The 57,671-nt window shown below is 51.8% G+C and carries 53 protein-coding genes (2 of these 53 cut by a window edge); 23 read left to right on the plus strand and 30 right to left on the minus strand.

Annotation, left to right across the window (positions count from 1 at the left end):
* A protein-coding gene (locus GZ59_RS01840; protein ID WP_039289686.1) for an NADPH-dependent oxidoreductase crosses the window boundary here: on the minus strand, positions 1 to 380 show its 5' portion. 361 nt of this gene lie to the left of the window's left edge; 380 of the gene's 741 nt are visible here — the first part of the coding sequence; the start codon lies at positions 378 to 380; the stop codon falls past the left edge of the window.
* Between the two features lie 251 nt (positions 381 to 631).
* Here GZ59_RS01840 and GZ59_RS01845 point away from each other — a divergent pair, with 251 nt between their 5' ends.
* A complete protein-coding gene (locus GZ59_RS01845) occupies positions 632 to 1,597 on the plus strand; it encodes an AraC family transcriptional regulator (protein WP_048018342.1) in 966 nt (321 codons plus the stop codon).
* Positions 1,598 to 1,626: 29 nt separating this feature from the next.
* Here the strand turns inward: GZ59_RS01845 and GZ59_RS01850 are convergent, their stop codons facing one another.
* From GZ59_RS01850 to GZ59_RS01875, 5 genes are all read right to left on the minus strand, one after another.
* On the minus strand, positions 1,627 to 2,286 hold the full coding sequence (locus GZ59_RS01850) for a DedA family protein (protein WP_011091983.1): 660 nt from the start codon (positions 2,284 to 2,286) through the stop codon (positions 1,627 to 1,629).
* Between the two features lie 434 nt (positions 2,287 to 2,720).
* Positions 2,721 to 3,911, minus strand: coding sequence for a cystathionine beta-lyase (metC, locus tag GZ59_RS01860; protein WP_011091984.1), 1,191 nt, complete (start codon positions 3,909 to 3,911; stop codon positions 2,721 to 2,723).
* Positions 3,912 to 4,246: 335 nt separating this feature from the next.
* A complete protein-coding gene (locus tag GZ59_RS01865; protein ID WP_011091985.1) occupies positions 4,247 to 5,539 on the minus strand; it encodes a TRAP transporter large permease in 1,293 nt (430 codons plus the stop codon).
* A 15-nt stretch (positions 5,540 to 5,554) separates the two neighbouring features.
* Positions 5,555 to 6,061 carry a TRAP transporter small permease gene (locus tag GZ59_RS01870; protein ID WP_011091986.1) on the minus strand — a complete coding sequence of 169 codons (507 nt, stop codon included), beginning with the start codon at positions 6,059 to 6,061 and terminating at the stop codon, positions 5,555 to 5,557.
* A gap of 205 nt (positions 6,062 to 6,266) precedes the next feature.
* Complete coding sequence (locus GZ59_RS01875) at positions 6,267 to 7,244, minus strand: TRAP transporter substrate-binding protein (RefSeq protein WP_011091987.1); 978 nt, start codon at positions 7,242 to 7,244, stop codon at positions 6,267 to 6,269.
* Positions 7,245 to 7,918: 674 nt separating this feature from the next.
* Between GZ59_RS01875 and exbB the strand changes: the two genes are divergently transcribed.
* Positions 7,919 to 8,920 (plus strand): tol-pal system-associated acyl-CoA thioesterase, encoded by a 1,002-nt coding sequence (exbB, locus tag GZ59_RS01880; protein ID WP_080641323.1) that lies wholly within the window; start codon positions 7,919 to 7,921, stop codon positions 8,918 to 8,920.
* Positions 8,921 to 8,923: 3 nt separating this feature from the next.
* Positions 8,924 to 9,349 (plus strand): TonB system transport protein ExbD, encoded by a 426-nt coding sequence (gene exbD, locus GZ59_RS01885; RefSeq protein WP_011091989.1) that lies wholly within the window; start codon positions 8,924 to 8,926, stop codon positions 9,347 to 9,349.
* 111 nt (positions 9,350 to 9,460) lie between these two features.
* Here the strand turns inward: exbD and GZ59_RS01890 are convergent, their stop codons facing one another.
* The 5 genes from GZ59_RS01890 to GZ59_RS01910 form a co-directional block, all read right to left on the minus strand.
* Positions 9,461 to 10,480, minus strand: a complete 1,020-nt coding sequence (locus GZ59_RS01890; protein ID WP_011091990.1) for a LacI family DNA-binding transcriptional regulator — start codon at positions 10,478 to 10,480, stop codon at positions 9,461 to 9,463.
* A 30-nt stretch (positions 10,481 to 10,510) separates the two neighbouring features.
* Positions 10,511 to 11,920 carry a glycoside hydrolase family 32 protein gene (locus GZ59_RS01895; protein WP_011091991.1) on the minus strand — a complete coding sequence of 470 codons (1,410 nt, stop codon included), beginning with the start codon at positions 11,918 to 11,920 and terminating at the stop codon, positions 10,511 to 10,513.
* Positions 11,920 to 13,290, minus strand: coding sequence for a sucrose-specific PTS transporter subunit IIBC (locus GZ59_RS01900; protein WP_011091992.1), 1,371 nt, complete (start codon positions 13,288 to 13,290; stop codon positions 11,920 to 11,922). Before GZ59_RS01900 ends, GZ59_RS01895 begins: the two co-directional genes overlap by 1 nt.
* 79 nt (positions 13,291 to 13,369) lie before the next feature.
* Positions 13,370 to 14,905, minus strand: a complete 1,536-nt coding sequence (locus tag GZ59_RS01905; RefSeq protein ID WP_011091993.1) for a carbohydrate porin — start codon at positions 14,903 to 14,905, stop codon at positions 13,370 to 13,372.
* Between the two features lie 190 nt (positions 14,906 to 15,095).
* A complete protein-coding gene (locus GZ59_RS01910; RefSeq protein WP_011091994.1) occupies positions 15,096 to 16,031 on the minus strand; it encodes an aminoimidazole riboside kinase in 936 nt (311 codons plus the stop codon).
* A gap of 471 nt (positions 16,032 to 16,502) precedes the next feature.
* On the opposite strand from GZ59_RS01910, the gene GZ59_RS01915 reads away from it, so the two are divergent.
* The 4 genes from GZ59_RS01915 to GZ59_RS01930 all read left to right on the plus strand — a co-directional run bounded on the left by GZ59_RS01915 (position 16,503) and on the right by GZ59_RS01930 (position 18,599).
* Entirely contained in the window at positions 16,503 to 17,054 is a 552-nt protein-coding gene (locus GZ59_RS01915) for a bactofilin family protein (RefSeq protein ID WP_039294652.1), read from the plus strand.
* Between the two features lie 159 nt (positions 17,055 to 17,213).
* The gene (locus tag GZ59_RS01920; RefSeq protein WP_011091996.1) at positions 17,214 to 17,525 is read left to right on the plus strand and encodes a type II toxin-antitoxin system HigB family toxin; all 312 of its coding nucleotides are present in this window, start codon (positions 17,214 to 17,216) and stop codon (positions 17,523 to 17,525) included.
* Entirely contained in the window at positions 17,522 to 17,938 is a 417-nt protein-coding gene (locus GZ59_RS01925; RefSeq protein ID WP_011091997.1) for a helix-turn-helix domain-containing protein, read from the plus strand. The genes GZ59_RS01920 and GZ59_RS01925 overlap by 4 nt, the downstream gene beginning before the upstream one ends.
* A 202-nt stretch (positions 17,939 to 18,140) precedes the next feature.
* A complete protein-coding gene (locus tag GZ59_RS01930; RefSeq protein WP_011091998.1) occupies positions 18,141 to 18,599 on the plus strand; it encodes a hypothetical protein in 459 nt (152 codons plus the stop codon).
* A 90-nt stretch (positions 18,600 to 18,689) separates the two neighbouring features.
* Here GZ59_RS01930 and GZ59_RS01935 read toward each other — a convergent pair whose 3' ends face one another.
* Both GZ59_RS01935 and GZ59_RS01940 read right to left on the minus strand, forming a co-directional pair.
* Positions 18,690 to 20,042, minus strand: a complete 1,353-nt coding sequence (locus tag GZ59_RS01935) for a pyridoxal phosphate-dependent decarboxylase family protein (protein WP_011091999.1) — start codon at positions 20,040 to 20,042, stop codon at positions 18,690 to 18,692.
* Between the two features lie 33 nt (positions 20,043 to 20,075).
* Positions 20,076 to 21,356: an MFS transporter gene (locus GZ59_RS01940; protein ID WP_011092000.1), complete on the minus strand. Its 1,281-nt coding sequence runs from the start codon at positions 21,354 to 21,356 to the stop codon at positions 20,076 to 20,078.
* Between the two features lie 153 nt (positions 21,357 to 21,509).
* Here GZ59_RS01940 and GZ59_RS01945 point away from each other — a divergent pair, with 153 nt between their 5' ends.
* The 3 genes from GZ59_RS01945 to GZ59_RS01955 are packed head-to-tail and all read left to right on the plus strand — an operon-like array spanning position 21,510 to position 23,143.
* Complete coding sequence (locus tag GZ59_RS01945) at positions 21,510 to 21,956, plus strand: winged helix-turn-helix transcriptional regulator (protein WP_011092001.1); 447 nt, start codon at positions 21,510 to 21,512, stop codon at positions 21,954 to 21,956.
* A 9-nt stretch (positions 21,957 to 21,965) separates the two neighbouring features.
* A complete protein-coding gene (locus tag GZ59_RS01950) occupies positions 21,966 to 22,460 on the plus strand; it encodes a YhbP family protein (protein ID WP_011092002.1) in 495 nt (164 codons plus the stop codon).
* A gap of 29 nt (positions 22,461 to 22,489) precedes the next feature.
* Complete coding sequence (locus GZ59_RS01955) at positions 22,490 to 23,143, plus strand: Rossmann-fold NAD(P)-binding domain-containing protein (RefSeq protein ID WP_011092003.1); 654 nt, start codon at positions 22,490 to 22,492, stop codon at positions 23,141 to 23,143.
* Between the two features lie 11 nt (positions 23,144 to 23,154).
* Here GZ59_RS01955 and nrdG read toward each other — a convergent pair whose 3' ends face one another.
* From nrdG to pyrB, 9 genes are all read right to left on the minus strand, one after another.
* Entirely contained in the window at positions 23,155 to 23,619 is a 465-nt protein-coding gene (nrdG, locus tag GZ59_RS01960; protein WP_011092004.1) for an anaerobic ribonucleoside-triphosphate reductase-activating protein, read from the minus strand.
* 81 nt (positions 23,620 to 23,700) lie between these two features.
* Positions 23,701 to 25,839 carry an anaerobic ribonucleoside-triphosphate reductase gene (gene nrdD / locus GZ59_RS01965; RefSeq protein WP_039289693.1) on the minus strand — a complete coding sequence of 713 codons (2,139 nt, stop codon included), beginning with the start codon at positions 25,837 to 25,839 and terminating at the stop codon, positions 23,701 to 23,703.
* 403 nt (positions 25,840 to 26,242) lie between these two features.
* Positions 26,243 to 26,980 (minus strand): proteasome-type protease, encoded by a 738-nt coding sequence (locus tag GZ59_RS01970; RefSeq protein ID WP_011092006.1) that lies wholly within the window; start codon positions 26,978 to 26,980, stop codon positions 26,243 to 26,245.
* Positions 26,981 to 27,003: 23 nt separating this feature from the next.
* A complete protein-coding gene (locus GZ59_RS01975; protein ID WP_011092007.1) occupies positions 27,004 to 27,825 on the minus strand; it encodes a transglutaminase family protein in 822 nt (273 codons plus the stop codon).
* Positions 27,822 to 28,751 carry an alpha-E domain-containing protein gene (locus GZ59_RS01980; protein WP_011092008.1) on the minus strand — a complete coding sequence of 310 codons (930 nt, stop codon included), beginning with the start codon at positions 28,749 to 28,751 and terminating at the stop codon, positions 27,822 to 27,824. The genes GZ59_RS01975 and GZ59_RS01980 overlap by 4 nt, the downstream gene beginning before the upstream one ends.
* A complete protein-coding gene (locus GZ59_RS01985) occupies positions 28,745 to 30,184 on the minus strand; it encodes a circularly permuted type 2 ATP-grasp protein (RefSeq protein ID WP_039289698.1) in 1,440 nt (479 codons plus the stop codon). Before GZ59_RS01985 ends, GZ59_RS01980 begins: the two co-directional genes overlap by 7 nt.
* A 221-nt stretch (positions 30,185 to 30,405) precedes the next feature.
* Positions 30,406 to 30,792: a 2-iminobutanoate/2-iminopropanoate deaminase gene (gene ridA / locus GZ59_RS01990; protein WP_011092010.1), complete on the minus strand. Its 387-nt coding sequence runs from the start codon at positions 30,790 to 30,792 to the stop codon at positions 30,406 to 30,408.
* A gap of 98 nt (positions 30,793 to 30,890) precedes the next feature.
* Complete coding sequence (gene pyrI / locus GZ59_RS01995) at positions 30,891 to 31,355, minus strand: aspartate carbamoyltransferase regulatory subunit (protein WP_011092011.1); 465 nt, start codon at positions 31,353 to 31,355, stop codon at positions 30,891 to 30,893.
* A gap of 15 nt (positions 31,356 to 31,370) precedes the next feature.
* On the minus strand, positions 31,371 to 32,306 hold the full coding sequence (gene pyrB, locus GZ59_RS02000; protein WP_011092012.1) for an aspartate carbamoyltransferase: 936 nt from the start codon (positions 32,304 to 32,306) through the stop codon (positions 31,371 to 31,373).
* Between the two features lie 448 nt (positions 32,307 to 32,754).
* On the opposite strand from pyrB, the gene GZ59_RS02005 reads away from it, so the two are divergent.
* Positions 32,755 to 33,222, plus strand: a complete 468-nt coding sequence (locus GZ59_RS02005) for a NanQ anomerase/TabA/YiaL family protein (protein WP_011092013.1) — start codon at positions 32,755 to 32,757, stop codon at positions 33,220 to 33,222.
* Positions 33,223 to 33,268: 46 nt separating this feature from the next.
* On the opposite strand, the gene argF is transcribed toward GZ59_RS02005, so the two are convergent.
* Complete coding sequence (gene argF, locus GZ59_RS02010; RefSeq protein WP_011092014.1) at positions 33,269 to 34,276, minus strand: ornithine carbamoyltransferase; 1,008 nt, start codon at positions 34,274 to 34,276, stop codon at positions 33,269 to 33,271.
* A gap of 161 nt (positions 34,277 to 34,437) precedes the next feature.
* On the opposite strand from argF, the gene rraB reads away from it, so the two are divergent.
* Positions 34,438 to 34,863, plus strand: a complete 426-nt coding sequence (gene rraB / locus GZ59_RS02015; protein ID WP_011092015.1) for a ribonuclease E inhibitor RraB — start codon at positions 34,438 to 34,440, stop codon at positions 34,861 to 34,863.
* A gap of 192 nt (positions 34,864 to 35,055) precedes the next feature.
* Here the strand turns inward: rraB and GZ59_RS02020 are convergent, their stop codons facing one another.
* Positions 35,056 to 35,559, minus strand: a complete 504-nt coding sequence (locus tag GZ59_RS02020; protein ID WP_011092016.1) for a GNAT family N-acetyltransferase — start codon at positions 35,557 to 35,559, stop codon at positions 35,056 to 35,058.
* A gap of 409 nt (positions 35,560 to 35,968) precedes the next feature.
* Between GZ59_RS02020 and GZ59_RS02025 the strand changes: the two genes are divergently transcribed.
* From GZ59_RS02025 to GZ59_RS02055, 7 genes are all read left to right on the plus strand, one after another.
* On the plus strand, positions 35,969 to 37,150 hold the full coding sequence (locus tag GZ59_RS02025) for a YjgN family protein (RefSeq protein ID WP_011092017.1): 1,182 nt from the start codon (positions 35,969 to 35,971) through the stop codon (positions 37,148 to 37,150).
* Between the two features lie 16 nt (positions 37,151 to 37,166).
* Complete coding sequence (locus tag GZ59_RS02030) at positions 37,167 to 38,204, plus strand: M48 family metallopeptidase (protein ID WP_011092018.1); 1,038 nt, start codon at positions 37,167 to 37,169, stop codon at positions 38,202 to 38,204.
* Positions 38,205 to 38,558: 354 nt separating this feature from the next.
* Positions 38,559 to 39,638 (plus strand): alpha/beta fold hydrolase, encoded by a 1,080-nt coding sequence (locus GZ59_RS02035; RefSeq protein WP_011092019.1) that lies wholly within the window; start codon positions 38,559 to 38,561, stop codon positions 39,636 to 39,638.
* A gap of 207 nt (positions 39,639 to 39,845) precedes the next feature.
* A complete protein-coding gene (locus GZ59_RS02040; RefSeq protein WP_011092020.1) occupies positions 39,846 to 41,465 on the plus strand; it encodes a methyl-accepting chemotaxis protein in 1,620 nt (539 codons plus the stop codon).
* Between the two features lie 373 nt (positions 41,466 to 41,838).
* Positions 41,839 to 43,617 carry a ShlB/FhaC/HecB family hemolysin secretion/activation protein gene (locus GZ59_RS02045; RefSeq protein ID WP_103791591.1) on the plus strand — a complete coding sequence of 593 codons (1,779 nt, stop codon included), beginning with the start codon at positions 41,839 to 41,841 and terminating at the stop codon, positions 43,615 to 43,617.
* Between the two features lie 71 nt (positions 43,618 to 43,688).
* Complete coding sequence (locus GZ59_RS02050) at positions 43,689 to 50,774, plus strand: hemagglutinin repeat-containing protein (RefSeq protein WP_039289703.1); 7,086 nt, start codon at positions 43,689 to 43,691, stop codon at positions 50,772 to 50,774.
* A gap of 1 nt (position 50,775) precedes the next feature.
* Positions 50,776 to 51,150 (plus strand): DUF6896 domain-containing protein, encoded by a 375-nt coding sequence (locus tag GZ59_RS02055; protein ID WP_011092025.1) that lies wholly within the window; start codon positions 50,776 to 50,778, stop codon positions 51,148 to 51,150.
* An 85-nt stretch (positions 51,151 to 51,235) separates the two neighbouring features.
* Here the strand turns inward: GZ59_RS02055 and GZ59_RS22510 are convergent, their stop codons facing one another.
* The gene (locus GZ59_RS22510) at positions 51,236 to 51,334 is read right to left on the minus strand and encodes a SymE family type I addiction module toxin (RefSeq protein WP_080641363.1); all 99 of its coding nucleotides are present in this window, start codon (positions 51,332 to 51,334) and stop codon (positions 51,236 to 51,238) included.
* On the opposite strand from GZ59_RS22510, the gene GZ59_RS24015 reads away from it, so the two are divergent.
* Together GZ59_RS24015 and GZ59_RS02060 are read left to right on the plus strand one after the other, a co-directional pair.
* The gene (locus GZ59_RS24015) at positions 51,326 to 51,430 is read left to right on the plus strand and encodes a cytidine deaminase-like fold-containing protein (protein ID WP_419720749.1); all 105 of its coding nucleotides are present in this window, start codon (positions 51,326 to 51,328) and stop codon (positions 51,428 to 51,430) included. The genes GZ59_RS22510 and GZ59_RS24015 overlap by 9 nt on opposite strands.
* Positions 51,431 to 51,541: 111 nt before the next feature.
* On the plus strand, positions 51,542 to 51,814 hold the full coding sequence (locus GZ59_RS02060) for a DUF6911 family protein (protein WP_226302323.1): 273 nt from the start codon (positions 51,542 to 51,544) through the stop codon (positions 51,812 to 51,814).
* Between the two features lie 45 nt (positions 51,815 to 51,859).
* Here GZ59_RS02060 and GZ59_RS23780 read toward each other — a convergent pair whose 3' ends face one another.
* Complete coding sequence (locus GZ59_RS23780) at positions 51,860 to 52,081, minus strand: SymE family type I addiction module toxin (RefSeq protein WP_011092027.1); 222 nt, start codon at positions 52,079 to 52,081, stop codon at positions 51,860 to 51,862.
* Positions 52,082 to 52,279: 198 nt separating this feature from the next.
* Here GZ59_RS23780 and GZ59_RS02070 point away from each other — a divergent pair, with 198 nt between their 5' ends.
* Entirely contained in the window at positions 52,280 to 52,531 is a 252-nt protein-coding gene (locus tag GZ59_RS02070) for a hypothetical protein (RefSeq protein WP_420806824.1), read from the plus strand.
* Complete coding sequence (locus GZ59_RS02075) at positions 52,528 to 52,764, plus strand: hypothetical protein (RefSeq protein WP_039289708.1); 237 nt, start codon at positions 52,528 to 52,530, stop codon at positions 52,762 to 52,764. Before GZ59_RS02070 ends, GZ59_RS02075 begins: the two co-directional genes overlap by 4 nt.
* Positions 52,765 to 53,022: 258 nt before the next feature.
* Here the strand turns inward: GZ59_RS02075 and GZ59_RS02080 are convergent, their stop codons facing one another.
* The 4 genes from GZ59_RS02080 to pepA all read right to left on the minus strand — a co-directional run.
* Entirely contained in the window at positions 53,023 to 53,673 is a 651-nt protein-coding gene (locus tag GZ59_RS02080) for a DUF421 domain-containing protein (protein ID WP_011092030.1), read from the minus strand.
* 193 nt (positions 53,674 to 53,866) lie between these two features.
* On the minus strand, positions 53,867 to 56,722 hold the full coding sequence (locus GZ59_RS02085; protein ID WP_039289711.1) for a valine--tRNA ligase: 2,856 nt from the start codon (positions 56,720 to 56,722) through the stop codon (positions 53,867 to 53,869).
* 12 nt (positions 56,723 to 56,734) lie between these two features.
* A complete protein-coding gene (locus GZ59_RS02090) occupies positions 56,735 to 57,184 on the minus strand; it encodes a DNA polymerase III subunit chi (protein WP_039289714.1) in 450 nt (149 codons plus the stop codon).
* A gap of 364 nt (positions 57,185 to 57,548) precedes the next feature.
* A protein-coding gene (pepA, locus tag GZ59_RS02095) for a leucyl aminopeptidase (protein WP_039289717.1) crosses the window boundary here: on the minus strand, positions 57,549 to 57,671 show its final stretch. It continues 1,389 nt past the right edge of the window; the window shows 123 of its 1,512 coding nt (coding positions 1,390-1,512); its start codon lies beyond the right edge, outside the window; its stop codon occupies positions 57,549 to 57,551.

Raw genomic sequence — 57,671 nt, forward strand, 5'->3', positions numbered from 1 at the left:
AATGAGCGTGCGGCAGCCATCAGCGTGCCGAGCGCGATGCCGACATCCGTTGTGCCAGCGATCAGGCTTTCGACACTTTCATGCGCGTGCTGCTGTTTGCCGCTCATGGTAATCCCGAGCTGCGTTTTATGCATGTCCAGCACCACAGTGATGAACACCGGTGCTTTGGCAATCCACGGTTGTCCACCAGCCAGTTCGGCAATGCGTGCCTTGCGTTCTGGGTCGCGGGTGACGATGAGCGAGACCTGTTGAGAGTTCACGGACGTCGGTGCTAAATGTGCGGATTGAATAATGGCGTCCAGTACGTCATCGGGAATGGGTTTATCAAGATAGCTACGTTCGCTGCGATGTGACGTAAACAGTTCAATCGTTTTATTCATGTCTTTGCCCAGGTGATGAGGGGACGAATGTATGCTCAGTATTGTCATCAACCAACGGAATACGTTCAATGCACATTTCTGTTTGGTTATTGCCTATTTCTACAAAACATAGGAGAAAAGGGTGATAAAAGTTCATGGGTATGTCATTTTGTTTCTCCTATCAGGAGAGAAGCTTCAGGCAGCAAAAGAGAACCCGTAGCGAGATAACACTATATTTATGGAGACCAAGGCATGTTGATGGAGACCAAGACATGTTGACGGAAGATCAAGGCATGTTGACGGAAAACCAATGCGAGCGGCTTGTTCAGCAACAGGCCGTGCGGCAGCGCATCGTGCAGCAGGCAATACGCTGCTCAACCAAAAGCTGGGTCACGCCTTCGCTCGTGCCTCAGGTCAGAATTCTGTATACGGAACAGCATCATCCGCGTGTGCCAGTGATGTATGAGCCAACGATCGTCATCATTCTTCAGGGCAAAAAAATTGGCTATCTGGGCGGAAAAACGTTCCAGTACGACCCGGAAAATTATCTGTTGATGACCGTTCCACTGCCGTTCGAATGTGAAACGATAGCCAGCGTTGAGAACCCTTTGGTAGGGATGTCGATCAGCATCGACGTCCAAATGCTTCAGGATTTACTGATCGACATCGGTGATGATGACAGCGCGATCCGTCCTTGTTCCGGGACTTGCGGGGTCAACAGTGCGCCGCTGACCGATGAGATTCTGTGCGCCGTTGAGCGGTTGCTGGATGCGATGAATAACCCGCGCGATGCCCGCGTACTGGGCCCGACGATTGTACGCGAGATTATCTATCACATACTCTGTGGCGAACGCGGTGTAGCATTACAGGCGCTGGTGAACCGGCACACGCACTTCAGCCAAATCGCCAAAGCGCTGCGTCGCATCGAAAATCACTACGCCGATAGCCTGAATGTGGAACAGCTGGCAGCCGAGGTGAACATGAGCGTCTCCGCGTTTCATCATAACTTCAAGGCGGTCACCAACACCTCGCCGTTGCAGTATCTGAAATCCTACCGCCTGCATAAAGCGCGAGTGATGATGATCAACGATGGCCTGAGAGCCGGCGTTGCAGCGGCTCGAGTCGGATATGAGAGTGCGTCGCAGTTTAGTCGGGAATTTAAACGTTATTTCGGTGCGACGCCGGGTGACGAAGTGACAAGATTAAAGGCCACTAATATGGCGGTTGAAGAAGGCTGAATACGGCAATAAATCGCACGGTTGCCGGATTAGGCGACCGTCCGTTTTTTACGCCATACAATGACGGCCATACCAATAAGGCCGCTGACCAGTAAAATAACTGGTAATAGGATCAGCGCGGTCATCACCTGATCTTCATAGCGTTTGACCAGCGGGATGTGGCTGAGCGCATAGCCGAGCGTGACAATCCCCCCGACCCACAGCAGCCCGCTGAGCCAGTTGAAAATCTGAAAGCGTGTATTGTTTAGCCCTGAAATCCCCGCCATCGTTGGTAGTAGTGTGCGGATGAAAGCTAAAAAGCGGCCAACCAAAAGCGCCGTCATGCCGTGACGGTGGAACAGGTGATAGGCGCGCTGGTGGTAATGTGCAGGAAGCTGCAACAGCCAGCCTTTTACCAGACGGGTATCACTTAGCCAGCGTCCTTGAAGGTAGCTGAGCCAACAGCCGAGGCTGGCGGCAATGGTGAGCAGAATCATCGTGGGGAAAAAGCTCATCACGCCTTTGGCAATCATGGCACCGGTGAGCAGCAGCAGGCTATCGCCGGGCAGAAAAGAGGCTGGTAGCAGGCCGTTCTCCAGAAACAGCGTCGTGAACAGAATGCCGTAAATCACCCAAATGACGTGGGGATCGGCCAGTGCACTAAAATCCTGCTGCCAGAGCGCCTGAATAATGTCGTGAACCATACTCATATTACTTCCCGCCAGTGACGATATTCACTATCTCTCAGGCAGCGGCGGTGGAATGCTGGGTTACCTGAAATCTACTGCCTATCAAGCCCTAAAATCAGTCTACCCGTCATACTTCAAGCTGCATGTGCGTTGGCTTCCTTTGTTCACCCCAGTCACTTACTTGAGTAAGCTCCTGGGAATTCACTACGTCGCCGCCTTCCTGCAACTCGAATTATTTAGGGTATATGGGGCAAAACGCCTTACCGCATTGTGAGAATACGATAGAGCTTAATGCTTAATTTTTGGTTAAGGTAACGCGGTTTTTTAGTAAGCGTTGACTCATTATTATCATAACGCATTACCCACCGCGTCGCAGGGGAAATCAAGACGCGGCGATTTTATGGCCGTCACACTTTCTGTATTTTGTTGCCTGGTTGTTTGGCAGAGCTTGCTTACTACGCGCCGAGTCTGCCGAAACCCGCGACCAGATCGTCGATCAGATCGTCACTGTCTTCAAGTCCAATATGTAACCGAATAAGTGTACCGGTAAAATCCACGCCGCTCACAGGACGAAGGGCCGCCAGTTCTTCTGGCTGATTCGCCAGAATCAGAGACTCAAAACCACCCCATGAATACGCCATGCTGAAATGCTCAAAATGGTCCAGATAGTGCGCCAACGTTTCTTTGCTTAATTTCTCTTTCAGGACGAATGAGAACAACCCGTTGCAGCCGTTAAAATCACGCTCGTAGAATTCATGCCCTTTACATCCCGGCAATGCGGGGTGATTAACGACCGCGACTTCTGGCCGCTCTGCCAGCCATTTTGCAATGCGGATACTACTTTCCTGGTGCTGTTTGAGTCTGACGCCCAGTGTGCGCAGACCGCGGCTGGCGACATAGGCGGTATCGGCATCCACCATTTGCCCCATCAGGTAAGAGTGTTCACGTAGCTGTACCCAGCAGCGTTCGTTAGCGACCGCTGTGCCGATCATGGCATCGGAATGGCCGACGATATATTTCGTACCGGCCTGAATCGAGATATCAATATCGAAGTCGAACGCCTTGAATAAAATGCCCGCCGCCCAGGTATTATCAATCATGATAACGATCTCAGGATTGATAAGGCGCACAGCTTGGACGATAGCTGGCACATCGTGTACTTCCATGGTGATAGAGCCCGGCGATTCAAGAAAGACGACTTTGGTATTGGGCTGGATCAGTTCGGCAATGTCAGCACCGATGAGCGGATCGAAATAGGTGGTGCTGACGTTCAGTTTGTTGAGTACTTTCGTGCAGAAATCCTGCGTGGGCTCGTAGGCTGATTCCGTTACCAGAATATGATCGCCTGCCGCGACGAAAGAGAGGATCGCGTTAGAAATGGCAGCCGCACCACAAGGGTACAGCGCGCAACCCACGCCGCCTTCCAGTTCCACCATCGCTTCCTGAAACGAGAAATGGGTCAATGTGCCACGGCGCCCGTAGAACAGCGCACCCTTGGCCCGGTTAATAGTGGCGTGCTTCTTGTCCTGAACCGTATCAAATACCAGAGAGGACGCACGCTGAATTACGGGGTTGACGGAGCCGTGGGTGAATTTCTTGCTGCGTCCTGCGGCGACTAACGCTGTTGCCGTTTTTTTGCTTGTCATAACCACTATCACCTTTTCTGTTCAGTCCTGCCGAATGACTCAATACGCCGACTATTCCCGACAGTGAACGGAGAGGAGTCGCGGGGGCATAATTGGATTTATTAGGATTCGATTTATGAGGTCTACGTTATCACGGCTGGAGCGGCGTGTGGGCGGGTTTTGTCATGACGTAAAAAATGCTCGACATCACTGGTATTCCCGCAGCGAAAGGGGCTTTTCGCCGATTTTGATGGGATAAGATTGGAAGTAGGTGAAAATATTTCAGGTAGGAAAACGTAAGAAAAGCGCCATGTTTTTCTGCATTGCTGCGAATAACATGGCGCAATTGGAGTGTGTTAACCCGTATGGACGCCAAAGAATTTAGGCAGCCAGAGCGAGATGGCCGGAATATAGGTGACTAGCATCAGCACGAAGAACAGCCCGCAGTAGAAGGGCAGCATTGCTTTAACCACTTGTTCTATCTTCTGCTTACTCACCGCACTGGCGACGAAAAGTACCGACCCTACTGGTGGCGTAATCAAACCTATCCCGAGGTTCACCAGCATTATCATGCCGAAATGGACCGGATCGATGCCAAGTGAGAGGGCGACAGGCAGCAGAACGGGGGTCAGAATCAGGATCAGCGGTGCCATGTCCATCAGCGTACCGACCAGCAGCAGCATGATGTTAATCCACATCAGGATGACGTACTTGTTATCCGAAATGGAGGTGAAGAATTCGGTAATGCGGCTCGGCAACTGCATGTAGGTCATGATGGCACCGAACGCGGCGGCGAAGCCGATCAGGATCATTACGATCGTGACGGTTTTTACCGTGCGGTACATCAGCTTGGGCAGTTCTGACCATTTATAATCTTTATAGATAAACATGGTCACGAAGAAGGACCACAGGCAGGCGATGGCCGCAGACTCGGTCGCGGTAAAAATACCGGACAGAATCCCCCCCATGATGATGACGACGGTCATCAGCCCCCACAGTGTATCGACAAAGATTTTTAGCGCCTGACGGAACGGTACACGTTCGCCTTTCGGGTAACCGCGCCGATGTGCAAAACCGACACACATCACCATCAGGGTCAGGCTGAGCAGTAAACCGGGCAGGATCCCTGCGATAAACAGTGAGGCAATGGAAACCGTGCCGCCGGTTGCCAGCGAGTAGATCACGGAGTTGTGGCTCGGCGGTGTCAGAATGGCCTGCACGGAACCGCTGGCGGTGACGGCGGCGGAGAAGTCGCGTGGGTAACCTTTCTTCTCCATTTCCGGGATCATCACCGAACCGATTGAGGCCGTGTCTGCGACGGAAGAGCCGGATATCGCGCCGAAAAATGTCGATGCAACGATGTTAACCAGCGATAAGCCGCCGCGAATAAAGCCGACAAAGATGTACGCGAAGCTGACCAGACGACGAGCGATGCCGCCTTCGGCCATAATGGCCCCAGCCAGAATAAAGAAGGGAATCGCCAGCAGCGAAAATTTGTTCACGCCATTAGTAATCTGAATCATAACCGCTTCAAGCGGTAAATCGATCCAGAAGGCGCCAACAATCGCGCTCAACCCTACCGCATAGGCGACGGGAACGCCGACCGCCAACAGCACTGCCAGCGTGGCAACAAGAATAAATGCATCCATGGTATTGGCTCCGAATTAAGAACTGCCAAGCATGACCACAGGGCGTTGATCCTGCGGGCCGAAAAACATTTTTTCGATGATAAAGAGCACGGTGATTAACGAGCCGATAGGCAGCGGTAAATAACTTTCACCCGCGGTTAATAATGGGAATTCTGCGACAGGTTGTTCCCATAATTCCATGCAGAGCACTGTGCTGTAATAGAGAATAAACAGGCTGATTAAGAGCATCAGGAGATTCGACAAATGAACGCAAATCTTCTTACCGGATTCTGGCAATCTGTCGGTCAACATGCTGACGGCAATATGTGAGTTGGCACGGTAACTGACCGCTGCGCCTACAAAAGTGAACGTCACCATACAAATAATCGAAATGGGTTCCGGCCAGGATAATGCGGAATTTAAAGCATAGCGTGCGAATATGCCGATAGGGATTATTAGCGTCATAATTAATAACGCCAGACCAGAAACCCACATGGCAATACGATAGAGTACATCCATACTTAAGTGATAAGACTGTGCCATTGTGTCACCTATATTCACTCAGTTGAGTGATAAGCGAAGGATAATTGTTTATATCAGGCCATTAGGGTGGCGGATAATAGATAACTGAGATCGCTGACAAAGTCGTAGTGCGGTGATAATGGATTAGTTTTCCATTATCACCGTTTTCATTACGTAACTATGCTCGTCAACGTTCTGCTATTTATCCGCTGGAATGCGGTCTGAATTATTGGACGTCGGCGACGGCTTTAATCAGCTCCTGATATTTGGCACCAAACTGGTCGCGCACGGGCTGCGTAGCTTTGAAATAATACTCGGTATCAATTTCATGGAATTGAACGCCACCAGCCTTCATTTTATCCAGTGATTGCTGATTATATTCATTCCACAGTACGCGCTGTTCTTGCTGCGCTTCTTTCGCCAGCTTCAGGATAAGATCCTGATCTTCTTTGGAAAGCTTATCCCACTTGGCTTTGGAGTATAGGAACAGCTCAGGAATAATGAAGTGGCGGCTCCAGGTGAAATTCTTGGCAACAGGCATGTAGTTATGCGCAACATAGGTTGGCGGATTATTCTCGGTGCCGTCAATGACGCCGGTTTGCATGCCGCTGAAGACTTCGCTTGTGCCCATGGCGATGGCGTTAGCACCCATGGCTTTCAACGTTGCGAGAGCAACTTGGCTGGTTTGAACGCGAATTTTCATGCCTTTGAGGTCTTCAGGTTTCGCCACGGGCTGCTTGGTGATTAAATTACGCGTTCCCGCGTCCATCCAGCCTAGGAAAACCAATTTTGATTTACTGCTATGGGTAATTTTGTCACCAATTTCCTGACCGATTTTCCCATCCAGTACTTTGTGAAGATGATCTTCATCACGGAAAATATAGGGCAGGGTGAAGACTTCTATTTCCGGTAAAATAGCGGCAACGGGCGTCATTGATACACGGATAATATCAATAGCACCGAGCTGTGCCTGTTCAATCATTTGTTTTTCATCACCTAATACGCCACCGGGGAAGGTATTAATTTCCAGCCTGCCATTGGTAGCAGCTTGTAATTTCTCTCCCATTTTTTGTACGGCAACGACATTAGGGTAACCTTCAGGGTGAACATCAGAGGCTTTAATTTGTTGTGCCTGAATCGCTTGACTCATTAGTAATGCAGTAGAGCCCAGACAAACGCCGATCAATGTTTTCGACAGCTTCATTGAGTTATCTCCAGAGGTAGGGTGACATTATCGATAATCAAATGGTGATTTAAAAATGTAAACCCATGAAAAATAGAGTAATGAATAGAGGGTTTACTGATGAGAGCACGGCGCCTTTGTGTGAGCTATTATCGTGGCGCGCGTCGGTATTCTCTGTGGGTTAAGCTAACCTATTATACAACTTCGTAGAATGACTCGTGTCACAAAAGAAAAAGCTAATATGAAATGCTGTTTTATATGGATTTTATTCCTACGCTCTTAATCTAAATATGCGTAACTTGGTGTTTTTGTTTATCTTGTTGTGTACTTGTGTTTCTATTTATTTCACTAAACTTATCGCCAGCTATCATGAAATGGTGTGATAACTTAATGTCGATCACAAAAACCTCACGATATAAGGCTGCGTTTTAGATGAGCACCTGCGGCTGTCACCTGCCAGATATATTCCTGAATGCTATTTTTTATAGTTTTCTTATGCCTTTCCTGTCGATGTGCAGGTAATACCCCCAAAAACCCTGTCAGAACGCAATAAAAAGTGTGTTATCTGGTGTAAATAATAATGAGAACGACTATCAATTCGTTCAGGGTTTGGTATCATTTCAGGCTGCGTTATTGCTGCATCATACCTGCGGGTATGTGCGGGTATTGTACAGAACGAATGGTGGAGGCACAGCGTGAAGACGGCTGTCAGTAATACAACTCAACAGGTGTTATCAACCTGGCAAAAAAAGCGTGGCGCGTTCAGCGCATTTTCCCGTAGCGTGCTGGTTATCCTGCTGTGTACGGCGGGACTAAGTGGAAATGCGTTTGCGGCTCCGGCGACGACGCCGTTATCGACACAGAATGCCGCGCAGCCTGCTGCTGCGTCCCCTTCCGCACCTGTCACGACCGATGCACAAGCACCGACGTCAGCGCTCACGCTTCCTGCCAGTGCGGCACCGGGCACCAATAACCTGATGAAAACCGACTTGTCCGTCTGGGGCATGTACCAGCACGCTGATGCCGTAGTGAAAACGGTAATGATCGGTTTGCTGCTGGCTTCCGTGATTACCTGGGCGATCTTCTTCAGTAAAAGCGTCGAAATGTCTGGCGCGAAACGTCGCCTGCGCCGTGAGTATCTGGCGTTGGAACAGGCGAAAACACTCGACGATGCGCTGGAAACGGCGGATGCGTTCAAAACGGGCAGCGTAGCGCAGCAATTGTTGGCGGATGCACAGAACGAACTGGATCTTTCCGCCCGTTCGGATGACAACAACGGGATTAAAGAACGCACCGCGTTTCGTCTGGAGCGTCGTGTGGCGGCTACCGGGCGTCATATGGGGCGTGGTAACGGCTATCTGGCAACGGTCGGCGCGGTTGCACCGTTCGTGGGGCTGTTCGGTACGGTATGGGGCATCATGAACAGCTTCATCGGTATCGCACAGACGCAAACGACTAACCTGGCGGTGGTCGCACCGGGGATTGCAGAAGCTCTGCTGGCGACGGCGATTGGTCTGGTTGCCGCGATTCCTGCGGTTGTCATCTATAACGTCTTCGCACGCTCGATTGCTGGTTACAAAGCTACGGTCGGTGATGTGGCTGCACAAGTGCTGCTGCTGCAAAGTCGCGATCTCGATGTGGCTGCCAGCAACGATAACCGGGCGTCTTCAGCAGCGCATAAACTGCGGGTGGGTTAAGTCATGGCGATGCATTTGAAGGAGGACGTGGGTGATGACGGTGAAATGCATGACATTAACGTCACGCCGTTCATTGACGTCATGCTGGTTCTGCTGATTATCTTTATGGTGGCGGCGCCGCTGGCAACGGTGGACATTCGTGTCGATCTGCCTGCTTCATCGGCAGTACCGCAGCCGCGGCCGGAAAAGCCGCTCTATCTGACGGTAAAAGCGGACAAGCAAATGTTCCTGGGGGAAGAGGCGATTAACGATCAGTCTCTGGCTCAGGTACTGGATGCGAAAACCAGTGCCAATAAAGAAACGACTATCTTCTTTCAGGCAGATAAAAGCGTCGATTATGAAACCATCATGAGCGTGATGGATTCACTGCGTAAAGCGGGCTACCTCAAGGTGGGTCTGGTTGGCGCGGAATCTGCCGCCGCTAAGTAACGGCTGATCGATTCAAAAGGGAATGTGGTGCGATGCTCTAAGAAGCGACGCTAACCGCGTTCCCTTTTTACGTTCTACCTGCTGGTGAAGTGTGTTGGGCTATGTCGCGAGTCATGCCCGCGAGTCAGGATGACGCCAGTGAATCCGCGTCGGGATATAGCGCCGATCTTCTTCAAGCGGCTGTTGTGCAATCAAACTCGTAATCATTTCAAAGCTGTTGCGTGCCAGATTTTCACAATCCTGCGCCACGGTATCGATCTTCAGCGGTAAACAATCAAACAGATAGTGATCGTCAAAGCAGCACAGACGGATGCCGCTTTCCATCAGGTTATGCTGGTTCATATAACGCAGCACGCCTTCCATCAGGCCACAGGCGGCAACAAACAGTGCTTTTGGCGGGCGACCCAGCGTCGCACACAGTTGAGCAAACATTTCATAACCTGCGCTGGGGTGGTAGTTGCCATGAAGAATCCACTCCGGCTGGCACTCGATACCGGCACGCGTCAACCCAAGCTGAAAGCCTTCCAGACGGTGGCGAGTCGGGGAAATTCGCGGCTGGCCGCCAAGGAAATAAAATTCATCACGATGCTGGCGGGCGATACGCTCGACCATTTCTGCTGTGGATTCTACCGCTTCGGAAATGACCATCGGCAGTGTGGAATCACCAATAATCCGGTCAAATTGCACGACGGGCAGCTGCTGATTAATTTTCTGATACTCGATATCACTCAGCAGGCTGGAAGCGACAATCAGGCCATCGACCTGGCGCTGTACCAGACTGTTGACCGCCATCATCTCCTGACTGGCATTTTCATCGGTACAGGCAATTAGCAACTGTAGCCCAGCTTCGCGGCACCGCATCTCCAGTTCGCGGGAAATCACGGCAAAGCCGTAGTTGGTCATTTCTGGCACCACCAGCCCCAGCGTGTTACTGCGTGAGGAACGCAGTGAACGTGCGTGAATACTGGGCTGATAACGCTGCTCGTGTGCGACGGCTAAAATGCGATCGCGCGTTTCATCAGAAACGCGGAACTCTTTGCTGCGGCCGTTCAGCACCAGGCTGGCGGTAGATTTTGATACACCGGCCAGCGCGGCGATGTCACTGATTGTTATGCGTTTAGTCGGTTTCACCGCGAGGTCTGCTATCAGAAAAAAGGAAAGTTATTCTATCACGCATGGCGCTAACAGCCAGTGTTGTAGCGTTAATTGCCCAGAGCCGCTGAACGTCATGGTCGCCTCGCTTTCCGGGAAAGTTCGTGCAGACATCACGGCCTCGCCATCGTTGATAAAAATTTCAACGCTGGAGCGATCGCACAATATCTGTAATTGACGCAGGTCGCCGCGCCAGTAGCGATGTTCAGGTTCGCCTGTGCGTCGGTTGCGTCGGCTTATCGTTACGCGTTCACCGTCCCAACAGAGAACAAGCTGGGAGGCAAGATTGAGCTGGAATTCCCCCTGAACGGTGATGAGCACTTCTGCGCTACTAATGGGTAGCGGCGACGCGTAGTCTGCTGCACCACGCCAGGTGTAATGCTGTCTGCGCAACTGTTGTAATTCGCGCGCAGGACGTTGATAAACGCGATCGTCATGCAGCGTGAGTTCACGCGCGCAGGTCATAGTATGAATCCAGCCGTGCTCGATCGTCGGTTCAAAAAATTCATTGTCGTCAGGAATCGACATCCAGCCAAACAGCAGGCGTCGCCCGTCTTCACTCAGCGTGGTTTGTGGGGCGTAAAACTCAAAGCCGAGATCCAGTTCATGGAAACCCTGATGCGAGTAATCGCCGTTTTCGTAGTCGAGTGAGCCAATGAAATAGCCCGCCTGAAAGGTATTCAGGTAGCGTTCATCTTCAGCGGGAACGCCTTGTGGGCAGCAAATCAGTATGTCTTCGCCATCCAGCGGGAACAAGTCTGGACACTCCCACATATAACCAAAATCACCGAGCCCGCCCAAACGAGAGCCGGCGATCTCGGCGATCTTTTCCCACGCCAGCAGATCGGCAGAACGATAGAGCACGACCTTCCCCTGAAGATCGAGATCCTGTGCGCCGAGCACCATGTACCAGTGGTCACCATGACGCCACACTTTCGGATCGCGAACGTGGCCAGTGTAGCCGTCTGGGAGCGTCAGAACCGCTCCCAGCTTGTCGTATTCACCGTTAGGATTTTCGCGGGCGAGACACTGAAACGCGGTGCGTGAGCCATCGTCGTATTTGACGTTACCCGTGTAAATCAGCGTGATCGCACCGTGATCTACGACGGCAGAACCGGAGTAGCAGCCGTGGCTTTCATAGCTTTCGCTCGGCACCAGCGCGACGGGTTCATGCTTCCAGTTCACCAGATCGGCGGAACTCCAGTGCCCCCAGAATTTTGCTCCGTGGGCACAGGCCAAAGGATTCCACTGATAAAACAGATGGTAACGCCCGTTGTGATGAATAAATCCGTTCGGATCGTTAAGCAGACCCACACACGGTGACAGATGCCATTCCGGGCGATATGGGTCTTCCTGTTTCCGTGAGTGACCTGACATCAGGGCGTGCGCCATGCGTTTTACTAAGTGGACTTCCTTCATTATTCGCTATCCGTTTTGTATTTCAGCAATAAGGAAATGACAAAGGCGGCACCGAATGCAATCAACATCCCAATCAGGTAGTTAAGCATCGAGCCACCTTGCACAATGGCTAGCCCCGGAAAACCGGTCAGCCCGACCGCCGTCATATTGACGTGATTGAAGACGACCCATGCGCCACCGAGCGCACCACCCGCCAGTGCTGCGAGGAACGGCTTAATGAAACGCAGGTTGATACCAAAGATCGCTGCTTCGGTGATACCCAGCAGACAGGAAAGCCCCGCCGGAACGGCAATCGCTCTGGTTTTGGCGTCACGCGTTTTAAAGTAGACCGCCAGACACGCGCCGCCCTGCGCCACGTTCGCCATTGCCCAAATTGGCAGCAGGAAGTTGACGCCGATATTCGGGTTGCCGAGTAGTCCGGCTTCAATCGCATGGAAGCTGTGGTGAACGCCGGTGATCACGATGACGGAGTAGAGGCCACCGAACAGTAAACCCGCGAACCAGCCAGCATGAGCAATCAACGTGCTGAGGACGAGAGAAATACCATCGCCAAGCGCGCGTCCTGCTGGGCCGATGAGCAGCATCGCGACGAAGCCGGAGATGATGACCGTCAGGAAAGGCGTGACGATGATGTCCAGTGCGTCCGGTACGACTTTACGCAGGCGTTTTTCCACAAGACTCATGAACCAGACGGCCAGCAGTACTGGGAATACGGTACCCTGATAGCCAATCATGGCAATGTCCATGCCGAAGAAATGCATGGTCTGGAAGCCCCCCGCCACGCCCCAAGCGTTGGTCAGCGCAGGATGGGTCAGAATGCCGCCCAGCGTTGCACCCAGATAGGGGTTGCCGCCGAATTCCCGTGCAGCGGTAAAACCGATCAGAACAGGCAGGATAATAAAGGCAGCGGAGCTGAACATATCCAGCATCACAAAGATCGCGCTGTTGGCATCTACCCAGCCGTAGGTCTTGATCATGCCGAGCAGCCCCATCAACAGGCCGGAAGCGATAATCGCTGGCATTATAGGGACGAAGATGTTCGATAGCAGACGCGCCAGACGTTGCAGCGGATTCAGCTTTCTCGCCGCGATAGAGGCGGCTTCAGATTTGCTTGATTCGCTGATACCTGCGGCTTTAATGAACTCGGCATACACTTTGTTAACCAGTCCGGTGCCGAAAATAATCTGCATTTGTCCGGCGTTCTGGAAGCATCCTTTCACGCCGTCAACGTTCTCGATCGCTTTCTTGTCGGCCAGGCTGTCGTCATTCAATACCAGACGTAGACGGGTCGCACAGTGGGCCGCGCTGGCGATGTTTTCTTTCCCACCGAGAAGGGGGATTAGCGCGGCGGCAGTAGCATTGATATCCATGTTATTCCTCTTTTTCAATAGGATATGCAGTTTCTTTGGCGTCGATTAGCGTGTCATCGACGCCAAGGCTAGCCAATGATCAGAACCAGGTTTCCATCTGGATGCCAAAGTTCCATTCGCCGCCTGCTTTAAAGCCGGTGGAGCCGAACGTATCATCGTTGGAGTAGTTATCCAGTCGTTTATCCCAGTCCATGTAGCTGGCAAACACGCGTAGTTCAGGACGGCTGAAGAAGTTGCCGATATCGCCAACCTTGAATGTAGGCGCGAAGGTCAGTTTATAGAAGCCGCCGCTCACCTGATTCAGGCTCCGATAACCGCGCGGATCGAGGCCCATGTATTGATAGCTGCCTTCATAGGCCAGTGCAAAGTTTTCGGTGATTTCCTGAATCAGGCGCGCATTAAAGGTCACCCATTCGTAGCTATCGCCGCTGACGTAACGGTCTTTGCTGGTTTGCGCCAGAATGGACGGTGCGAAGCTCCAGGTCTTGTTCAGCGCTGTTGTGCCGTAGGTCGCAAAGCGCCATGTGTTGGCGTCGTTGGTGAGGTTACCGTCGGAACCGATACTCTTCACTTCGCCGCCTAGCCCGTGGCCGTAGAGGATCGCAGTTTTCGATGTCCCGTCGCGTAAGCCGTAGAAGCTGTCGCCGTGGTAAGCCACCATCGCGTGATAGCCTTTGCCGCCCGCATTGGTATTGGTGACGGTGATGTTATCGCGGCTTGTGCCAGTGTTCTCTTTTACATCATTGTTCTTCGCGGTTAATCCGCTCAGCATGAACTGGAATGGCCCAACGTAGTTGTTGGCGGTAAAGACGTAGTTTTTGATGTCGTTATCCAGCGAGGTGATTTCACCGAGGCTGCGGCCATACAGCGAGAAGTTACTCTTGGCGCTATCTGCCCATTTCACGTCATAGATCCCGCCGCCAGTACCGGCGAGGAACACGACATCGCTATCCAGCCAGTGGATATCGAAGTTATCGCGATCGAAGCGTTTACCCGCCCACAGCGTAGTGTCCTTAAAGACATCGGTGAAAGTCGGCAGTGAGCCCAGCTCGACGAAGGCTTCGCGGATGTTCAGATCGCTGGTGGTCGCCGTCCAGTCGTTATAGCTGCGCTGACCGTCCGCCATCATCACCTTGAATCGGGTGGTTGCGCCGTTATCCAGCTTCTGTTTGTGCTCTAGTTTGAGCTCGACGTAGGTGTCGTCTTCATTACCCAAACGACCAATATGCCCGCCTGTCTGACCGGCAGGGGACATGCCCGGCCCGATATCGGTTTTGGCACTGGTGGCGGAATCATTGATCGACAGGCCGGAACGCGCGTAGCCGTGGAATTCGAATCCATCGGAGAATGACTTCTGTTTGGCCAGCGCCGTTGTGCGCTGCTCCACCTGCTGGGTTTTTTGTTCGGTTTGGGTGGTGCGGGTTGCTAGCTGCTGGGTTTGCTTTTCAGCAGCATTGGCTCTGGCTTCGGCGGCCTGAGCGCGGGCTTCAGCCTGTTGCAAGCGTTGTTCCATTGCGTTCAGGCGGTCTTCGATACTGTCGGTGTTGGCAGCAGAAACATAAAACGGGGCGGAGAGTAATAATCCTATCGTCACAGCAAGGTGGCTTGGTTTCATTTTTTCGTTCTCGTCGTGAAGGAGATTTATTGTTTTTGGAATTCTCATGTTTAGCTAAATTGCTAAACCGGTTTTTCTTGAGGAAAATAAAAGCCAGCAGAAGGGTTAGCAAGAAATTTCACTCACCCGATTCTGTAACTGTGATCCTGACTACAAAACCGGGCGGTAATCGTATTAAACGAGGGGGGGATTAGACCTTGGCTAAGGGGAGTGTGTACAACTGCTGGGCATAGGGAAGCGCCGTCATCGCGCCTTTTGCCGTAGTAGCTAGTGCGCCGCACCGTTGCGCCTGCTCGATAATCGGATCCCAGCTCAGCGGCTGTGACAAATCATCATATTCCGCCAGACCGTGCAGCAAACCGGCAACGAAGGCATCCCCTGCACCCGTGGTATCGACAGGTGTCACCGAGGGGGCAGCAAAGTGTTGTAGCTGGTGGCGATCGTGCAGCCAGACACCTTCGCTGCCCAGTGTCACCAGCAATAGCCGAGTGGGGTAGCGCAGCATGAATTGCTGGATCCCTTCTTCAACATCAGATGTTGGACAGAGAAAGGTCAGCTCTTCACACGACAGTTTCACCACATCGGCCAGCATCAGCGCTTGTGTCAGGCAGTCGCGCAGTTCCTGCTCGCTTTGCCAGAGGTCGTCACGGATATTGGGGTCGAAGCAAACGCGCCCCAGCGCGGCTTTAATCTGTCGCATTGCCTCAAACGCGGTACTGCGCGACGGTTCCTGCGACAGTGCGATAGAACAGAGATGCAGCCATTCTCTCCGGTTGAATACCGGCAGATCTTCCGGTTGTAGGAACAGGTCGGCACTCGGGCGTACCATAAACGTGAAGGTGCGTTCACCCGCGTCATCGAGGCTCACGACCACGGTTGATGTGCGGTGGTGTCTGTCGTACGCCATGTAGTGGGTATCGACGTTTTCTTCTTCCAGCACCGTTTTTAGAAAATGGCCAAAAACATCGTCACCGACGCGACCGACAAAGGCGCTGTTTCCCCCCAGTCTGGCAATGCCAACCGCGACATTGGCTGGCGCACCGCCAGGACATTTCAGATAGCGTTCCGTATCTTCCGGGATGAGATCGACAACGGCGTCGCCCATGACCCAAATTTTGTTTGCCATAAAGTTACTCTTATCAACGATAGTCAGACTATTTGCTAAAATAGAAGAATCGGTTTAGCTAAGCAATACCCTTCACCGCAGAGACGCACCCACATCAATAAAACTTACATTTCCACACCGTGTTGGTGAAAATTTATGCGATAGTCATCACGTTGCCACGGTCATAGGACTAAACAAAAGGGCTTACCATCCGATAGTTATGGGGCGTGGCCAGAATTAATCTGGAAATTAAGCTGCAAAAAGGACGAATGGAGAAGGATATGCGTTACCCCACCTCTTTCTGGGTTTATCCCGGTGCGTAATTACAACCTGCTTTGGGGAATATGGGCGATATGGGCTTTATTGGTTGTCGTCTGGCTTGTTGATATTTATAGCGAATTTTCCCTTCACTATTACGGTCAGGGAGTGGCTGCCATGCTGGCCACAAGTGCCGTGATTGCATTTTTCTATACTGTTAAAAGGAATAACACGATGTTTTCATTTGATAAAAATAAGAAAGACCTAAAAGAGCCGCAAGGGCGCAGTGAAATAAACAGCTCTCCCGCTATCAGCCCATCGAACGAGTTGATTAATTCAGTGAACCCTGTGCGCGTGAAAAAGGATACCTTCATTTCTCAGGGTGCGCGTATGACGGGCTCTCTGTCCGTTGATGGCAACATCACCGTGGAAGGTCAGGTAGAAGGTGACGTGCAGTGTGATAACACGATTAAAGTGGAGCATACCGGTCAGGTAAACGGCGAAATGAAATCGCAGCAGATCGTCATCAACGGCCGTGTGGAAGGGCGCGTAGTCGCCAGCGTCGTAGCGATTCTGGCGCAAGGAAAAGTGTTCGGCGATATCTTCACCGATGAACTCTCAATTGAAAAAGGTGGCATTTTCACTGGCCAATCCCACCCGTTGACCTCACCGACGCAGAGTCAGGAAAAACTGACCTACGTGGAAAAGAAAAAAGAGAAAACTGGCAAGATGCCCGCAGGGCAAGAGAATGTCGTGGTGTTAGCGGAAAGTGCGCCGACGGCGTGAAGCTCGTTCATTCATCTCTGAATGACAACTCCGTGTTCCCCGCATCAGCGGGGATAAACCGAATAGCAGGGATGTAAATCATACGAGTTTCCTTATTGTCAACTCGTTCCGTTTACGGCATATTATTTCCAATTTGGAAACAAAAGGGAATGAATCAGGATGCATGTGATTTCGCGCGCACCTTTTGATGCTGCAACCAACCAGTTTCCGAATCAGGCGGTAGCACTCGCTGACCTATATCGGGTTATAAAACGCGAAATGTATGCAACGCCGGAGGATATGAAAAAACGCTTTCCCAGCTTAGATAGGATGAAATATCGAGAAAAGTGGTGGGTTATTGATATCGGTGGTGGGCATCTTCGAGTGATGTTTTTTGCTGATTTTGAGCGAGGGAAAATCTTCATCAAGCACATAACATCCCATGCAGAGTACGACAGGCTGACAGAGTATTACCGGAGGAATAAAGAATGATGTATGCAGATGCCATCAAGGCAGCTAACGATCTGACGAGTATCGTACCGTTCCTCGGGGGCAGCACCTCTCGTAAGGATTATGAGGATGCACTGAAACTCACTGAATATCTGATCGAGAGTGAGCCTGATAGTTCGCTAATCGATATGCTGACTGCCAAAATTGATAAATACGAAAATGAGGCGCCGGAGTTTGCAGCCTTCAACGAACGTATTAAAGCACTCCCTGCCGGTATCGCTTTGCTACGTGTCCTCATGGATCAGCACCAGCTAATGCAGAGTGATTTTGAAGCTGAGATCGGTAAAAAGTCTCTGGTATCCCGTATTCTAAACGGTGAGCGTACGTTAACACTTGCTCATATGAGAGCTCTCGCTAAGCGATTCAATATTCCCGTGAGTGCTTTTGTTGATTAACACGATGGTTAAGCGACTTTTGCTAAGAGCAGCATGATTCACCGCACTGTAAAGCTTTCCCGCGTGGGGTATCTCGCTTCTGGTTGGCGCGATGGTGGATTACGTGTCAGTATTAAAGAACGCTATTTTTGTGCTCACCGTACTGGTGAGGCGCTATGCCAATAATTTTTTGTCTTCCATACGTTACCCGTAAGGAGGTGATATGAAAGTTGAAGCCGCAGAGTCATCCGTCTTTGCCAGCCAGCAGGTGATGGCGAAGCGTTCCACAGAGCATGCGGAGAAAGTTGCGCTGTCCGAACAGCTTCAGTCTTATCAGGCGAGCAGCGGTGCCGTTCCTGCTGGTCAGACGACGCGGTATGATTTCACCCGCATTAGCCCTGCCGAACTGTATGAAACGGTCGGTAGTCTGGTTAGCAGCGGGCAACTGGGGCGCGAAGAAGGCTCCGCACTGCTGGGTTTTATCTCGTCGCCGCGCGCGAATGTCGGCAGTGTGCCGCCTTCTAATGTGTTCCAGCCGATTAATGTTTTCGACACCATCCAGCAAGGTGCTGCAGGTGCATCATCCCGTAGTGAAGTGCAAAATACCGAAAGCCTGCAACGTGCGGCAGAGGCGCTGAATCGTTTTCAGGGGCAAGTCTCCAGCATTAGCGTTTACGTCTAGCACATCGGTACGCGATGGCCTGATGACGTCATCCTTTCCCCCCGCCCCCCGCCCCCCGCAAACGTGGGGGATAGTCGTTTTATAGCTCGTTCAGCGTGGGGTTTTAGCTTTGATCTCCGTCAGCAGCGCGATCAGCGCCTGCACGTTGTCGTCCTGTGTACGCCAGGATGAGACGCTAATTCGTAATGCCGGACGCCCTTGCCAGACTGTGCCGCCAAACCACGCCTTGCCCGAAGCCTGTAACGCTTCCCGTATTGCCGTCGTTTGGCTGTCGGTTTCCCCACGCAGCAGAACCTGATTGAGCACCACCCGATTTAATACCTCAAAACCCGCATGACGTAGGCCGTCGGCGATCAACGTTGCCTGTCGGCAGTGCCGTTCGATCATCTCAGCCACGCCGTCACGCCCCAACGTACGCAGCACCGCCCACACGGGAATCCCTCGCGGGCGACGGGAAAATTCGAGCGTTAGATTCTTTTGGGCATCGCGTGCCGCGCTTGAGTAAACCGCATCTGCGTTCATCGCTTCGGCTAACGCGTCCGCATTGCGGCAAATTGCCATCGCACAGTCGTAGGGAGTGTTCAGCCATTTATGCGCGTCCGTTGTCCAACTGTCAGCCAGCTCGATACTTTCGGTGAGTGCCGCGTGAGACGAGGCTCTGGCCCAGAGCCCGAACGCTCCATCAACGTGAACCCAAGCGCCTGCCGCTTTAGCTATTGGGATGATCTGTGCAAAGTCATCGAATTCGCCCGTGTTTACCTCACCAGCCTGCAAACAAAGAATCGTGCGATCGTCTAACGGAGGTAGCTGTGTCACATCGATCTGCCCAAACGCATTAACAGGCGCGACGATGATATGGCGTAGCCCAAAGCCGAGCACGCGCAGTGCTTTCTTCACGGTGATGTGAGTCAGCGCTGAAATCACGACCTTAATTTCAGGGGCGCCGATCAGCCCATCGTTATCAAAATCCCAGCCCTGTTTTGCCAACATCGCGCGGCGTGCGGCGACCAGACAAGAAAGGGTACAAGCCGTGGCGCTGGTGCCGAAACCGACGGCACTTTCTTTCGGTAACTTCAGGATATCAAGCACCCAGCGGCTGGCGAGGCGTTCCAGCGTGGCGGATACCGGCGAGTTATCAAAGGTGGACGCACACTGATCCCATGCGATCATTAATCGCTCGGAGGCGGCAGCAATCGGTAATGCGGCGCCAATAACAAAACCGAAATAGTTCGGGCCATTGGAGGCGGTGGTGGCCGGTGAGCCGACCTCATCTAATAGCGTCAGGGTGTCTTCAGGCGAGAAGCCTTGTTGCGGCAGCGCTTCATTAAAACGCGCCAGCGCCGAGAGGGCATCGGCATCGGGGAAAACCCGACGCTGTGCATTCCCTGCCAAATAACGCCGACCACGCTCATCGGCATCGGCCAGTAATGTCAGTTCGCTCATGGTTTCTCCTTCATCAATAATCATTTCCTGTTATCACGATGGCGTGAATGCTGTCGGTGACGGTGCTGAAACGTGCAGCGTCATTTTCCAGAAGAGTAATGCTAGCAGGCTGACGACTGCGCCAAGGAGGCACACGCCTGACCAGCCCGAAGCGTCATACGCCACTGTCGTTGCCATCGCGCCAAGCCCGCTGCCGATGCTATAAAACAGCATATAACAGCCGACCAGACGGCTGTGCGCATCAGGATGCGTCTTGAAAATCATACTTTGGTTGGTAACGTGAATAGCCTGTCCGCCCAGATCGAGAACGATGATGCCGACCACTAATGCGAAGAGAGAATAGGGTGCTAGCCACAGCGGCAACCACGATGCCAGCAGCAATAACAGGGCGATACCGCTGACCCACTGTTCGCGGCCTTTATCAGCTAACGAGCCCGCTTTCACTGCTGCCAGTGCGCCGAGAATACCCACCAGACCAAATGCACCGATAACCGTATGAGAAAAGAAATAGGGCTCGCGACTCAGCGGCAGAACCAGCGCGCTCCAGAAAATGCTCAGGGCAGCAAACATCAGTAAAGCGATGACGCCGCGTATTTGCAATACCCGCTCTTTACGCAGCAGGGTCAGCATAGAAAGCAACAGCGCGGAATAATGCGGGCGCTGTCGAGAAGGCGGCTGATGCGGCAGTAAGCGCCATAAAAGTACGGCAAGCAGGAGCATCAGCAGTGCGGAAAAAAAGTATACGCTGCGCCAGCCTGCCATATCGGCGATGAAACCGGACAGTACGCGAGCCAGCAAAAGTCCAATCACCACGCCGCCCTGCGCGGCTCCCACGACGCGTCCACGCTCCTGCGGTGCGGCAGCCGTCGCGGCATAAGCAATCAAACCCTGAGTCATTGCCGTGCCGAACATGCCTACGGCCAGCATACTGATCAATAAATACAGGGATGTGGTGGCTAGCCCAACGGCAATTAGTGCCACGATTAGCGCGCTCAACTGGGCCAGCATCAAATAGCGTCGATTGAGGATGTCACCCAGCGGCACCAGTAGAATTAACGCCAGCGCACAGCCAAGCTGTGTTGCTGTCATCACGCCGCCAACGGCGGCGATACTGATGTGAAAATCTATCGATAATGCATCCAGCAGCGGCTGTGCGTAATAAACATTGGCGACGCTGAGGGCGCTGGCACAGGCAAACAGCAACACTAACGCGCGCGGTAATGTCGTTTGCGCAGGCGGTGTAGTGCTGTAAAGAGTGCTGTAAAGATCATATTCAGTGACGGATGACGTGGTATGAATAGGACTATTTTTCATAATATCGGCTTTCACTATTTTATTCGGTTTCAAAACAAAACCAGTTGAAGCATGAATGATCTGGTTTTACTCTGCAACCAAAAAAGTGCGGTCAGTTTTTCAGCTTGTGGATAAGGCAGGTAGGATGAACAGGGAAAAGGGGAGAAAATATTCATGGTGAAGCGCAAAAGTCTGAAAGAGGATGTATGCCCTGTCGCTCGCGCGCTGGATGTGGTTGGCGATCGCTGGACATTGCTGATTATTCGCGATGCATTCGACAATCGCCGCCGTTTCAGCGATTTTCAGCGCAGTTTGGGTGTTGCCAAAAATATTCTTACCGACCGTCTGCGCACCCTAGTTGACGAGGGCATTTTTTCCGTTCAGCCCGTTTCCGAAAGCTCGGCTTATCAGGAATATGTTCTGACACCAAAAGGTGAGCAGCTATTTCCGCTCGTTGTAGCGCTACGCCAGTGGGGCGAACAGCAGCTATTCGCTAAGGGGGAACCTCACTCCCTGCTATTGGATAAACACACTGGCCAGCCTCTGCAAGCCATGTTGCCGCATTCTGCGGAAAGGCAACGGTTGACTGGGAAGGATACGTTCGTTCAGAAAGTAGATTGAGGTGTCGTGATGCAGAAAGAATCGAGAGAAACAGGCCGAGATCTTGAGGCAATCTCCCGCTATCTGAAGAAGTTGCACGTACTGACGTTATGCGTGGGTGAAAATTCGGAATTATGGTGTGCGAGTTGCTTCTATACTTACGACGATAAACAGATAGCCTTCTATCTAATGACGGAGTTGCAGACGCGCCACGGTGAAATCATGGCAAGGTTGCCGCAGGTGGCTGGTACGGTCAGCGGCCAGCCGAAGAGCGTAATGTTGATTAAAGGCGTGCAGTTTCGGGCGCAGGCGGTGCAGTTAGAAGGGGAGGACGCACAGCAGGCCAGAGCGCAATACAACACGCGTTTTCCGATTGCTCGTGCATCGCAAGCACCGATCTGGCGGCTCGATCTGACCGAAGTCAAAATGACGGACAATACGTTGGGCTTTGGTAAGAAACGCTACTGGCAGCGTGACGAACAAACAGATCAGAAAGAACAATACCAGCATGAAAATATGGGATAACAAAAGACGCAGAGCAAGGGGGAAAGCCGATGAGCCGGGTACTGTTATTAGGTGCAACGGGGTTAGTGGGACACGAGTTGTTAGAACTTCTGAAAGCCAATAACCGGGTAGAGACGATTTATGCGCCGACCCGTAAGCCGTTGGTGCATTCGGAGAAAGTGGTCAATCCGCACGATCCCGATCTGTCTGCTGAGCTGGCGCAATTGACCGATCCTGTTGATATTGCATTTTGTTGCCTGGGGTCGACGCTCAAGACAGCAGGCAGTAAGCAGGCTTTCCGCTATGTGGATTACACGTTGGTAGTGGAAGGGGCAAAAATGGCGCTAGCGTTGGGCGCGACGCACCTTTTGGTGGTCAGTTCACTGAGCGCGAATGCAACATCGCCTTTCTTCTACTCGCGAGTGAAGGGGGAAACGGAAAAATCGCTGCGTCAGCAAGGTTGGCAGCATCTGACATTGGCACAGCCGTCGATGCTGCTGGGAGAAAGAGAAGACAGTCGCACACTGGAGAGCCTTGCCGCGCCGCTGTTCCGCATGTTCCCAGCGAAGTGGCGGGCGATTGAGGGGAAAACGGTGGCGCAGGCGTTGTTGAATCAGGCGTTCTCGCCGGAGCCAAAAGCGCGGGTTACGGTACTGGAATCCGATCAATTACGTTCGCTGGGTCAGTGGCAACCGCTTCAGTAGCTTCTTATCGATCAACGCAGGCGGTGGACAACCTGGTTGCTGCTGCCGCGCCAAATCAGTGCGGGATCTTTCAGATCTTGCACAAATTTTCCATCGACTAATACGTTGATGAGATCGACCACCCGCTGTTGTTCCCGCGTGATGTCCGCCAGCACGTAGCCTGTCCAAACCCAGATATCTTTGCCGGGGCATTCCGCACGTATACGTTCTACTAGCCGCAGGATGTCAGGCACATTCTGTGGGTGAAGCGGATCGCCGCCAGACAGCGAAATTCCCTGTCGGGGAATGAGCTTATCCTGAAGATCGGCGATGATCCGATCTTCCTGTTCCTGCGTAAACGGCTGACCGGAGTTCAGTCTCCAGGTACTTTTGTTGTAGCACCCAACGCACTCATGCACGCAGCCAGCGACAAACAGCGAGCAACGTGTGCCGGGGCCGTTGACCACATCGACGGGATAATATTGGTGGTAATTCATACGGTAGAGCCCATGTTATGAAGCGGGCGTGTGTTAACGATGCCGCGAAAGGTGGGCCGCATTGCTGCGACCCAGAAGGGATCAGCCCAGTTGACCGTTGCCCAAATGCTTAATCCGGCGTTTAACCTCTTCCTGCTTACCGGCGTTGAACGGGCGGGCGTCCGGGCTGCCGAGGTAGCCGCACACGCGACGCGTTACGGAAACGCGTGCCGAATCATGATTACCACATTTCGGACAGGTGAAGCCTTTGCTGGTGCACTCGAATTCACCCGTGAAGCCGCACTCATAGCATTCGTCGATCGGCGTGTTGGTGCCGTAGTAAGGCACGCGGGTGTAGCTATAATCCCACACGTCTTCCAGCGCTTTGAGGTTGTGTTGCAGGTTCGGGTATTCGCCGTAGCAAATAAACCCACCGTTAGCTAGAGGCGGATAGGGCAGCTCGAAGTCGATTTTCTGGTAAGGATTGACCTTCTTCTCTACATCAAGGTGGAAACTGTTGGTGTAATAGCCTTTGTCCGTCACGCCCTGCACGACGCCAAATTCGGCGGTATCCAGACGACAGAAACGGTCACACAGGTTTTCACTCGGTGTGCTGTAAAGGCTGAAGCCGTAACCTGTTTCGTCTTTCCACTGTTCGGTCGCGGCTTTCAGACGGGCGATGATAGCCACGGCTTTGGCTCGTAGCGTCTCGTCGTCAAACACATGCGTTTGGCTGCCGAAGAGTGCATTGATGGTTTCATGCAGGCCGATATAGCCCAGAGAAATCGAGGCGCGTCCGTTCTTGAAGATGTCCGCGATGTTGTCGTCTGCATTTAAGCGTACGCCGCAGGCACCTTCCATATACAGGATCGGCGCGACGCGGGCTTTCACGTTTTCCAGCCGCGCAATACGCGTCATCAGCGCTTTCTTCGATAACGTCAGGCGTTGATCGAGCAGCGTCCAGAAGCGATCTTCATTGCCTTCGGCTTCCAGCGCAATGCGCGGCAGGTTCAGGCTGATGACGCCCAGATTATTGCGACCATCGTGAATCTGCTGGCCGTCTTCTTCATAAACACCGAGGAAACTGCGGCAGCCCATTGGCGTTTTGAACGAACCGGTGACCTTGACGACCTGATCGTAGTTCAGGATATCGGGGTACATACGCTTGCTGGCGCACTCTAATGCGAGCTGCTTGATATCATAATTCGCATCGCCCGCTTTGTGGTTCAGACCGTCGCGGATGGCGAAGACCAGTTTAGGGAATACCGCCGTTTTATGGTTTTTACCCAGCCCGGCAATGCGATTGCGCAGGATGGATTCCTGAATCAGACGCGATTCCCAGCAGGTGCCAAGCCCGAAGCCAAAGGTGACGAACGGCGTCTGGCCGTTAGCGGTGTGCAGCGTGTTGACTTCGTATTCCAGTGACTGAAAGGCGTCGTAGCACTCTTTTTCGGTGCGAGTCAGGGCATAGTTTTCTGCATCTGGAATCTGCCACTCTTCCGCTACGGCTTTATGTTTCGCGTGGCTGGCGGTGACAAACGGGGCCAGAATTTCATCAATGCGGTTAATCGTGGTGCCGCCGTAAATATGGCTGGCGACCTGCGCAATAATCTGCGCGGTGACGGCGGTAGCGGTTGAGATTGATTTTGGTTGCTCAATTTCCGCATTGCCCATTTTGAAGCCGTTGGTCAGCATACCGTTCAGGTCGATCAGCATGCAGTTGAACATCGGGAAAAACGGCGAGTAGTCGAGGTCGTGATAGTGAATTTCACCGCGTTCGTGTGCCAGTACCACATCACGCGGCAGAATGTACTGCTTGGCGTAATGCTTGGCGACAATACCAGCCAGCAGATCACGCTGGGTGGGAATCACTTTACTGTCTTTGTTGGCGTTCTCGTTCAGCAGCGCCATATTGCTCTGCTCGACCAGACCGCGAATTTCCTGATTCAGGCGACCGTGACGCTCACGCGCAATGTCTCGATCATGACGATATTCGATGTAGGTACGCGCCAGCTTCTTATAATTGCCGGACATCAGCAGGTTTTCGACCGCGTCTTGAATATCGCGGATATCTACGCGCGATTTATCCTGCATTTGTTGAGCGACCGCACAGGCCACCGTTGCACAGTAGTCTGCATCATTGACACCGGCTGCATGTGCCGCGCGTTCGACCGCCTCTTTGATACGAACTTCATCAAAAGGCACCTGGCAACCGTCCCGTTTAATCACTACTGGTTTCACGTTTTCTTCCTCTGGAAAGGTTATCCACAGGCGAGAACCGTAACTGGCAAGGGTTACAGAGGGCTGTGGATGACTTTGTGGATAAACACTATATGTAGGTAATGTTTACAGGATAGGCACTATATATTGAAATTGCGTAGGGGTGTTTGCACTTTTATCGCTGCAAAATTGATGTAGAGCAAAGAAATTCCTCCCTAGTAGATAAATCGAACTTGAACAAAATTTAATCAGATTGGGCGTAAGGTCTGTGAAGGCTTGCGGTGCGTGGTCTGGCGGCTTATCGGAAATTTTTTATGGGCAGTGAGAGTAAAAGTACAGAAGTATCTGAAATGCTAGGTGGCGTTTTTCGGCATTCGTAGTAAAGCGTGACGGTGACTACAGAATGCCGATAAAGGTGTACGCGTTACTGTTGGCTATCAGGGAAGGGGGGAAGCTGACGGAAGGTGTTCAGTAGCCCCTCCGACCAGGCTTTACGGATCGTGGTGAAATAGGCGTTGTTTTCAGTAACGCGTTGCTGTTCACCGCTGTCAAAACTGCCGGTGCGGTAAATCATCACATCCAGCGGCAGACCAACCGACAGGTTGCTGCGCAGGGTCGAGTCGATAGAAATCAGCGCACAGCATATGGCTTGCTCCAGTGGTGTATCCATCGTCAACACGCGATCGATGATCGGTTTGCCGTACTTACTCTCGCCGATCTGGAAATAGGGCGTATCCGGCGTGGCCTCAATGAAGTTGCCCTCAGGGTAAATATGAAACAGCCGATGTGTTTCACCGCTAATCTGTCCACCTATCAGTAGGTTACAACCGAAATTGGTATTACTGCCGCTCTGCTGCGCGCTGCTATCGCGGTGAATCACTTCCCGCACGGTTTCCCCGAGGAGCATCGCGGCGTCATACATGGAGCTGACCTGCATGAGATTGGGCGTATGCTGCGCATCAATGCGGGCGCTGAGCAGGCTGATGATGCTTTGCGTTGTCGCCAGGTTTCCTGCGCATTGGATCACTAACACGCGTTCATCACCATGCTGAAAAACATAGAGTTTTTTGAACGTTGCAATGTGATCGACGCCCGCATTAGTGCGGGAATCGGAAGCAAAAACCAGGCCGTCAGACAGACACATGGCGACACAGTACGTCATAAAGTACCTTTTCGTTAAAAATTTTACTGTTGCTGCTGTACCTGCTGTTGTCGTTCAAACAAGCGGACTTCAGCTTCTGAAAACATCTCTTCGCATCCGCCTCCCAGCCGCGTACCGCGTACCGGGCAGGCATCCATATAATCCATCCCCACGGCCAGCCACAGATGCTGATGGAGCTGGCGGGTGCTGTTGGTTATATCGAACCCCCGCCAGTACCCGTTTAGCCACACTTCCGCCCAGGCGTGCATGGCGACATGTTGGGTGTCCTGACTGTACACATAGCCGCTGACATAGCGTGCTGGAATACTCAGACTACGGCAGCAAGCTAGAAACACATGCGTGTGATCCTGACAAACGCCTTTCTGCATGGCAAACGCGGCGGCGGCAGTATCCTGCACCTGCGTTGCACCGGGAGTATACGGCATTTTCAGTTGTAACTCCGCCATCAGCGTATTCAGGCTCTCTTCCACGGCATCCGGGCGATAATAACGTTGCGCAAACGCCCGAATATCGTTGTCGGCTTCGGTCAGCGGCGTCATGCGTAAAAAAACCAGCGGCGATAGGCCGTCCTGTACGCCCGGATTATCTCCTTCGTCGCTGTCGATGATATCGACGACGCCTTCTGCATGAATCGTAATGTCATGATGTGGATGGTCGAGCGTCAGTACATGCAAGACATTACCATATGCATCGGTGGTTTGAACCGCTGAGGCGGGCAGCGTCAGTTTCCATTCATGTATTTTCTGATGCGCGGAGTTTTGCGGCGTCAGGCGCAGGTACTGGGTGCTGAACTTCACTTCTTCATCATAGCGGTAGTGAGTGAGGTGGTTGATGGTGAGTTTCATAGCGCCTCCAGATAGGTATGACGGATGCTGTCTGCCAGTTCATTGATTTTTATTATGAAATTATTGAGGTAGGTGGGTAAATCCTGAGCCAGAACATCGTCCAGCGTACTGAAGCGTAGCTCGACGTGTAGCAGGTGGGCGAGCCGATGCGGCACTTTGGCACGTTGGCTACCGATGGCTTCCAATTGAAGTACCAGATCGCCGACGCAGGCGTGCAGCGAGCGTGGTACGTCCTCGCGTAAGACCAGCAGCTCAGTGACGGTTTCCGGGCTGATTGGCTGGCGATAGATGCTGTGGTAGGCCTCGCGCGCGCTCACGGCACGCAGCAGGGTATCCAGACGATAATATTCGCGTACGGGATCGGGGTCGTTATGGAGTTGTTGGTGTTTAACATTCAACAACTGTGCAGTCGCACAAGCGCGCTCAATCAGCGTGCCTATGCGGATAAAGCACTGGGCATCATTGCGCAGCAGGGTGCCGAACATCGCGCCACGAAACAGATGAGAGCGCTCTTTTACCCAGTCAAAAAATTCATTAATACCGATGTTATCTACACCCTGATGTCGCAGATTACGAATGTCGATGCGGGTGGTGTTAATACATTCCCAGACCTCGGAGGAAAGGCTGCCGCGCACGGCGTGTGCATTGTTCCATGCCATTTCGATACAGTTGTAGATGCTGCTTGGGTTCTCGCTGTCTAGCGCGAAGAAATTCAGCAGGTTGTTCATGGAAAAGTGGGCGTAGCGTTGCTGAAATAATTCATGAGTCATCGTCAGATTCAGCGGCAACGCCAGATCGTGCTGCTGCTGGCTGTGGCGCGGCATCATCGAGAGTTTGTAGGTGACATCCAGTACGCGGGCGAGGCTCTCTGCCCGCTCCAGATAGCGAGCCATCCAATACAGTTCACTGGCAGTACGGCTTAGCATGATTCGTCCTCCTCCATGACCCAGGTGTCTTTGGTGCCGCCGCCCTGTGAGGAGTTGACGACCAGAGAACCTTCCGTGAGTGCGACGCGCGTAAGGCCGCCGGGAACCAGTCGGATTTCCTCACCGGACAGGGCAAACGGGCGCAGATCGATATGTCGGGGAGCCAAACCATCGTCGATAAACGTTGGGCAGGTGGAGAGCGCTAATGTTTCCTGACCGATATAGTTGTGCGGGTGCGCGAGTAAACGCTGGCGGAACATCTCGATTTCCTGACGTGTCGCCCGCGGGCCGACCAGCATACCGTAACCACCTGCACCGTGAACTTCCTTCACCACCATGCTATCCAGATGGTCGAGCACATAGCGCAGATCTTTGGGGTTGCGACACTGCCAGGTGGGAATGTTGTGAAGAATCGGTTCTTCAGATAGGTAGAAACGGATCATCTCCGGTACATAGGGATAGATCGATTTATCGTCGGCGACACCGGTGCCGACAGCATTCGCCAGTACGACGCCGCCCGCACGATACACGGACAACAGGCCGGGCACGCCGAGCATCGAATCCGCACGAAACGCTAGCGGATCGAGGAAGGCATCGTCCACGCGGCGATAAATTACATCTACCTGACACGGGCCTTCCGTGGTGCGCATATATACCGCCCCTTCTTTCACGAACAAGTCCGCACTTTCTACCAGTTCGACGCCCATTTGCTGTGCCAGAAAGCTGTGTTCAAAGTAGGCGCTGTTGAAACGGCCCGGTGTCATCACGACCACGGTAGGGTCATCAACCTGCGTGCTTTCGCGCAGGGTCTGTAGCAGATAGCTGGGATAGCGTTCAACAGGGGCGATGTGCTGGCTGGCAAATAAATCCGGGTAGAGCCGCATCATCATTTTGCGGTTTTCCAGCATGTAGGAGACGCCCGATGGAGTGCGCAGGTTGTCTTCCAGCACGTAATAATGACCGTCGCTGTTACGCACCATATCGATCCCGGTGATGTGGGCGTAAATGTTGTTGTGCAGGTTCACACCCTGCATACAGGGTTGATATTGCTCATTCGCCAGCACCTGTTCGCTGGGGATAATACCGGCCTTGAGTATGTGTTGCTGATGGTAAATATCGTAGAGAAACGCGTTTAGAGCCTGTACCCGCTGACGGATGCCGCGATCGAGCAACTGCCATTCGTGGGCAGGAATAATGCGCGGCACGCTATCGAAAGGTATTAAGCGCTCGGTGCCCCCTTCCTCGCCATAAACGTTAAACGTAATACCCACGCGGTGAAACAGCAGTTCCGCCTGCTCCTTCTTCTGCTTAATGGCCTGCTGGTCGGTTTGCTGGAGCCATTGCCAATAGGAATTGTAGTGTTGACGTTGTTTGCCTTGCGACGAGAGCATCTCGTCGTAATAAGGCGCAGATGGAAGTTTCATTTTTATCATTGTCATCCCCAGGCATCACGCTTAATAGCGATAATAGGACAATGCATAAAATGCGCCATTTTGGAAAAAGCGTGATGTAGTCAGGATGGTGCCCGGTTTTTTCCTCTAATTGGTGCGTAGCAAGGCGAGTTTGCACTGAGGGGGGAGAATAAAGGCGCTGGAAATCAGCAAGACGCAACCATAATGGTGCGTCTTGATAAGGGGACGATCAATGATGGTGCTTAGCGGCGAACGGCAATCGCTTCGATTTCGATCTTCACGTCTTTCGGCAAGCGTGCGACTTCAACGCAAGAGCGAGCCGGGAATGGTGCGCCGTGTTCGTTGAAGAACGCTTCATACGCGGTATTCACAAGGGTGAAGTCATGCAGGTCTTTCACGAATACGGTGGTTTTCACGATATCGGAAACTTTCAGGCCAGCGGCTTCGACAATGGCCTGAACGTTTTCCAGTGACTGGCGTGTCTGGGCGGTGATGTTGTCAGCGACCAGGCCGCTTTTCGGGTTTACCGGAATCTGGCCGGAAGTGATGATCATGCTGCCAAGATCGACGCCCTGAACATAAGGGCCGATAGCGGCAGGGGCGTGCTCAGTGCTGATAGTGCGTGACATGGTATCTCCTTGATGGGGGCGTAAAAGGAACGCAGACGCAGCCATTATTCAAAAAAGCCCCGTGACAGGCAATGTCCATTACGGGGCAAAGCAGAAAACTAGCTATCTTGCAGCACAGCCTGACGCTCAAATTCTTTCTCACAGTACTTACATTTCAGGTGAACGTCACCATCGCGCTGCTTAACGCTGAATGACGACGAAACCGGTTCGCTGCGACTGATGCAGTTACTGTTCGGGCAGATGAGCACACCGGTAATGTGATCAGGCAGCGTCGGCACCAGCTTGCGCACCACGTCATACCCATCGATCTGATTGACGGTAGCCTGCGGCGCATAGATTGCCAACTGATTCGCCTGCTGCTCGGTCAGAAATATGTTCTCGATCTTGATCAGATCTTTGCGCCCAAGGTGGTTGGATGGCAAATTCAGGCCGATGGTGATGCGCTGGTCAGTTGCGGTCAGTTTAAACAGCGTCAGCAGCTTAAAACCCACCTGTGCGGGAATGTGGTCGATCACCGTGCCACGTTTGATCGCTTCAACCTGTAATTTATTATCGTGTGTCATGATGGTTTCTTCCTCTTACAGAACCAGTTCGCGATTCAGGACCAGCGCCAGCAGTGCCTGACGGGCGTAAATACCGTTGCCCGCCTGTTGGAAATAATAGGCATAGGGCGTGGTATCCACATCAATGGTGATCTCATCGACGCGCGGCAGCGGGTGCAGCACTTTCAAATTCGGGCGGGCGTTGTCCAAGTCGGCAGCACGCAGGACAAACTGGGATTTGATGTTGATGTATTCGGACGGATCCAGACGCTCTTTCTGGACGCGCGTCATGTACAGAATATCCAGCTCACCCACGACTTCGTCGATGCTGTTGTGCAGGCTGTAAGCAATGTTCTTCTCTTTCAGCATGCTCAGAATGTAGTCCGGCATGGCCAACGCGTCTGGAGCGATGAAGTAGAAGCGGTTGCCTTCGAACTTCGCCAGCGCCTGCGTGAGTGAATGCACGGTACGGCCATATTTCAAATCACCGACCATCGCGATGTTGATGTTGTTCAGTCGGCCTTGCGTTTCCTGAATGGTGAACAGATCGAGCAGCGTTTGCGTCGGGTGCTGGTTCGCACCATCACCCGCGTTCAGCACGGGAATACCGCCGGAAAACTCGGTAGCAAGGCGGGACGCGCCTTCCTGTGGATGACGCATCACGATGGCATCAACATATTGGCTGATGACGGAGATTGTGTCGGCCAGCGTTTCGCCCTTTTTCCCCAGCGAGGTGTTGTTGCTGTCGGCGAAACCGACGACGGATGCTCCTAAGCGATGCATCGCGGTTTCAAAGGATAAACGCGTCCGTGTGGAGGCTTCGAAGAAGCAGCTGGCAATCACTTTATGTTTTAACAGCTCAGGCTGGGGCTTGGCTTTCAGACTGGCAGCGACATTCAGCGCCAGTTCCAAATCTTCCCGGCTGAGATCGTTAATCGAAATGATATGTTTTTGATAGAGCGGATTGACCATGTTGTCTTTCTCCTAACGAGTAAACAGGAAATGTCGTATCTGGCTGCCCGAACGGTGGGCAAAAAAAAGCCCCTCATTGAGGGGCTTTCTTAATTGATCGATTGAGCGACGGAAAGGAAAACGCTGTCTGGCTGCCAGATGGCAGTTGTGGTTGAGAACCAACATAAGCAGCGGATTTTTTGGTGTAACGGTGCATGACCCCTCCCGGCAAACTGTCGGGAATTATACGCGCCGATTAGGCTATTTCAAGCAGAAAACGTGGTTTTTTACGCATCGCAATCGGTTGCTTAGCGAATGCACTATGCATGACAGTCGTAGACGGGAGAAGTGCGGTTAAGAAGAGTGATGAGCAGTTCACTGTTTCGGATTAACGCGCTGGCGGGTGCCACATTTGGAGAGTATAAGGATTATAAAACAGGGTTTCATTTTTTATATCAACGAGGTTTTTATGATTACTGGCAATGTCCACCACCTTGACTTGGTTCCTTATCTTCCAGCCAAACTGCGTGAAGCGATTGAATACGTGAAGCAAAACATCACGGCAGACACGCCGTTGGGTAAGCATGATATCGAGGGCAATAGCGTGTTTGTGCTGATCTCCAACGACAGCACGGACCTGCTGGAAAAACGTCGTGCCGAATATCACGCCAAGTATCTGGACATTCAGATTGTGTTGTCCGGTGTGGAAGGGATGACGTTCAGCAACCTGCCTGCGGGCAAGCCAGATACTGATTGGTTGGCGGATAAAGATATTGCTTTTCTGCCTGCAGGCGAACAGGAAAAGCTGTTTGTGATGCAGGAAGGGGATTTTGTCGTCTTCTTCCCAGGAGAAGTGCACAAGCCGCTGTGTGCCGTTGGTGAACCCGCGCACGTGCGCAAAGCTGTGGTGAAAATCGACGCGTCGCTGGTGGTGTAAACCGGCAGAAAAATATCCCTCCCCACGCAGGGGAGGGAAGCAAACCTTAATCCTGCGCCAGCGTGGCGACCATCACCGCTTTGATGGTGTGCATGCGGTTTTCCGCCTGATCGAACACGATACTGTGCGCGGATTCAAAGACTTCGTCAGTGACTTCCATTCCACCGTGCAGACCATACTGTTCCGCCATTTGCTGACCCATGGTTGTCTGGTCATCATGGAACGCAGGCAGGCAGTGCAGGAACTTCACCTGCGGATTGCCCGTTGCAGCGATCATCGCCATGTTCACCTGATACGGTTTCAGCAGCGCGATACGCTCTTTCCAAGTCTCTTTAGGTTCTCCCATAGAAACCCAGACGTCAGTATAGATGAAATCCGCACCCGCAACGCCTGCGGCGATATCTTCCGTCAGCGTGATGCTGCCGCCAGTTTGTTTTGCCGCCGCCTGACACTCAGCCACCAGACCGGCATCCGGCCAGCAGGCTTTTGGCGCAACAAGACGTAAATCCAACCCGGTCAGCGCCGCCGCTTCCAGCATGGTGTTACCCATATTGTTGCGCGCATCGCCGACGTAGACGAGCGTCATATCTGACAGCGCTTTACCCGGTAAATACTCCTGCATTGTCAGCAAATCTGCCAGCAACTGCGTGGGATGGAATTCATTTGTCAGCCCATTCCAAACTGGAACGCCCGCATATTGCGCCAGCGTCTCGACAATTTGCTGGCCGTAGCCGCGATACTGAATGCCGTCGTACATTCTTCCCAGTACGCGCGCGGTATCTTTGATGGATTCTTTATGACCGATTTGGCTGCCGCTCGGGCCGAGATAGGTCACTTGCGCGCCCTGATCGTATGCAGCAACTTCGAAAGAGCAGCGAGTACGAGTCGAATCTTTTTCGAAGATGAGTGCGATGTTCTTACCTTGCAGGCGGCGGGTTTCAATCCCGTTTTTTTTATCAGCCTTCAGTTTCGTTGACAGGGCTAAAAGATGGGCAATTTCTGCGGGCGTAAAATCCATTAACCTTAAAAAATGACGCTTATAGAACGGTTGCATGATGTACTTCTCCATGTGATCCAATAGCATTGATTGAATTAAAATTCACTTTATATGTGTAATTATTCAAATTCAAGTGGTGATATCAAACTTTGTGGTGGAGCAAGCCGCAGGGCTGTGGGACAATAAGTAATATTACGTCGATTAATGAGGACTGAGGCATGGCAAACCGCGAATTACTGGAAGAGCAACGGGAAGAGACACGCCTGATCATCGAAGAACTGCTGGATGATGGCAGCGATCCTGACGCGCTCTATACCATTGAACACCATTTCTCTGCTGAGAAGTTTGAAGTGTTGGAAAAAGTCGCTGTAGAAGCCTTCAAGCTGGGCTATGAAATGACGGATGCAGAAGAACTGGAAGTAGAAGAGGGCGTGTTGCTGATGTGCTGCGATGCTATCAGTGAAGTGGCGCTGAAGGCGGAACTGATCGACGCACAGGTAGAACAGCTGCTGGCGCTGGCAGAACGCCACGGTGTGCATTACGACGGTTGGGGCACCTACTTCGAAGACCCAGATGGTGAAGGCGAAGAAGAAGGCGATGATGAAGATTTTTATGATGAAGATGATGACGGCAAACGCCACTAATCATTGAGCTTGAACCCAGCCTCACTGAACGCCGCAGGAATACCCTGCGGCGTTTTTTTGGTTTTTTTACTTGATTGTCATGCCGATAGCTTAAGCGTGGGTTTAGGGGAAACACGGTGATGAGGTTCCCGTAGGGACACCTCGCACCGTGGTCGCCCCGGTATCTCGAACCTGAAACAATCGATACTACTTTTACAGCACCTTCAGCATCGTCACTTCACAATCGGTATGGCCCGTGTTGCCCATTGAATGGGGAATAGGATCGAAGCCCAGAGACTCATACAGCCGAATCGCGCTGGTCAGGTGGCCGGTTGTTTCCAGATAGCAACGGCGAAAGCCATGCTGACGAGCAAAATCAAGTGCCTGTATCGCTAACTGACGTGCTAGCCCTTTGCCTCGTACGACGGGTAGGAAATACATTTTCTGTAATTCACACACATCCTCTTCGCCCGCGACCAGTGGCGCAATACCGCCGCCTCCAACTATGTGGCCCTCATATTCAACCACCCAATAGGCGCTTTTCGGCTGGCTATACAGAGCAAACAACGCGTCCAGATTGGGATCGGAAACGGTATAGCCTTTGTCGGCCGTCAAACCAAATTCGGCAGAAACTTGGCGGATGACCTGAGCGATAGCGGCATCATCCTGCGCGGTGATTGGGCGTACCTGAAGATTGGCGGAGGTCGCGGTTGTCATAATACGTACTCTTGTTCTTACGGTTGACGAGGGTAATGATCTTGGCCGATTGTAATACCATTACAGACCACATTGATGCAACGTCTATACCCGTCATACTTCATGTTGCCTCCGTGTTGGTTTCTCTATTCCTTGTAATTCATAAGTATATGAATTTGTTTAATTGCTGTTAACTTTTATTGTTGTCATTAACAGGACATGCTTAAATGAGCCGCTTTTTGTATGCCAATAACGTATCGAATAATACGTTTTATACTCCAAATAATTCGAGTTGCAGGAAGGCGGCAAGAGAGGGAGTCCCGATGAGCTTACTCAGGTAAGTGATTCGGGTGAGTGAACGCAGCCAACGCACATGCAGCTTGAAGTATTACGAGTATATGAGGCTTATTTCTTTTAGGATTAAAGGGTTATGACAATCAATACTTCAGAAAATAGCACGCAGCATCGCGTGCAGTTTCACGGTAAGGCTGGGGAATATTTTGCAATTTGGCTGGTGAATGCGTTATTAACGGTCATCACTCTGGGTATTTATTCTGCCTGGGCCACCGTGCGCCGCCGCCGTTATTTTTATGGTAATACGGAAATTAACGGTGATCGTTTTGATTACCACGCGCAGCCTATTCAGATCCTTAAAGGACGCTTGCTGGTTATCGGCAGCCTTATTCTGTTTTATATCGTAATGATGGTGTCACCTACGCTGGGGACGATTCTCGCGTTGGCATTTGCGGCACTTATTCCGGTTCTGGTGATCCGCAACTGGCGCTATGACGCCATTATGTCCAGCTACCGTGGCATCCGTTTTAATTATCATTGCCAGACGGGCCGTGCATATTGGGTATTATTGCTTTGCCCTATCCTGCTGTTGCTGGCTTTTTATATCGCTCTGGTTGTTGTTGTCATGATCGGTATGCAGAGCAATAGCCCCATTCTGATTGGGTTCATTGCGCTGGCAATTGCTATTCCAGGGTTTGCTGCGGTAAATGGCATCATGAAAATGATGCAGCTCGATTTCTATGTGAATAACCTATTCTTCGGCAAAACAGCATTTAAAGCAGAATTGACGAAAGCGGTGTTTATTAAGTTCTCCCTGATTAGCCTGCTGATTTTTGTTCCTTTCCTGATCGCGGCGCTGTCATTCATGAGCTCGTTCTTTTTCACGTTGTTCCAAACGATGATGATGGGCGGTGGAAATGAAGAACTTGTACTAATGATGCTGCTGAGCAATGTCTTTAATTTTATTATGATGATCATTGTGACGTTGCTGGGCGTGCTGGTTTCCAGCAGCTATCTGGTCGTCGCACAGCGCAATTATCTGTTTAACCAGACGTCGCTGAACGGTGGGGTGAAACTGCACTCTTCCATGCAAACGATGTCTTACATGGGGCTGCTGATAACCAATAGCCTGATCACTATTTTCTCTTTGGGTTGGGCAGCTCCGGTGGCAGAGATTCGTCATGCACGCTATCTCGCGAATGCAACTGCGGTTGAAGGCGATCTGGCACTGCTGCACGTTCAGGCACACCAAGACACAGCAAACAGCGCACTGGCCGAAGAAGCGGTACAAGCCCTCGATTTGGGTGTTGGCCTTTAAGTTATAAGGCAGGAATATGAATATTGAGGGGCATTATCAATACCCCGGATTGGCGGCCCGCGTGGCCGCTTCTCTTCATTTAACGGACAACGGTTCGACGATGGTGCTGAACACCGGATCATCGAACACGACATTTGCGTTGGAGCAGGTCACGGTTTCCGATGCGCTGGGCTCCATTCCTCTGACGCTAACATTTCCTGACGGCGGCCGTTTTGTGCCTGCCGACGATCCCACCTTTCGCGCGTGGTATTCTGCGCGGCGTCGACCGGGGCTTGTCCATCGCCTGGAACGCCATAAGCGTGGCGTCATTCTCACGCTATTTGCCACGATTTTGATAGTCATAAACTACGTTTACGTGGTGCTGCCTTGGGCGAGTTCCACGCTGGCGCTACGCATTCCTACCGCTATCGAACAGCAACTGGGACAAAATACGCTGAAGCTATTGCGGCACAGTGATTTTAAGCCTTCCAAGCTGCCTATTGAACGCCAGCAAGAGATGCAAACTCTGTTTCAACAGGTTATGCCTGCTGACATGCGGGAAGATAAAACGCCGTTGCGTCTGGAGATCATGTCTGCGCCTATCGGGCCGAATGCCTTTATGCTGGCAGATGGCACCTTAATTATCAGCGACGATCTGGTGACGCTGGCGAAAAGTGATAATGAGTTGGCCGCGGTGATGCTGCATGAAATGGGGCACCACGCCTATCGCCACCCAATGCGCATGGTGGTGCGTTCATCGCTGGTGTCGCTGACGTTCATGTGGATGACGGGAGATGTCAGTGGAATCGGAGATACCGTGTTGCAGTCTGCCGCCTTCATCAACGAGATGCAGTTTTCCCGTGATATGGAGAGGGAAGCGGACACATGGGCAATAGCAGAAATGCAGCAGCAGGGACGTTCACTTCAGTCAATGCAGGCAATGTATCAGGCCTTGATCGCTAAAGACCGCAGTCAGGATGAAATTGATTCGCTGGATTTACCTGACTGGCTGAGTACGCACCCAGATATGGATGAGCGTCTGGAAACGATTGAAAGAGAGATGAATAAGCACTAATCCCCAACTCTTGATTCTCAACCCCGAATTAACCCCTGTCTGATGTCGATAGTGCGCGAATATAGCGGCGCACTATCGGCTTTCTTGTTAGGTATATGAACGAAAAATCCTCGTTTTTTGCTGATTTTACGAACGTTAATTTGAGGCGGAAAGGATGAGTAGCGTAGTCAGACGATTAACGGGAATGCGTTAAATATCATCCTATTAAAAACTTCTTGTAGAATCTCTCGCGATAAATAAAAAAATCAGAGAATAATCTCTTTTTATTATTAGTCCGCTTATGTTTATTGGGATTTTTCCTAATAGACATTAAAATCGCGGCTTCACGGCTTCATGATTACCGAAGAGTTATTTATGATTAATCGAATTCTATCAGGTGTGGTGGGCGCATTTCTGTTAATGCTGTCACTATTAACGCATGCACAGAGCAATTTTCCAGAGCCCAAAGAAGGCGACTGGATCGCGCCAGAATTTATCTTCAACAGCGGCGAAAAATTAAAAGATCTGCGAATTCACTATTACACCATCGGTGATAAAACCAAGCCCGCCGTGTTATTACTGCATGGAACGAACCAGCCGATTAAAGCGCTGTTGGCAAATGGCTTTGGCGGAGAGCTGTTCGGGCCGGGTCAGGCACTGGATAGCAGTAAATATTTTATTATCATGCCGGAAAGCATTGGTTCTGGAAAATCGTCCAAACCATCAGACGGCTTACGGATGAAATTCCCACAGTACGATTATAACGATATGGTGCAGGCACAATATCGCTTAATCAAAGAAGGGCTGGGGATTAATCACCTGAGCCTGGTGATGGGATATTCCATGGGCGGTATGCAAACCTGGCTCTGGGGTGAAAAATACCCAGATATGATGGATGCGCTGGTGCCAATGGCGTCGCTGCCGAATGAACTGTCTGGTCGTAATTGGATGATGCGTCGCATCTTGATTGAATCCATCAAGAACGATCCTGTGTGGAATCACGGTGATTATACTCAGCAGCCACCAACGTTAAAAACAGCCAACATTATGTTTAGCATTGCCACCACTGGCGGCACGCTGGCGTATCAGAGCAAAGCGCCGACGCGTGCTCAGGCGGACAAGTTGGTAGAAGATCGCCTCGCGGTGCCTTCAACCAGCGATGCCAATGACTTTATTTATCTCTGGGGCTCATCTGCAAATTATAACGCTGCGCTGGAATTGAATAAAATTAAGGCTCCTGTTCTGGTAATTAACTCTGCGGATGATGAGCGTAATCCTGTTGAAACAGGCATCCTGGAGAATGAGCTTAAGAAAATTAAGCAGGCAACATTATTCCTTATTCCCGCCAGTAAAGATACCAGCGGGCATGGCACTATGATGTCGGCGAAATTTTATAAAGATGAGCTGCAACGTTTCTTAGACAAGAATCAGGCTCAGAAAAAGAATAAAAAATAAATCTTAATGACCGCCAGAAAGCTAATTTTCTGTCGGTCATTATCCTCTTTATATATTTCTTTATTTTATTACGACGGATTTATTTCAGGTTGTGGGGATGAACACGTCTGGAAATTGAAATATAACGACTATTACGTAAACAACTGAACGGCTCCGCTGCAGAACTGGCGCTCACCCTTTCTTATTTTCAGACCACAGGGATAATTTATGTTTCGTAAGATAAAGATCCGTACTGCACTCAGCATGATGGTGTTCTCGTTAGCGGCGTTACTGCTTTTTGTCGGCGTTTTAGGGCTGATTGCGGTTCAGTCAGGGAACAAATCATTTGCTCGCGTCGATATGGAAGTGCTGCCAGGGTTGGTTGCGCTGAATGACAGCTCCGAACTGCTGTTGCGTGGTCGGTTGGATTTACGTCTGTACGAATCATTAATGGGAAAAGGGGACCTCGAGGCGGCTAAAGTCGCGCTGGGACGCGCCAGAGGCAAGGTCGACGGCGCTAGCGAAAAATGGCAGGAATACCTGAAATACCCGCAGTACGAAGAGGAAAAAGCCATTTCTTCGGACATGGCTGAGAAGCGCAATGCGCTGATGCAGGACTTTATCGATCCGGCATTTGCGGCACTTAACGCAGGGAACTTGGACGAATATCGCCAGCGTGCTGGAAAATCGACGGTGCTGTACGCCGCGTTTGATAAATCCTCTAAAGCGCTGGTTGCCTTCAAGCTGAAGAGCATTGATGAAGCCTATGCGGATTCAAATGGGCGTGTGGAACTGATGGAAACCATTCTATACGTTGCGATTGCCTGTGCGTTGCTGCTGGCGGCACTGGCCTGGTCTGTGATGACCAACATGATCGTGAAACCGCTTAATCAGGCTATTTCTGTCTTTGACCGCATTGCTGAAGGCGACCTGCGTGCGCAGATTGATAGCAGCGGGAAAAATGAAATCGCTCACCTGTTTGCCGCCGTTCAGCGCATGCGTGACGGGCTGGAAAATATGGTGCGCGTGGTGCGTAACGGAACCGATGCAATCAGCGTTGGGGTAGAAGAAATCGCATCCGGTAACATCGATCTTTCCAGCCGTACCGAGCAGCAGGCAGCCTCATTGGATGAAACCGCCTCAAGCATGGAACAGATCATGTCGACGGTGAAAAATAACGAAGACAACACACGCAAGGCGAATCAACTGGCGCAGAAGGCCTCTGATTCCGCGTCTCGCGGCGGGAATGTTGTCTCCGAAGTGGTTGATACCATGCGTTCTATTAAGATGAGTTCTGCCAAGATCTCCGACATTGTTGGTGTGATCGACGGCATTGCTTTCCAAACCAACCTGCTGGCGCTGAACGCTGCGGTGGAATCTGCGCGTGCAGGTCAGTACGGTAAAGGTTTTGCGGTGGTTGCCTCTGAAGTACGGATGCTGGCTGCGCGTAGCGCGACCGCAGCGAAAGAGATCGGCACGATGATTGATGCTTCTCTCAGCCGTATTGAAAAGGGTGCCGGCCTGGTTGAAGTGGCCGGTAACACCATGGACGAAGTGCTGATGGATGTGAAGAAGGTCGTCGATATCATGGATGAAATCACGTTGGCTTCCAGCGAGCAGAGTCGAGGCATTTCGCAGATTAATATCGCTATTAATCAGATGGATGGCGTGACTCAGCAGAATGCGTCATTAGTAGCAGAAGTGGCGACCTCAGCAAATGCGCTTCAGGAACAGGTTATTAACCTGCAACAGTCTGTTTCCCGTTTCCAGATCGCAAGAGAAAATAGGGAAATGGACAACGTGTTGCCCGGCTTACGTCAGAACATTACGCTGGCTGATGCCCGCTAATCGTTAAACGACCACCGTCTGTTTTTATTTGCCTGTATCAGAAAAGAAAACAGACGGTAATCCTCAAAACCACAACATGATGCGATATACCCGTCATACTTCAAGTTACATGTGTGTTGGCTGCGTTCACTCACCCGAATCACTTACCTGAGTAAGCTCATCGGGATTCCTTCCCTTGCCGCCTGCCTGAAACTCGAATTATTTAGGGTATAGATATTCCAACGCGAGATCCTATCTGAACGCCACACTCCCCGTTAGTTTCCCCTCTGCCTTGTCAATTTGAGATAAGAACGAATAAGACAGTTCTCATTCCTAATATTTTTATCTGATATGAAAATGTAACTAATTATTTGCATCTTTAGGTTTATCTATCATGACAAGGATTGTTCTATTTTATTTTTTATCATTAAAAATCAATAAAATAAAACCAATTACATTGGTGATTACCCTATTAATTCGTTCGCTATTCTTCGCGCTGCCTTTACCTTTCTTTGCAGTCATAGCGAATGCCGCGACATCAGCCGAGCTGCAACAGCTCGATCAGCGTCAGATCAACCAGCAGCAAATTAATCAGCAGGAACGGCAGCGTGCGCAAGAGCGACAGCTTTCACCTCAGGCACCGGATGTGCGTCTACAGGAGCCGGGGGCGTTTCTGACGCGGCTGCATTTTCCCGTGGAGATGACACCCTGCTTTCCCATCAAAAAGGTGGAATTACAGGGAACTGAGGATTTCCCCGGCTGGCTACCGTTGCAGCGGCTGGCCGATCAGGCGGTGAGCCAATGTTTGGGCGGTAAAGGCATTAACTTGTTAATGAGCGCGTTGCAAAACCGTCTGGTGAATCACGGCTATGTGACCGCACGCGTACTCGCACCCGCTCAGGATCTGAAAAGCGGTACGCTGAAGCTGGTGGTAATGGCTGGCAAGGTCGGCAAAATAACGCTGTCGCCGGACAGTGACCGTTATGTTCAGCTCTACAGCGCTATGCCTGCACGTGAAAGTGAACTGCTCGATTTGCGCGATATTGAGCAAGGGCTGGAGAATTTGCAGCGTGTGCCGACTGCGCAGGCTGATATGCAACTGGTTCCGGGAGAGAAACCGGGCGAAAGCGATATCGTCGTTGGCTATAAACAAGCAAAGCACTGGCGACTCGGTGCGACGCTGGACGATTCCGGCAACAAAAGCACAGGGCGCTATCAGGGTGGTTTGACGCTTTTCCTTGATAACCCCTTTTCACTCAGCGACACGTTCTATCTTTATGGCGGCCACGATCTGCAAGGTCGTGGCAGTAAAGGCAGCAAGAGCTATGTTGCCCATTATTCGGTGCCTTTTGGTTACTGGCAGGCCGGGATGACCGCCAGCGGTTATGACTATCACCAGACGATCGCCGGATTAAATGAAAACTATACCTATAGCGGCGAAAACGAGAGCCTCAATTTCCAGCTCAGTCGAGTATTGCATCGTAGCGGTAGCCAGAAGACGTCGGTGAGCTATGAGGTCATGACGCGCGAATCACGCAACTTTGTCAATGATACCGAGGTTGAGGTGCAGCGGCGTAAAACAGCGGGATGGCGTCTGGGTTTACAGCATCGTCACTATATTTCCCAAGCCACGCTGGATGCTGCTGTTAGCTATCAACGTGGTACTCGCTGGTTCGGTGCGCAGCCCGTTCCGGAAGAAACCAATGATGAAGGAACCGGGCTATCAAAAATCATTCAGTTCTCTTCCGAGCTGGATGTTCCGTTCGCCGTGTTTGACGAAGCTTTCCGCTACAACGTGCAATACCGCCGTCAGCTTGCGAACACCCGCCTGACTGCACAGGATCAGTTCTCCATTGGTAACCGCTGGACGGTCCGCGGCTTTGACGGCGAGCTCACGCTCAGCGCCGACGACGGCTGGCTGGTTCGTAATGAACTTGCCTGGCGCACGCCGCTTCAGAATCAGGAACTGTATCTGGGTGTGGATTACGGCGAGATCAGTAACAACAGCAAAGAAATGCTGGTTGGTAACCATTTGGCAGGTGGCGTAATCGGGGTGCGTGGCAACGTATTGAACACCGGCTATGACCTGTTTGCGGGCATTCCGCTTTCCAAGCCTGATGGCTTTGAAACTAGCCCGGCCGTCTTCGGCTTTAGCCTGAACTGGCAGTACTAAAGCATTCGTTGGAATGTGCCAGTCGTGAACCTGTTTGTTGAAAAATTTCTTTCTTTGAATGGATAACAAGAATGAATAAGCACCTGTATCGCATCGTTTTTAATCGCGCTCGCGGCGTTTTGATGGTGGTCTCTGAACTTTGCCGCGGCTGCGCCAAAGATTCCGTTCCGTCCAGCCTTGGGCCAACGCTGAGCCAGATAACAGGGCGACTTTCCCCGCTGACGTTCCTGCTACTGGGCGTGATGGGGTTTGTTACGCTTGCGCCTGTGGCACAGGCGAACATTGTGGCGGATGGCAACGCGCCCGGTAACCAGAAACCTACCGTATTACAAACTGCAAACGGGACGCCGCAGGTCAATATTCAAACGCCAAGTGCAGGCGGCGTATCGCGCAATGTCTACAGCCAGTTCGATGTGAATCAGCAGGGTGCCATCCTCAATAACTCGCGTAATCAGGTGCAAACGCAGCAAGGCGGCTGGGTTGCGGGTAACCCGTGGCTGGCTAAAGGCGAAGCGAAGATCATTCTGAACGAAGTGAATTCACGCGATCCCAGCAAATTAAACGGGTATATCGAAGTCGCAGGGAAAAAAGCGCAGGTCGTCATTGCCAACCCGTCGGGTATCACCTGTGATGGCTGTGGTTTCATCAATGCTAACCGCGCGACGCTGACGACCGGCAAGGCGATGATGGAAAACGGCCAGCTTAAGGGCTATCAGGTTGAGAAAGGCACTATTCGCGTTCAGGGGGCGGGGATGGACTCCAGCCGTCAGGATTATACCGACCTGATTGCACAGACTGTAGAGATCAACGCCGGGCTGTGGGCGAACGACCTGAAGGTGACGGCAGGACGTAATACTGTCGATGCCGAACAGCAGAACATCGAGAAAGCAGCGACGACTTCAGCGTCAACGGAACGCGCTGAGCCGAAGCTGGCAGTGGACGTGGCGCAACTCGGCGGTATGTATGCGGGCAAGATCCAGCTCATTGGTACGGAGCAAGGCGTTGGGGTACGCAATGCGGGTGCGATTGGCGCACAGGCGGGAAGCGTGACGATCTCTGCCGATGGCCGCATTGAAAACAGCGGCAGCATTAATGCCTCGCAGGATGTACAACTGGCGGGGCGTGAGCTGGATAATAGCGGTAAGGTTTACGCCCAGCGTGATGTGGGCGTCAGCACTCAGCAACAGACGGCTAACCGCGGCGTACTGGCGGCACAGCGCGATGCGACGGTGAAAGCAGCAAATATCACCAACCAGAAAGGCGCAGTACTGGGGGCGGGAATCAACAGCGACGGCTCGGTGGCGCAAACTGGCAATCTCTCTCTAACGGCCAGCCAGCGTGCAGATGCCAACGGCCAGCAACTCGCGGGTGGGGCGCTGACGATGGCTGCGGCAGAGGTGAATACCGATGGCGGCCAGACGCAGGCGACCGATGTTACGCTCAACGCCACCACCGGATCGGTTTCCAGCCGTAAAGCGAAAGTCAGTGCGGATAACCACCTTAAGGTGACGGCGGCGAAAGCCGTCAATAACGCCGAAGGCACGCTCATCGCCGGGAAAAAACTGGATGTGCAAGCCGATAGCCTGAGCGGCGACGGTCAACTGTTGTCGCTGGGTGACATGTCGCTCACCGCCGTACAGCACTTCGACAACCAGAGCGATGTGATTGCAAACGGTAAACTCGATCTCACCGTGGTGGGTGATGTTACCAACCGCCAAAAAATCCAGTCTGGTAGTGAACTGACGCTGACGGCAGCACGTCTCGATAATCAGGCCAGTGGTGAAATCAGTAGCCAAAAGACGCAATTGGTACTGTCGGATGCGTTAACCAACCGCGGCCTAATCGATGGGGGGATAACCCGTATTGATGCGGGCACGCTAAACAATATCGGCAGCGGTCGCGTCTATGGGGACTGGATCAGCCTGCAAGCACAGACGCTGAACAATGTGAACGAAGCAGGTATCGGGGCAACGATCGCCGCACGTCAGCGTCTGGATCTAGGCGTCGGCACGCTCAATAATCGTCAACACGGCCTGATTTACAGCGATGGCGTGATGGCGTTGGGACGTAATCTGGATGCAGAAGGCAGGGCGACAGGTCAGGCTGAGGCGATCAATAACCACGGCGCTACCATTGAGTCTATCGGCGATATGGCGCTATCTGCCCGCCAGATTCATAACGTTAACGATAATTTGGTGACGGAAATCGTTACCAGCGCGACCCGAGTCGATGAAGCCGTACTGCGTGGACATACTACCCGCTACAACTGGAGCGATATTTGGCTGACAGACAATAAATATGGCGTGAACACTGCGCATATGCCGGATGGGTACGCTGACGATAATTTCTATCGCTATACCTACACCCGCACGGTAAACGAAACGCGAGTGAAAGAGAGCGATCCGGGGCAGATCCTGTCTGGCGGTAATTTGTATCTGACGGCGGCGCGGATGACCAACAACGACAGCCGGGTAATTGCGGCAGGTCTATTGATTGACGGTGTGAAGGAACTGAGCAATCTTGCGACGCCGGGCGAACGTACCACCACCGATCGGGGACGTCAGGAGCGCTGGTATGCCAAGAAGAAAAAGAACTGGCGCGGGGTAACAAAAACCTCACAGGGTATTGACGGCAATAACTATGCGCCAACTGCTCAAGTCGAAACGATCGATCTAAAAGTGCACGACTGGCGTAGCCAGGCTGCATTCGACGGATCGGGTTATGCGGTGACGGCGCTGCGTGCAGGTAACGTTGGTCAGAATGTGGGTACGCCGACGGTGACGCTCCCGGGCAGTAGTTTATTTACGCTGCAACCTGCTGCAGAGAGCCACTATCTGGTGGAAACGGATGCACGTTTTACCAATCAGAAGCAGTGGCTTAGCTCTGATTATATGCTGCAAGCCTTCAGTATCGAAGGGCAAGATAAACGACTGGGCGATGGCTTCTACGAACAGCGTGAAGTACGTGAGCAGATCGCACAATTAACCGGACAACGCTATCTGGCGGGTTATAACAGCGATGAGGCTCAGTACAAGGCATTGATGGATGCGGGTATCGCATTTGGTCATCAGTTCTCGCTGACACCGGGGGTGGTACTGACACCAGAGCAGATGGCATTGCTCACCACTGACATGGTCTGGATGGTGAGAAAATCGGTGACCTTGCCAGATGGTTCCTCGCAGACGGTGCTCGTCCCACAGGTCTACTCCAAAGTCCGCTCGAATGAACAAATCGGTGCGGGTAGCCTATTGGCAGGGAATACGATCTCTGTTGGGCTGGCTGGCGGCATGCTGAACAGCGGACGTATTGCCGCGCGCGATACTCTGTTTATCTCGTCTGATGCGTTGGACAATCAGGGCGGCTCTCTGCTGGGTAAACAGGTTCAGCTACAGGTTCGTAACGATCTGAATAACGTCGGTGGCGTCATTCAGGCAGAAGACAAATTGACCGCACTGGCGGGCGGCAATATCAACAGTACCAGCACATTGAGTGGCGGTGAGGATAACCGCATTCTGGATCGCGTCGCGGGCATGTACGTTCAGAATGATAAAGGTGAACTGACGCTGGCGGCGGGCAAGGACATCAACTTGATCGGTAGCCAGGTGATTAACTCGGGCGCGGACAGCTCCACGCTGATCAGCGCGGGGAACAACTTGAACCTAGCGACGCTGACGACCACGGAAACGCTGAATAGCGACTGGGACGGCAATAATTATCGCCATTATCAGGCACGCGAAGATATCGGTAGCGACATTGTCGCCAATGGCCAGATAGCATTACGTGCGGGACAAAATCTGAATGCGACTGCGGCGTCTGTTACCGCGCAGCAGGGGCTACAAGTTCAAGCGGGCAATGACATTAACCTGGCCAGCGGTGAGTCATCCTACACGTTGACGGAACACAGCAAGCAAAGCAGTCGCGGTTTGCTCTCCGCACAGTCCAGCGAACGCCATGACAGTATTCAGCATCAATCGGCAGTGGGCAGTTCGTTCAGCGGCGAGACGGTGGCGATCGGTGCTGGCAATAATGTGCAGATCGCGGGTAGCTCCGTTGCGGGTACGCAGGATGTCGGTATTACCGCCGGACGCGATATTACCGTGACCACGGCGCAAGAGAATCATCAGGAAACACATTTAAAGGAAGAGAAAAAATCTGGCCTGATGGGTAGCGGCGGCATCGGATTTACCATCGGTCAGGCTAGCCAAAAGAGCACGACCGATACCGATGGCATGAGTGAGAAAGCCAGCATCATAGGCAGTGAAAAAGGCAACACGACGCTGCTGGCGGGTAATCAACTGACCGTGAAAGGTAGCGACGTAGTGGCCGGACAGGATGTGGCACTGCAAGGTAAGACGATAGACGTGACGGCAGCGGAGAACAGTCAGACGCAACGGCAGACCTATGAACAGAAGCAGAGTGGGTTAACGCTGGCGCTGAGTGGCACGGTTGGCGGTATGGTGAATACGGCGGTACAAACGGCGCAGACGGCTAAAGAGACGGAGGATGGCCGCCTTCAAGCTTTACAGGGTGTGAAAGCGACGCTCAGCGGCGTACAAGCGGGGCAAGCTGCGTATCTGGCGGCGCTGAAAGGTAAAGACGATCCCACAAATAACAATGTCGTGGGCGTCAGCGTCTCGCTGGGAAGCCAGTCATCGAAATCCGAGCAAACGGTGGAGCAGCGCACCGCACAAGGTAGTAGCCTGAACGCGGGTAGAAACCTGTCTCTGACCGCAACGGGTGATGATATTCGCGTGCAGGGAAGCGAGCTGCGCGCGGGTCAGGATGTGGCGCTGGATGCGGCACGTGATATCCAGCTATTGTCCGCACAGAACAGTCAGCACACGGAAGGGAGCAACAAGAGCAAAGGTGGCAGCATTGGCCTGAGCCTTGGTGTTGGCAGCGGTGGCTTTAGCCTGAGCGTGAATGCCAGCATGAATAAAGCGAAAGGCAGTGAACTGGGTGAAGGACTTAGCCACACTGAAACGCTGCTGGACGCGGGGCGTCAGGTACGGCTAAACAGCGGCCGCGATACCACATTGCAGGGTGCACAGGTCAGCGGGCAACAGATCACGGCACGCGTTGGGCGGGACTTGCTGTTGCGCAGTGAGCAGGACAGCGACGTCTACGACAGCAAACAGCAGAGCATGAGTGCAGGCGTCAGCATTCCGATTTATGGTGCGGGAACCGCGTCAGCCAATTTCAGCATGAGCAAGGACAAAATGCACAGCGACTATCGCAGTGTGCAGGAGCAGACTGGGCTGTTTGCCGGGCAGGGTGGCTACGATGTGCAGGTGGGCAACCAGACGCAGCTTGATGGCGCGGTGATTGGCTCCACGGCAGAGGCCGCGAAAAACCGATTAGACACCGGGACGCTGGGCTTTAGTGACATTGAGAACCGAGCGGAATTTGAGACCTCGCACAGCGGTGTCGGTATCAGCACCGGTGGGCCAGTTGGCATGCAGATGCTGAGTAATCTGGCATCCAACTCGCTGATAAGCGGAAATAATGACGGTAATGCGGCGAGCACCACGCGTGCGGCGGTCAGCAATGGGCAACTGGTTATCCGTGACGAAGCCAACCAGCGTCAGGATGTCGCACAGCTGAGTAACGATGTTGAACATGCAAACCAAACGCTGAGCCCGATTTTTGACAAAGAGAAAGAGCAGAAGCGTCTGCAACAAATGCAGGTGATTGCAGAAATCAGCAGTCAGGTGATAGATATTGCCGGTACGCACGGGGCAATCATTGCGACGAAAGCTGCGAAAGCGGAGGCCGACGCGAAGACTGCTGGTCTCTCTGATGCTGACAGGAAGATGGCGAGAGACGCCTTTGCGAAAGGGGACAAGCCAAACCTGAACCCGACCGATGCCGAGATTCAGAAATACGTTTATCAAACGACGTATGACAAAGCCTATACTCAGGCATTGAACAGTTCTGGTTTTGGCACCGGTGGAGCCATTCGTCAGGGCATCATGGCGGTCTCGGCAGCGGTGCAGGGACTGGCGGGTGGTAACGTTGCGCAGGCGATAGCGGGTGCAGCGGCCCCGTATTTGGCGGCAGAAATCAAGAAAGCGACGACGGATGCAAATGATAACGTCAATATTGTCGCCAATGCGGTAGCGCACGCTGTGCTGGGCGGGATTGTGGCGGAAGCCAGCGGCAACAGTGCGCTAGCGGGTGCTGCCGGTGCCGCGACGGGTGAGCTGGCGGCGCGTGTTATTGCTGACAGGTTATATCCGGGTAAAGCCATCTCGGAAATGACCGAAAGCGAAAAACAGACGGTCACGACGCTTTCGCTTCTGGCTGGCGGTCTTGCAGCCGGCACAGTGGGTGACTCAACCACCAACGCGGTAGCAGGTGCGCAGGCAAGTCAGAATGCGGTGGAGAATAACTTCCTGAGTACGGATGAGAACCGTCAACGCTTAAGTGAAATGTCATCCTGTGGCAGTGATAGTGCCTGTAAAGACGGGGTGACGGAGAAGTTCAAGAAAATCTCCGATGAACAAATCAAGAGTGTTGAAAATTGCTCCAGCGTTGATGTTTGTGTTGTAAAAGCCAAAGAAATGGCGGAGTTGCAGGCAGATTATGGTCAGCGAATTGAGGAACTGGGGGAAAAACTTCGGGCCAATGGCCACTTGAGTGGTGCAGATCTTGAGGAGTGGACTTATCTGCACATTGTGACGCCTGCTCTGGAAGCTGGACGTATAAAGGCGATACATAACGCACAAGCAGTGGGCGGTTCGGATGAGGCGTCACAGCTTGCTATTAATACGATTGCTCAAGCAGGGGCGACAAGTGCGGCAGGGATTATTGGAGGAACAAGTAAGGCTGGACATAACACTGGAAATGGAACTTCTCAAGTAACTACTAAGAACGTAGATCCAAGCATTCTAATTAGTAGGCAAAATAAAAATGAAATGTCGGGCTCACAAGTAAAACGTCTTGTAAAAGATATGAAAGCGAATGGCTTTGATATCAATGAACCTGTCGACGTTGCTATCGTAAATGGTAAAGCAATTATTATTGATGGCCATCATAGAGCTGAAGCAGCAGCAAAAGCCGGAATTAAAGATATACCAGTTAGAATACATGAAGTTACGAAAGAGCAAGGTGATCAACTTTTGCGTGAAGCCGCTGAAGCAAGGGTAAGGTATTGATATGATGAACGAAAGGGAAATTATCAGTTTTATCAGTCTTCAAGAGATGCTAATGAAGGCTTTCTTTATCGCTTATCCAAGCTTAAAGGACTTTGACTTCTTGCTGGACTTCCCTAAGAAAGGGACTGTTTTTGTTAATAATGATGAATGGGGTTTTGTTAAACACGGTAAAGGTATTAGGTTTTTAATAAACAGCGATCAGAAAGAGGCGGTGGTCGATGTTAACAATGTCAAAAATCCCAAATTGATAGATATATGGCGCTTATCTCAATATTTTTCATCATATGATGATCATGAGATAAAGGGGGTTTTAGATGGAATGGTTGAGTCTGGGATTTTGCAAAAAATATCAGAAAAGCAATACGAATTGATATGATTAAGTAGTCAAAGGATCCCAGTCCCTAAAAAGGCCGGGATTTTTTTGCCTGTCACTCAGCCACTGGCCGTATCACCAGTTGACCCTATTCAACGGTGATGACGACCAGTGTATCGGTCGCAAATCCTGCTGCTTCGAGCCAGTCGCCCTTGAGGTGCAGGCTGGTGCTGCGGCGATGGCGGATAAGGCTGGCCTGAAATCTTTAACAATATATGAAGAAACTACAGGCTCCGTTCTTTATTGGCAACCGGGAATGAAATCACTTAAGGCTAGGGATTAAAATGGTACTCAAATTAAGTTGGACCTTAGCGGGTAAAGGTGGAAATAAAAAATATCATCATGGGATGATATTAATCGTTGCTTGTATCTACTTAAAGACGTGGAAGGCACTTTGACTCTGGATGTAATTAACAGCGATGAAAATGAAGCTGAAATGCTGCAACTCAGGACTGAGAAAGGTTTTTACTTTATGACGTTAAGTGGAATACGAGACGATGAGTATGTTGTTAGGACATTCAATGATCTTTCTCAGCCTAATATTGAAATAATGATACTGGGAGATAACTGGCCAGCACAGCAAGTAACAAGGGATTTTAATCTTGCTGTCAGGATCTTTAAAGAGTTCTTCGATACTGGCAACGTATCAACGAATCTTCTGAATTAATACAGCAATCTCGGCCCTTCAAACAAGCCGGGATTTTTTTATCAGTCACTCAGGCGCAGGCCGTATCACCAGTTGCCCCTGCTCAACGGTGATGACGACCGGGATATCTATCTCAAATCCTGCCGCTTCCAGCCAGTGGTCCTGAAGGTGCAGGCTGGGACTTCGGCTGTAATAGCGCGTCATATCGCTGCGGTCGGCGTGACGGCGGCTGACATAGCTGATCAGGTGGAGTAATGCTTGGGATGTGGCGGGTTCTGACTTATCCACGTCGAGAACCGAGCGGAGTTTGAGACCTCGCACAGCTGAGTAACGATGTTGAACATGCAAATCAGACGCTGAGCCCGATTTTTGACAAAGAGAAAGAGCAGAAGCGTCTGCAACAAATGCAGGTGATTGCAGAAATCAGCAGTCAGGTGATAGATATTGCTGGTAACGCAAGGTAGGGGATTCTGGTTTACAGAAGTGGTGAGTGTAGCGGGTGCGTACGCTGGCGCGAAGTTGCAGAACAAAGACCCGTTGACGGCATCTATTGCAGCGGGAGTCGGTACGGCAGTTGGTGCTGGAGGTGGTAAAGTGCTTGAAGTCGGGAATAAATATTTCCCTGTAGTTTCAGATAAAACAGCCAGTATGACAGGTGCTATTGGTGGTGCCTTAGCGAGTGAAGTGGCGGGAAGCAAAGTTCAAGATAAGGCTGGTAATACAGGAGAATCTAAATGAGCTCCCTAAAACTACTATTAACTCTGCTTATAGTTTGTTCTATCACTATGATTATGGTTGTTTTTGCAGCGTGTTTGTGCGCTGCATTTTTAATCTATTTAAAAAATGGAACGTTTATTATTAGCTGGCAGGACGATGTGGTTTTTTCACTAAAAAGAGGAACAGTTGTAGGAATCACAACAGGAGTCGGAATATGGATTATGTCCCGATTCAGGGCTAGTAAAGAGAAATAAATGAGTCTAATGCTCCCGAAGTTAAGCCGGAAGCTTTAGATCTATAACATGGCCTCAATCATCGTTACGACAATAATGATTGTCTGTGCTCTTACCTACTGTTGCGCAGTGAGCAGGACAGCGACGTTTACGACAGTAAACAGCAGAGCATGAGTGCAGGCGTACTGAAGTATAAAATAGAAAAAATTTCCAATAACTGATTCCCGCAGGAATAATAATAGCTATGAGGAACTTCTCGTTAATAGGCGATGAACGCGTCTATTTTACGACGGTACCATCTTTTAATATAAACATGAGATTTCCTTTCCAGAATTCAGCCAGATAAATATTATCTAATTCAATACCGTGTCGTGCAATTTCGGCAGAGAGCCATTCTTCATCTTTTTCTATTTCACATAAATCATATTTCCTGGGTTTTCCATCTTTAATGACAATTACTGACGGCATTTCCATACCCTCACAAATGACGCTTAGTTGTCCGTTGGGTTCAATTTGCGCATAGTTTATCTTTTGGAAGGAATTGATCCCCTGAGCATGGAGCTGTGAAGCAACGTTGATAATATCTATCTTATTTTTCTTTTGCAGAATGTTTTCCATCAGGAATTGGCCTTTCTTAATGATAGGGATCGGGTCGCCAATACTGACAGAGCGGAAAAAATAAATATTCTTACTGATAGAGTTAAGAATAGAAATCAGGCTGACACCAATAAGTAGCACAATTACATATTGGTAAAGTGGAATGCTGTCGCTATAAATAACACCACCGATGATACCGCCTAATATGAAGTTGCCAATAAAGTCGACGGGGGTCATTTGCGAGAGCTGAGTTTTACCCGAAAAATTTAAATGTGTGATGACAATGGTAAAACCGATGATGAATTTTAATAACACATATCCATAATATTCCATTCTTTTCTCCGTTGCTGCCCTGACTATTTTTTCATCTTATTATGGCCTGGTACAGGCGGTGTGGTCGGTACCCGTCTATTGACTATAGCAACACTGTACGGATTGGTGAGCACTATTCACTTGTTCGCCGGATAGGGCAGGAGAAAAAAAGCCCCGGCAAGGTGCCGGGGCTGAGATGAGGAATAAGCAAAAGTTACAGCGCTGCGATGACCGCTTGCTGCTCCAGCAGTTTGGTTTTCGCTACGGCATAGCCGTCCATCTTCTCACGCTCTTTGGCGACGACCGCTTCCGGTGCGCGTGCCACAAAGCCTTCGTTAGACAGCTTACTTTCGATGCGGCCAATCTCTGCTTCGAGTTTCGCCACTTCTTTCGCCAGACGATCCAGTTCTGCCGCTTTATCGATCAGACCAGCCATTGGGATCAACAGCTCGGCACCCTCGATGAGCTTAGTGACGGAAACCGGACCTTTATCGCCCGCAGGCAGCAGCGTAATGCTTTCCAGACGCGCCAGCGTTTGGATAAAGCTGAGGTTTTCTTCCACACGACGCTGTGCTTCAGCAGTGGCATCGCGCAGTAATACTTCCAGCGGTTTGCCCGGCGCGATATTCATTTCTGCACGAATGTTACGCACGGCGATGATCGCCTGTTTGATCCATTCCAGATCGTTCAATGCCAGCGTATCTTCCTGCGCGGCATTGAACTCAGGGAAAGGCTGCAACATGATCGTGTCGTCGTTAATGCCTTTCAGCGCTTTAACGCGTAGCCAGATGGTTTCGGTAATGAACGGAATAATCGGATGTGCCAGACGCAGCAAGGCTTCCAGTACAGTAACCAGCGTGTGGCGTGTACCGCGCAGTTCCGCTTCTGAACCACCGTTCATCACTGGCTTCGTCAACTCCAGATACCAGTCGCAGAACTGGTTCCAGGTGAATTCGTACAGAATGTTGGCAGCAATATCAAAGCGATAGCCGTCCAGTGCATCGCGGTAGGCTTTCACCGTACGGTTAAATTCCGCCAGAATCCAGCGGTCAGCAAGCGATAGCTCCATTTCGCCACCGTTAAAACCGCAATCCTGATCTTCGGTGTTCATCAGCACGAAACGGCTGGCGTTCCACAGTTTGTTACAGAAGTTGCGGTAACCTTCCAGACGCTTCATATCCCAGTTGATGTCGCGGCCAGTGGAGGCTAGCGCCGCCAGCGTGAAGCGCAAAGCATCTGTACCGTGAGGCTCGATGCCGTTCGGGAATTGTTTCTCGGTGCGCTTGCGGATTTTTTCCGCCAACTGCGGCTGCATCATGTTGCCAGTGCGCTTCTCCAGCAGAGCTTCCAACGAGATGCCGTCTACCATATCCAGCGGGTCGATCACGTTCCCTTTGGATTTGGACATCTTCTGGCCTTCTTCATCACGGATCAGGCCGGTCATGTAGACGGTGTTGAATGGCACCTGCGGCTTGCCGTCTTCATCTTTGATGAAGTGCATGGTCAGCATGATCATGCGGGCAATCCAGAAGAAGATGATGTCGAAGCCGCTGACCATCACGCTGCTTGGGTGGAAGGCTTTCAGATCGGGCGTTTGCTCCGGCCAGCCCAGCGTAGAGAACGTCCACAGCCCGGATGAGAACCAGGTATCCAGCACGTCTTCATCCTGATTCAGAACGACATCGTCAGCGAGATTGTTTTCACTGCGAACTTCCGCTTCGGTACGACCGACGTAGACGTTGCCATTGGCATCGTACCAGGCTGGGATACGGTGGCCCCACCACAACTGACGGGAGATACACCAGTCCTGAATGTCACGCATCCAACTGAAGTACATGTTTTCGTACTGCTTTGGTACAAACTGGATACGGCCATCTTCCACGGCTTCCACCGCCGGTTTAGCCAGCACGGCAGCACGCACGTACCACTGGTCGGTCAGCATCGGTTCAATGACAACGCCACCACGGTCGCCGTAGGGAACGGTCAAGTCGTGCGCTTTGATCTCTTCCAGCAGGCCGAGTTCATCGAATGCGGCTACCAGCGCTTTACGTGCGGCAAAACGTTCCAGACCTTGGAAAGCCTCTGGAATTTCGCTGCTGCAAGCGGTGCTGGCTTCGCCATTGGTATCAAAAATTTCAGCGCTCTGGCGGATATCACCGTCGAACGTCAGAATGTTTACCATCGGCAACTGGTGGCGTTTACCGACTTCGTAGTCGTTGAAGTCGTGGGCTGGCGTGATCTTCACGCAGCCAGTGCCTTTTTCCATGTCGGCATGTTCGTCGCCAACGATCGGAATACGGCGGCCAATCAGTGGCAGAATCACTTCCTTGCCGATCAGATCTTTATAACGCGGATCTTCCGGGTTAACGGCAACGCCAGTATCACCCAGCATAGTTTCCGGGCGGGTAGTAGCAACGACCAGATAGTCTTTCCCTTCGGCGGTTTTCACGCCATCAGCCAGCGGATAACGCAGGTGCCACATCGATCCTTTCACGTCGCGGTTTTCTACTTCCAGATCGGAAATCGCAGTGCGCAACTTCGGATCCCAGTTCACCAGACGCTTGCCGCGGTAAATCAGGTCTTCTTTATACAGACGGACGAACACTTCTTTCACCGCGTTGGACAGGCCTTCATCCATGGTGAAGCGCTCGCGCTCCCAATCAACGGAGTTGCCCAGACGGCGCATCTGATTGGTAATATTGCCACCGGATTCGCCTTTCCATTGCCAGATTTTGTCGATAAACGCATCGCGGCCGTAATCGTGGCGAGTTTTGCCTTCTTCTGCTGCGATCTTGCGCTCAACGACCATCTGCGTAGCGATGCCAGCGTGGTCGGTGCCTGCCTGCCACAGAGTATTTTTGCCCTGCATACGCTGATAGCGGATCAACGTATCCATAATGGTTTGCTGGAAAGCATGACCCATATGCAAGCTGCCAGTGACGTTGGGCGGCGGGATCATAATGCTGAAGCTTTCTTTACTCGTGTTGCCGTGCGGCTTGAAGTAGCCTTGCTTTTCCCAGTGTTCGTAGAGCGGCTGCTCGATATCTTGCGGGTTATATTTCGTTTCCATTATGCTCAAAATTCAGTGAGTTGGCGGCGTAGCCGTGGTCAATCGGAAGCCGACGCTGCGATAGGTTTTATAGCGGTCGCGCGCCAACTGTTTCAAGGAGTCTTCGTAAGGGACAAAGTCTATCACTTCATGGAAAGCGGTGGCAAAATCTGCGAACTGCGGCAATAGGCTGATCAACAGGTCCCGTGGCGCATTGCCACGCCGCTGTGGCCATGCCAGTTCGACCGGTGCGCCGTGACGCGGCCCTTCGCCTGCCAGATTATGCGGAACGAATGCGTTGGGGTCTCTTTGCCACAGCGCCTCGTCAAGCCTAATGGCCTGCTGTTCGTCCTCGCAGGCAATCAGCACGCGCTTTCCTGCTCGCCAACGTTCTGCCGCCAGATCGCATGCCAGTGCCTCATGGGCGCTGAGCTCACCGCTTTTGCTGTCGTGTTCGAGAAGATAGAACGTTGCGTTTTTCATTGTTTACACTATTGATAAGGGCCGGAAAACCCGGCCCATTATACTCGTCATACTTCAAGTTGCATGTGCGTTGGCTGCGCTACTCGGCCCACTCGCGTGGACCTCGCCCCGTTGGGGTCGCTGCAAGCAGCGTTCAAATCTGCCTCTGGCAGATTTGTCAGTCACCCGAATCACTTACCTGAGTAAGCTCATCGGGATTCCTTCTCTTGCCGCATTATTCGGCCCTACGGCCTCACCCCTTTGGGGGCAGCGCAAGCGCTGCTCAAAAACGCCTTGCTGTTTTTGTCCTGAAACTCGAATTATTTAGAGTATATAAGAACAAAAGTAATCGCTGGCGCTGGTCATCGTCGTTGACGCGAAAGCCTTATTCTACGTCGTTCTGTCCGGCGCGGTTAAGCAGGAACTGTGATAACAGTGCGACTGGCCGGCCCGTTGCGCCTTTGGCTTTGCCGGAGCGCCAAGCGGTGCCAGCAATATCCAGATGTGC

The sequence above is a fragment of the Pectobacterium atrosepticum genome (genome assembly GCF_000740965.1).
GTDB classification, from domain to species: Bacteria; Pseudomonadota; Gammaproteobacteria; order Enterobacterales; family Enterobacteriaceae; genus Pectobacterium; species Pectobacterium atrosepticum.

Coding starts and splice junctions, on each gene's coding strand:
- pyrI (WP_011092011.1), bottom strand. CDS start 31,355: ATGACACACGATAATAAATTACAGGTTGAAGCGATCAAACGTGGCACG.
- GZ59_RS02005 (WP_011092013.1), top strand. CDS start 32,755: ATGATTACTGGCAATGTCCACCACCTTGACTTGGTTCCTTATCTTCCA.
- GZ59_RS02025 (WP_011092017.1), top strand. CDS start 35,969: ATGACAATCAATACTTCAGAAAATAGCACGCAGCATCGCGTGCAGTTT.
- GZ59_RS01930 (WP_011091998.1), top strand. CDS start 18,141: ATGAAAGTTGAAGCCGCAGAGTCATCCGTCTTTGCCAGCCAGCAGGTG.
- GZ59_RS01970 (WP_011092006.1), bottom strand. CDS start 26,980: ATGACGTACTGTGTCGCCATGTGTCTGTCTGACGGCCTGGTTTTTGCT.
- GZ59_RS01865 (WP_011091985.1), bottom strand. CDS start 5,539: ATGGATGCATTTATTCTTGTTGCCACGCTGGCAGTGCTGTTGGCGGTC.
- GZ59_RS01915 (WP_039294652.1), top strand. CDS start 16,503: ATGTTTTCATTTGATAAAAATAAGAAAGACCTAAAAGAGCCGCAAGGG.
- GZ59_RS01910 (WP_011091994.1), bottom strand. CDS start 16,031: ATGGCAAACAAAATTTGGGTCATGGGCGACGCCGTTGTCGATCTCATC.
- GZ59_RS01925 (WP_011091997.1), top strand. CDS start 17,522: ATGATGTATGCAGATGCCATCAAGGCAGCTAACGATCTGACGAGTATC.
- metC (WP_011091984.1), bottom strand. CDS start 3,911: ATGACAAGCAAAAAAACGGCAACAGCGTTAGTCGCCGCAGGACGCAGC.
- GZ59_RS02045 (WP_103791591.1), top strand. CDS start 41,839: ATGACAAGGATTGTTCTATTTTATTTTTTATCATTAAAAATCAATAAA.
- GZ59_RS02020 (WP_011092016.1), bottom strand. CDS start 35,559: ATGACAACCGCGACCTCCGCCAATCTTCAGGTACGCCCAATCACCGCG.
- GZ59_RS24015 (WP_419720749.1), top strand. CDS start 51,326: ATGGCGGATAAGGCTGGCCTGAAATCTTTAACAATATATGAAGAAACT.
- GZ59_RS02040 (WP_011092020.1), top strand. CDS start 39,846: ATGTTTCGTAAGATAAAGATCCGTACTGCACTCAGCATGATGGTGTTC.
- exbD (WP_011091989.1), top strand. CDS start 8,924: ATGGCGATGCATTTGAAGGAGGACGTGGGTGATGACGGTGAAATGCAT.
- GZ59_RS01935 (WP_011091999.1), bottom strand. CDS start 20,042: ATGAGCGAACTGACATTACTGGCCGATGCCGATGAGCGTGGTCGGCGT.
- GZ59_RS01975 (WP_011092007.1), bottom strand. CDS start 27,825: ATGAAACTCACCATCAACCACCTCACTCACTACCGCTATGATGAAGAA.
- GZ59_RS01980 (WP_011092008.1), bottom strand. CDS start 28,751: ATGCTAAGCCGTACTGCCAGTGAACTGTATTGGATGGCTCGCTATCTG.
- GZ59_RS02030 (WP_011092018.1), top strand. CDS start 37,167: ATGAATATTGAGGGGCATTATCAATACCCCGGATTGGCGGCCCGCGTG.
- rraB (WP_011092015.1), top strand. CDS start 34,438: ATGGCAAACCGCGAATTACTGGAAGAGCAACGGGAAGAGACACGCCTG.
- GZ59_RS01900 (WP_011091992.1), bottom strand. CDS start 13,290: ATGGATATCAATGCTACTGCCGCCGCGCTAATCCCCCTTCTCGGTGGG.
- GZ59_RS02055 (WP_011092025.1), top strand. CDS start 50,776: ATGATGAACGAAAGGGAAATTATCAGTTTTATCAGTCTTCAAGAGATG.
- GZ59_RS02085 (WP_039289711.1), bottom strand. CDS start 56,722: ATGGAAACGAAATATAACCCGCAAGATATCGAGCAGCCGCTCTACGAA.
- GZ59_RS01985 (WP_039289698.1), bottom strand. CDS start 30,184: ATGATAAAAATGAAACTTCCATCTGCGCCTTATTACGACGAGATGCTC.
- GZ59_RS02035 (WP_011092019.1), top strand. CDS start 38,559: ATGATTAATCGAATTCTATCAGGTGTGGTGGGCGCATTTCTGTTAATG.
- GZ59_RS01940 (WP_011092000.1), bottom strand. CDS start 21,356: ATGAAAAATAGTCCTATTCATACCACGTCATCCGTCACTGAATATGAT.
- GZ59_RS01905 (WP_011091993.1), bottom strand. CDS start 14,905: ATGAAACCAAGCCACCTTGCTGTGACGATAGGATTATTACTCTCCGCC.
- GZ59_RS02080 (WP_011092030.1), bottom strand. CDS start 53,673: ATGGAATATTATGGATATGTGTTATTAAAATTCATCATCGGTTTTACC.
- GZ59_RS01950 (WP_011092002.1), top strand. CDS start 21,966: ATGCAGAAAGAATCGAGAGAAACAGGCCGAGATCTTGAGGCAATCTCC.
- GZ59_RS01895 (WP_011091991.1), bottom strand. CDS start 11,920: ATGAAGGAAGTCCACTTAGTAAAACGCATGGCGCACGCCCTGATGTCA.
- GZ59_RS02075 (WP_039289708.1), top strand. CDS start 52,528: ATGAGCTCCCTAAAACTACTATTAACTCTGCTTATAGTTTGTTCTATC.
- ridA (WP_011092010.1), bottom strand. CDS start 30,792: ATGTCACGCACTATCAGCACTGAGCACGCCCCTGCCGCTATCGGCCCT.
- GZ59_RS02050 (WP_039289703.1), top strand. CDS start 43,689: ATGAATAAGCACCTGTATCGCATCGTTTTTAATCGCGCTCGCGGCGTT.
- pyrB (WP_011092012.1), bottom strand. CDS start 32,306: ATGGTCAATCCGCTCTATCAAAAACATATCATTTCGATTAACGATCTC.
- GZ59_RS01870 (WP_011091986.1), bottom strand. CDS start 6,061: ATGGCACAGTCTTATCACTTAAGTATGGATGTACTCTATCGTATTGCC.
- GZ59_RS02090 (WP_039289714.1), bottom strand. CDS start 57,184: ATGAAAAACGCAACGTTCTATCTTCTCGAACACGACAGCAAAAGCGGT.
- GZ59_RS01850 (WP_011091983.1), bottom strand. CDS start 2,286: ATGAGTATGGTTCACGACATTATTCAGGCGCTCTGGCAGCAGGATTTT.
- GZ59_RS01875 (WP_011091987.1), bottom strand. CDS start 7,244: ATGAAGCTGTCGAAAACATTGATCGGCGTTTGTCTGGGCTCTACTGCA.
- GZ59_RS01955 (WP_011092003.1), top strand. CDS start 22,490: ATGAGCCGGGTACTGTTATTAGGTGCAACGGGGTTAGTGGGACACGAG.
- argF (WP_011092014.1), bottom strand. CDS start 34,276: ATGCAACCGTTCTATAAGCGTCATTTTTTAAGGTTAATGGATTTTACG.
- nrdG (WP_011092004.1), bottom strand. CDS start 23,619: ATGAATTACCACCAATATTATCCCGTCGATGTGGTCAACGGCCCCGGC.
- GZ59_RS01845 (WP_048018342.1), top strand. CDS start 632: ATGTTGACGGAAGATCAAGGCATGTTGACGGAAAACCAATGCGAGCGG.
- GZ59_RS01945 (WP_011092001.1), top strand. CDS start 21,510: ATGGTGAAGCGCAAAAGTCTGAAAGAGGATGTATGCCCTGTCGCTCGC.
- GZ59_RS01920 (WP_011091996.1), top strand. CDS start 17,214: ATGCATGTGATTTCGCGCGCACCTTTTGATGCTGCAACCAACCAGTTT.